The organism is Novosphingobium sp. KA1 (assembly GCF_017309955.1).
Classification (GTDB): domain Bacteria; phylum Pseudomonadota; class Alphaproteobacteria; order Sphingomonadales; family Sphingomonadaceae; genus Novosphingobium.
In genome coordinates this window covers 52125-106216 of record NZ_CP021247.1, presented here as the reverse complement: position 1 = coordinate 106216, position 54092 = coordinate 52125, and the positions used below count along the sequence as shown (strand labels likewise).

The window sequence follows — 54092 nt, the reverse complement described above, 5'->3', positions numbered from 1 at the left end:
CCGATGGACCTGCGGCAAACCGGTGGACAATGGCGCTACGCGGGCGGCGTGCTGAGCCTTGAGGGTGCGCATTTCACCCTGGTCGACCGCCAGCAGGCACCGCGTTTCGAACCGCTGGTCGCCCGTGATGCCACGCTGCGGCTGGCGAACGGTGTCATCACCGCCGACGCCCTGCTGCGCGAGCCGAAGAGCGACCGGGCGATCGTGCGCGCCGACATCGTCCATGATCTCAACCGGACCCGTGGCCACGCCGATCTGGCGGTCGACGACCTGCGTTTCGACGACAAGCTGCAGGCAGGCACGCTTTCGGCGATGATGGTGGGTGTCGTCTCGAACCTCGAGGGGACGGTCAAGGGAACCGGGCGGATCGACTGGACCGCGGACAAGGTGACCAGCCACGGCCGGTTTTCCACCGGTGGACTGGACTTTGCGGCGGCGTTCGGTCCGGTGAAGGGCCTGTCCGGCGATGTCGTCTTTACCGACTTGCTGGGCATGGTGACGGCGCCGAACCAGACGCTCCGGCTCGCCTCGGTCAATCCCGGCATCGAAGTGACCGACGGCACGCTGTCGTTCCAGATGGAACCGAACTACCTGCTGCGCATCAATGGCGCGCGCTGGCCGTTCATGGACGGCACGCTGGCGCTGGAGCCGGCGACGATGACCATCGGCGCGGCGGAAACGCGCCGCTACACGCTCACCGTCAAGGGGCTCAATGCGGCGACTTTCGTGCAGCACCTCGAAGTCGGCAATATCAATGCCTCGGGTGTGTTCGACGGCGAAGTGCCGCTGGTGTTCGACGAGAACGGCGGGCGCATCGACAACGGTTTCCTGCGCTCGCGGGTGCCGGGGGGCAATGTCAGCTATATCGGCACGCTGACCTACAAGGACCTCTCGGCGATGGGCAATTTTGCCTTCTCGGCGCTGAAATCGGTCGATTACAAGCAGATGGAGATCGGTCTTGATGGATCGCTGGCGGGCGATATCCTTACCCGGATCAGCTTTGACGGGCTGAGCCAGGGGGCAGGGGCTTCCAAGAACTTCGTGACCAAACAAGTGGCGAAGCTGCCGATCCACTTCATCGTCAATGTGAAAGCGCCGTTCATGAGCCTGTTCGGCAACATGCGCTCGCTGTACGACCCCACCTTCATCAAGGATCCGCGCATCATCAGTGCCGAGGCCGCGCTTCAGGCGCAGGCAAAAGCCGCCGCAGGCATCCCTGCAGCCGCCCGAACAACGACTGATCCTGCACAACACACCATTCAGCCTTCAGACAGCGAGAGAAAACCATGATTGGCCCGCAATTGACCGGAAGCGATCCGGCTGCGACAAACCCGGCGATGCCAAAGATCGCCTCCTCGTTTGCGCAGTTCGCCGCAGTCCGGTCCGGCAGGCGCGCCGTTCGCGCCGCGACGATGGTGGCGGGTCTCGTGCCGATGCTGTCCGGGTGCATCCAGGTGACCGCACCCGACAAGCCGATCGTGATCGAGCTCAACGTCAACATCCGACAGGAAGTGATCTATCAGCTTTCCGCCGATGCGGAAAAGACGATCAAGGACAACGAAGGCGTATTCTGATGACCAAGACCCGTTTCCGCAGTACCGTCGCCCTGATGGGCGCAGCCGCGCTGGTTCTCGGCGCAGCAGGTGTCGCCGTGGCGCAGGAAGCCCGTGATCCGGCCTATGCCGCCGCCCGCTCGTCCGGGCAGGTGGGTGAGCAGCGCGATGGCTATCTCGGCGTGGTCGGTAGCCAATCCGCTGCCGTGCAGGCGATGGTGCGCGACCTCAACAACAAGCGCCGCGCGATCTACACCGAAAAGGCCGCCGGCAAGGGCACGATCGAGGAATATGCCTTCGCCACCGCCTGCCGCCTGATCGCCCAGACCGCCCCCGGGGAAAAGTACCAGGCGCCCGACGGCTCCTGGCAGACCCGCACGGCAGCGGCCCCGCAGCGCGATCCGCGCTGCCCTTAATCGCGCTGCCCTCCATCGGGTTCATTCCGGGCCGGTGCCGCCGAGAGGTGGTGCCGGCCCGGTTTTTTGTCCGGACTGACGTCCGGAGGCGGCACCAGCCCACTCCCCCACCCGACCACCCATCAGGATACACTCGTGGGTGGTAGGGTGGGGGAGTGGGCTGGTGCCGCAAGCTCGTCACGGAGGTGACGAGCGCACCTAACAAAAAACCCCGGGCCGGTGCCGCGGAGAGGGCGGTGCTTTGATCGTCTGGTCCCGTCTCGCTTGTGAACGTCTCGCTTGTGAAACACTCTCTCGCCCGTTCGACAGGGCTGTGACCGCTCTCTGACGGGATTGATTCGCAAATGGTCGTGGAGGAACACTCTCACGCATCGCCCTTGCGCTTTTCCTTTTCCTGACGAATGCTGTGTCTGCGCGGGTACTTGGGTTGGCCGGGGCGGCGCGCCAGGGCGTGTGAACAAGAGGCGTGGTCAGCGCCCGGCCAAGGTTGACTCGGGATAAGCCCCACCCTAAGGGGGCGGCGCCCTCGGCGGGGAGCCGTTGAACGCGTCAATCGTCCTTTATGGAGGAGGACCTGACATGAGCGACGAGCCACCTGCACGAGACTCCGTTGGCGAGGATGCGCGCCTGGAACGGCTCGACGAAAGGCTTAAAGCCCTTCGCGAGCGTGAAGAGCAGCGCAACAAGCCCAACGCAGGCACGGAAACGGACGATTCCTATCGCGCCGGCAACCGTGTTCTGGCCGATCTTCTCGGCGGGGTCATCGGCGGCCTGTTCATCGGCTGGGTGATCGATCACTTCGCCGGAACATCGCCCTGGGGTCTGTTGGTGATGTTGTTCCTAGGAATCTTCGTCGCCTTCAGGAATATCATACGGAATTCGAACCAGCGCCCGGATTGACCCATAAGGGGTGGATTGGGCGCTGTCGTTCATAGGCGACAGGGATATTCGCGTGGCTGCCGAAGCAAAGGTCGATCCGATGCACCAGTTCCAGCTCGAAACGCTGGCCGGTGCCCATTGGAACATTGCCGGATACAACATCGCCTTTACCAACAGCGCGCTGTGGATGGCGATTGCTACCGTTGCGCTGATCGTCTTCGTTGCCGGCGGCACGAAGCGTCAGCTCGTGCCGGGCCGCTGGCAGATGGCTGTCGAGACCTTCACCGGTTTCATCGACGGCATGCTGGCCGCCAACGTCGGCAAGAACGGCAAGAAGTACGTCCCGTACATCTTCTCGCTGTTCATGTTCATTCTCTTCGCGAACTTCCTCGGTCTGCTGCCGCTCGGCGTGCTGGGCCTGCACCCCTTCACCTTCACCAGCCACTTTTCGGCGACCGGTGTCCTGGCGGTGCTTTCGTTCGCGATCGTCATCATCGTGGGCTTTGCCAAGCACAAGCTGCACTTCTTCTCGCTCTTCGTGCCGCACGGTACGCCGGTCGTGATGATCCCGCTGATCTTCGTGGTCGAGCTGATCTCCTTCCTCGTGCGCCCGTTCAGCCTCGGTCTGCGACTCTTCGTCGCGATGATGGCCGGCCACGTGCTTCTTGAAGTGCTTTCGAGCTTCGTGATCAGCTCGGGCAACGCCGGTATCGGCCTCTTTGCCATTGCCGGTCTGCCCAGCTTCATCCTGATGGTCGGCATCTGCGCTCTCGAGCTGCTGGTCGCCGGCATCCAGGCCTACGTTTTCGCCCTTCTCACCTGCGTCTATCTTAATGACGCCGAGAACCTTCACTGATTTTCAGTCTCTTATCAGACTTTTCCAAAGGGAGTTTTTGTAATGGAAGCAGATGCTGCAAAGCTGCTTGGTGCCGGTCTCGCCGCTATCGGTTGCGGTCTCGCCTCGATCGGCGTGGGTAACGTCTTCGCGAAGTTCCTCGAAGGCGCGCTGCGCAACCCCGGCGCTGCCGACGCCCAGCAGGGCCGTCTGTTCATCGGCTTCGCGGGCGCCGAACTTCTCGGCCTGCTCTCGTTCGTCGTTGCCGCGCTGCTGATCTTCGCCTGATCGCACTAGCGCACTGATCCGATCCGGCCGCGCGAACCCTTTGGTGCCGCGGCCGGGCCACCGGATGCAAGATTTTTACCGGCTACCTCGGGACAGGGCTGACACATGCCTCAGATCGCACAGCTAGGCGAATACTACGCCAGCCAGATCTTCTGGATGCTGATCTTCTTCGCCATCACCTTCTTCGTCGTCGGACGCGGCATGGTGCCCAAGGTGATGGATACGGTCGCCTCGCGCGACAAGCAGATTGCCGAGGACCTCGCCACCGCCGAAAAGCTGCGCGAAAGCGCCGACGCGGAAGAGGAAGCCTGGCGCACGCGTGAAAACGCGAACCGCGCGCAGGCCCAGGACCTCATCGCTTCGGCCCGCGCCAAGGCCGGTGCCGCCACCGCAGAGCGTCTCAGCGCCGCGCAGATCGGCATCGACGCCGACCTCGCCGCCGCGGAAAAGCGCATCGAAGAAGCGCGCCTTGCGGCTGCCGCCGAGATCGAGGGCGTTGCCGCCGAAGCCGCTCGCGACATCGTCAGCCGCGTCGCCGGCATCTCGCTCGACGAGACCGCCGCCCGCGCCGCCGTGAAGGAGAGCCTGGCTCATGGCTGAGAACACCGCCGCTGAACAGGGCGCCGCTCCGGTCGCCCAGGACGCCGCTCACGAGGCCGCCGCTCACGAGGCTGGCGCCGCCCAGGCGCACGTCGCGGTCGAGCACGCCGAACCCGAACTGCTGGGCTTTGCCCCGCCGGTCGCGGTGGTCAGCGCCTCGATGCTCGTGCTCATCCTGATCATGATCTGGAAGGGCGTTCCCAAGCTCATCTCGGGCGGTCTCGATTCGAGCATTGCCCAGATCAAGGCGCACCTCGAAGAGGCCAAGACCCTGCGCGCCGAGGCGGAAGCCCTGCGCAAGGAATATGCCGACAAGATCGCGAACGCCGAAAAGGACGCCGCGGCCATGCTCGAGCATGCCCATCACGAAGCCGAAGCGATCGTCGCCAAGGCCGAGGCCGACACCACCGAACTGATCGCCCGCCGTCACAAGATGGTGGAAGAGAAGATCTCGGCGCTGGAACTGGCCACGATCAACGACCTGCGCCGCAAGGCCGCTGCCGCTGCCGCACTGGCCGCCGGCGACCTGATCAAGGCCAACCACTCGGCCGATGCCGACAAGGCGCTGGTCGACAAGGCGATCGCGGGGATCTGATCCCGCCGAGCCTTTCGGTTACCGAACAAGAAAAGCCTCCGTGTCCTGCACGGGGGCTTTTTTGGTATTCCGATCCGTGTGTTGCGTTGAGTTGATGGCTTGAGCGCGCCTGGGTGGTTGACCTCGGCGCGGTTTGGGATCAGAGGGGCGCCCGCACGGCCACTCGTGCCGCGCAAGTTTCAGGAAGCGAGGACATGTCAAGCGACAGTTCCAGTAGGACCGCACGCCCCAAGGGCGCTGGCTAGTTCTCGCTGGCCATCGTCCGCCCGGGTCGTGCGGACGAAAGGTTTTGAAGATGATGAACGACCTGCTCGCCGGCGTGACGACCGGCCCCCGGCCCGTGAAGCGCGGGCTCTACATTGCCGATATCGTCGAGATGCTGGAGGCGCTGACGCCTGCAGAGGCGGCCGCCAAGCTGGGCCGCATGGCGGACGTGCGCGCCGTGGCCGCGCTCGACCGGCCCGAGTTTTCCGCTGCGAGCGAGGTGCTGGCGTTGCTGCCGTTCCCGCGCGCGGTACGGCTTGTCTCCCAGATGGCGGAAGACCGCGCGGCCGACGTGCTGGCGGCGATGGACGAGGGCGTTGCCGCGCGTTTCCTCGCCGCCTTGGCGCCCGATGTGCGCAGCTCGCTTGCCAGCCTGCTGGCCTGGCCGGAGGACAGCGCGGGCGGCATGATGACGACCGAGTTCGTTGCCGCGCCCGCCTCGGCTACCGTCGGCGATGTGCTCAGGCTCATCCGCACGGTCGAGCGCAGCCGCGAGACGGTCTATTCGGTGTTCCTCGTTGACAAGGCGGGCCGCCTCGAGGCGACGATCTCGCTGCGCCGCCTGATCGCCGCCGAACCCGACGATCCCGCGCTCGATCTCGGACGCGACCGCGAACCCGTGGTTGTCGCGCCCGATACCGACCGCGAGGAAGTGGCGAACCTGATCCGCCGTCACGACCTGCTGGCGCTGCCGGTGGTGGACGAGCAGGGCCGTCCCATCGGCATCGTCACCGTGGACGACGTGCTCGACGCGCTGGTCGCGGAGCATACCGAGGACGTGCAGAAGTTCGGCGGCGTGGAGGCGCTCGACAAGCCCTACCTCGAAACCGGCTTCTTCGCGATGATCCGCAAGCGGGCGGGGTGGCTCAGCGTGCTGTTCCTTTCCGAGATGCTGACGGCGAGCGCCATGCAGCACTTCGAGGACGAACTGGCGCGTGCGGTGGTGCTGACGCTGTTCATCCCGCTGATCATGAGTTCGGGCGGCAACAGCGGCAGCCAGGCGACTTCGCTGATCATCCGCGCGCTCGCCGTCGGGCAGGTGCGCCTGCGCGACTGGTGGCGGGTGGCGCTGCGCGAACTGCCGGCGGGCATGGTGCTGGGCGGTATCCTCGGCGTGGTCGGCTTCGTCCGCATCGCCCTGTGGCAGCAGCTCGGTTTCTACGACTACGGCGCGCACTGGGTGCTGATCGCCACCACCGTGTCGGCGGGGCTGGTGGGCATCGTCACGTTCGGGTCGCTGGCGGGCTCGATGCTGCCCTTTGCGCTGCAGCGCCTCGGCTTCGACCCGGCGAGCGCTTCGGCGCCGTTCGTGGCGACGCTGGTCGATGTCACGGGTCTGGTGATCTATTTCACCATTGCGCTTGCGATTCTCTCCGGAACGCTGCTCTAGCATTCCCGCAAAACCCCCATCGAAAGGACTGGCCGTCATGGCATATACCGCGAAGATCCTGCTGCTCGGCTCGGGCGAGCTGGGGCGCGAATTCGTCATTTCGGCCAAGCGCCTGGGCTGCGAAGTGATCGCCTGCGACGCCTATGAAGGCGCGCCGGCGATGCAGCTGGCGGACGGCTTCGAGGTCTTCTCGATGCTCGACGGCGAGCGCCTGCGCGCCGCGATCGAGAAGCACAAGCCGGACTTCATCGTCCCCGAAGTCGAGGCGATCCGCACCGAAGTGCTGGCCGAAGTGGAGGCGGAAGGCTTCTGTGTGGTGCCCTCCGCGCGCGCCACGCAGATGACCATGAACCGCGATGCCATCCGCGAAGTGGCCGCCGTCGAACTGGGCCTGCGCACCTCGCGCTATCGCTACGCCGAAAGCCTTGAGGAAGTGCTGGCCGGTGCCGAGCACACCGGGCTGCCCTGCGTGATCAAGCCGGTGATGTCCTCGTCCGGCAAAGGCCAGAGCACGGTGCGCGACGCCGCCGATCTGGAGAAGGCGTGGGACTACGCCGTCGCCAACATGCGCGGTGACCGCAAGCGGGTGATCGTCGAGGAATTTGTCGCCTTCGACTACGAGATCACGCTGCTCACCGTACGCAGCCGCGAGGGCGTGTCGTTCTGCCCGGCCATCGGCCACCGGCAGGAGCGCGGCGACTATCAGGAATCCTGGCAGCCCACCCCGATGGCGCCGGCCGCCATTGCCGCCGCGCAGGACATGGCGCGCAAGGTGGTGGACGATCTGGGCGGCTACGGCCTGTTCGGCGTCGAGTTCTTCGTGAAGGGCGAGGAGGTGATCTTCTCGGAACTCTCGCCGCGTCCGCACGATACCGGCATGGTCACGCTGATCTCGCAGAACTTCTCCGAGTTCGACCTCCATGCACGGGCGATCCTTGGCCTGCCGATCCCCGAGGTCGTGCTGCATGGCCCTAGTGCCTCGGCGGTGATCCTGGCTGACCGGGACAGCGAGAATTTCGCTTTCGAGGGGCTTGCCGATGCCCTGGCGACGCCGGGCGGCGCGGTCGACCTGCGCCTCTTCGCCAAGCCCGTGACGCGCCCCTATCGCCGTATGGGCGTTGCACTGGCGCTGGCCGGGGACAGCGATGCGGCGCGCCGGGTCGCGGCCGAGGCTGCGGGCAAGGTGCGGCTCGTTTACGCGTGAGGTCGAGGCCCGGGGCCTGACCGTATCGTCGCCCCTGCCACGGCGGGGGCGACCGGTTTCCCGAAGTGACCGGTCCCGGTTACTTTTTCCAACCGTGAACGCGCTGACGCACCGCCTTCAGCAGTTCGTCGATCGTCGCCACTTGGGTGACGCCATAGCGCGCGGCGGTGATGTCGACGTTGCCCTTGCGCCAGAAGCCCTCGGGGCAGAGCACGATAAGCTTGCCCCCGCGCGCATGGAGGCCGAGTTCGAGGAGGCTCACCGGGCTCTGCGTGCCGGGGGCGAGGTACATGACGATGACGTCGGCGCTTTCCAGCGCGGCGAGTTCCCATTCGACCTGACGGCGGAATTCCGGCTCGCTCGCCTCGGGCTTCCATGCCGGGTTCCAGTCGGGCCGGCGCGGGTTGAGGATCACCACGTTCTCGCCCGACAGCGCCGCGATCAGATCGGCCTGCCAGTCGGTGGCGCTGCCCATGTCGATGCTGCCGCCCAGGAACACGCGCGGCACGTCGTGCGCGGCGGGCAGGGGCTGCGGAGAAGTGACGATCATGCTGGATGCCATGGCCGGAGCGGCGCTCGCCAGCAGGGCGGCGAGCGCGAGGAGAGAGGCGGACTTGCGCAAGGTCATGGGGATCAGAAGGTGTTCTTGGCTTCGCGCAGCGCGGCGAAGGTTGTCACCGCATCATGGCCCCCCCAGCGCGCCTGCAAGGCCGGATCGTCGGCGCGCAGGAACGGGTTGGTCAGCAGTTCGCGGCCCAATCTGGCGGGCACGGTCGGCATGCCGGCGGCGCGGGCGCGGGTGATGTCCTCGGCATAAGTGGCGAGTTCGGCGTTGTCCGGGTCGGCATGGAGCGCGAACCTGGCGTTCGCGGCGGTGTACTCGTGCGCGCAGTAGAGCAGGGTATCGGCGGGGAGCGCCTTGATGCGCAGGAGGCTTTCCCAGAACTGCGGCGCGGTGCCCTCGAACATGCGGCCGCAGCCGAGCGCAAAGACCGAATCGCCGACGAAGGCGATTCTTGGCTCGGGCAGCCAGTAGGCGCAGTGGCCGAGCGTATGGCCGCCGACGTCGAGCACTTGCGCGGTCCAGTCGCCGATCTTCACCGTATCGCCCTGATCGACGCGGCGGTCGACGCCCGCGATCTTGCCGGCATCGCCCTCGGGCGCGGTGATCGTGCAGCCGGTCGCCGCCTTGATGGCGCCGTTGCCGCCGGCGTGGTCCGGGTGCCAGTGGGTGTTCCAGATCTGGGTGATCTGCCAGCCCTTGGCGGCGGCCTGCTTCAGATATTCATCGGCGTCAGGCGTATCGATGCAGACCGTCTCGCCGCTGGCGGAATCGTGCAGCAGATAGCCGTAGTTGTCGCTGAGGCAGGGGAACTGATGGATTTCGAGCATGGGGTCTCTCCTTGGAGGCCTATGTAGCGAATGACGCCCAAAGCAAAAGCCCGCCCGGATTTCTCCGGACGGGCCTTTACTGGTTCACCTCGCGGTGAAGCTCGACTGTTCGGGCGGGGAGGCCGTCACGGGAGTAAATCCCGTGACGTCAGACGGGCTGTGCCCGCTGGCCGGCCTTCGCCCCGAGCGGAATGCAGGCTGCCATTTGCGATGCGAATGTCGCCTGCATTCCTGGGCTCGGCTTACGAACGGTTCTTGAGAGCTTCGCCGAGGATGTCGCCGAGCGAAGCGCCCGAGTCCGACGAACCGTACTGTTCGACAGCTTCCTTTTCTTCGTGAAGCTGGCGAGCCTTGACCGAGAAGGTCGGCTTCTTCGAACGGTCGAAACCGGTGACCATGGCGTCCAGCTTCTGGCCGACCTGGAAGCGGTCGGGGCGCTGTTCGTCGCGGTCGCGGCCGAGGTCCGAACGCTTGATGAAGCCGGTGGCGCCATCGTCGCCAGCCTGGACTTCCAGGCCGCCGTCGCGAACTTCGAGAACGGTGACGGTGACGACTTCGTTGCGGCGCAGCGAGCTGCCGCCGGCCGAAGCGGCAACGCCGCCAGCTGCCGGAGCACCACGCTCAAGCTGCTTCATGCCGAGGCTGATGCGTTCCTTCTCGACGTCGACGTCGAGCACAACGGCCGAAACCTGCTCGCCCTTGCGGTGCAGAGCCAGCGCGTCCTCGCCCGAGATGCCCCAGGCGATGTCCGACATGTGAACCATGCCGTCCACGTCGCCGTCGAGGCCGATGAACAGACCGAACTCGGTCGCGTTCTTGACTTCGCCTTCGACGGTCGAACCGACGGGGTGCTTCTCGGCGAAGGCTTCCCAGGGGTTCTGCTGAGCCTGCTTGAGGCCGAGCGAGATGCGGCGCTTGTCCGAATCGACTTCGAGAACGACCACTTCGACTTCCTGCGAGGTCGAGACGATCTTGCCGGGGTGGACGTTCTTCTTGGTCCAGGACATTTCCGAAACGTGGACAAGGCCCTCGATGCCGGCTTCCAGTTCCACGAACGCACCGTATTCGGTGATGTTGGTGACGGTGCCGGTGAGCTTGGCGCCCACGGGGTACTTGACGGCGGCGCCTTCCCACGGATCGCTTTCCAGCTGCTTCATGCCGAGGCTGATGCGCTGGGTGTCCTGGTTGATGCGGATGATCTGCACCTTCACGGTGTCGCCGATGGCGATCACTTCGCTCGGGTGGTTGACGCGCTTGTAGCTCATGTCGGTGACATGGAGCAGGCCGTCGATGCCGCCGAGGTCAACGAACGCACCGTAGTCGGTGATGTTCTTGACGACGCCTTCGATGACCTGGCCTTCGCTCAGCTTGTCGATCAGCTCGCTGCGCTGTTCGGCGCGCGTTTCTTCGAGGACGGCGCGACGCGACACGACGATGTTGCCGCGGCGACGGTCCATCTTCAGGATCTGGAAGGGCTGCGGCACGTCCATCAGCGGGGTGACGTCGCGCACGGGGGGGATGTCGACCTGCGAGCCGGGGAGGAACGCAACGGCGCCGTCGAGGTCGACGGTGAAGCCGCCCTTGACGCGGCCGAAGATCACGCCTTCGACGCGCTTGCCTTCACCGAATTCGTTCTCGAGCTTGTCCCAGGCGGCTTCGCGGCGTGCGCGGTCGCGCGACAGCATCGCTTCACCGTCGGCGTTCTCGACGCGGTCGACGTAAACTTCGACTTCGTCACCGACCTTGAGACCGTGCTCGCCTTCACCGCGGGCGAATTCGCGCAGGGCAACGCGGCCCTCGCTCTTCAGGCCCACGTCGATGACGGCCTTGTCGTTTTCGATGGCAGTGACGGTACCCTTGACGACGCGGCCTTCGAAGCCGTCATCGGCGACACCGCCGAGCTGATCGTCAAGCATCTTCGCGAAATCGTCGCGAGTCGGATTGGCAGAAGTAGCCATTAAAGGTTTAATCCTGTTTAGTTTTTTCCGGCCTGGCGGTTTGATCCGCCGGTCTTTCCTCCGCGTTTCGCACCATGCGAAACCCGGGCCAAAAGGGCCGAACCGCCGTGGGGGCCGAATGCCGTCCACGGCGTCTGTCGAACCAGGCGGTTCTCCAGACCGGCGGCCCCTACGCGCATGGGGGGTGAAATGCAAGGAAATAGGCGGATGCGGCGCGGTTTCGTCGTATCCGAAAGGCGCTTAATCGACCCGGAGCGCATCCACGGCGGCAATGGCCGCGGCGATGGCTTCCTCGCGCTTCAGTTCCGAGGTGTCGATCTCGATGGCGTCGTCAGCGGCGATCAGCGGCGCGTCCTTGCGCCCCCGGTCGCGTTCGTCGCGGGCGGCCAGGTCGGCGGTGATCGCCTCCAGGGTGACGTCGCGGCCATGCGCCTGCATTTCGAGGAAGCGGCGCTGGGCGCGGGCTTCGACCGAGGCGACGACAAACAGCTTGGCCTCCGCTTCCGGGGCGATCACGGTGCCGATGTCGCGCCCGTCGAGCACGGCGCCGCCGGGCTGGACCGCGAAGGCGTGCTGGCGTTCGTAGAGCGCCTGGCGCACCGCGGGGTGGACCGAGACCCGGCTTGCCAGGCCGCCACTGGCTTCGGAGCGCAGTTCTGGGTCTTCCAGCAGGCCTTCGGGGAAAGTGCAGGCGGCAAGGGCGTCGACGGGATCGTCGGGGTTGCCGCCATCGAGGAAGCACTGGCGGCCGACCGCGCGGTAGAGCAGGCCGGTGTCGAGGTGGGGCAGTCCGAAATGGTGGGCGAGGGCCTTGGCGATAGTGCCTTTGCCCGATGCGGTGGGTCCGTCTACGGCGATAATCATCGCGCGGTCATGGCGGCTTGGCAGGCGAGTGGCAAGAGTGGCGGCAATAGCGGCGTCAAGAACGGGTTCAGGGCTCCGGGCTGGTCAGTTCCGGGCTGTCGGGGCCGTAGAGGTCGATCAGTTCCTGCTCGAAACGCCCTGAATCGCGCGCCAGCCAGGCCAGCATGACCACCGCGATACCGATGCTGGCGCCGACCAGCGGCAGGATCAGGGTCAATGCCGCAAGCAAGGGCAGGGGCAGGGCGCCGAGCCATCGGCGCAGGCTGTGATGCCGCTGGATCGGCGCTGCACGACAGGTCCGAATCGATGTCATGATGGCCTCCCTTCACCGAGAGGCTAGGCGCGCGAACCTTGTCGAATGGTAACCGTGTGGCTCGGGGGACGGGGTAGTGGCCTGCCGAAAAGGGTGTCTCGCGGGAGACTGTCTCGCGGAAGACTGTCTCCCGGCGGACTGCTCCCCCGGTGGGCTATGTCGGCACTGTCCACCGGAGGAAAGGCTTTATCCCGCGAGGCTGGCCAGCAGCGCCTCGAAGTTGGGGAAGCTGGTGGCGATAGGGCGGGTGTCGTCCACTTCCACGCCGCCGCTGCTGACAAGCCCGGCGACCGCCATCGACATGGCGATGCGGTGGTCGAGATGGGTGGTGACCTGCGCGCCCGCCGCGGTGCCGGGCAGCGGGGCGCCGCCGGTGCCGGTGATGACAAGGCCGTCCTCGCGCTCCTCGATCTTTGCGCCGGCCAGCGTCAGCGCGGCGGCCATGGCGGCGAGGCGGTCCGATTCCTTCACGCGCAGTTCGTCGAGCCCGCTGGTGACGGTGACGCCCTCGGCCAGCGAGGCGGCGACAAAGAGGACGGGGAACTCGTCGATCATGGCAGGCGCGATGGCGGGATCGACGGTGATGCCCTTGAGCGCGGAGTGCCTGACCAGCAGGTCGGCCACCGGCTCGCCGCCGACTTCGCGTTCGCTCAGGAACTCGATCTGGCCGCCCATCTGGCGCAGCACTTCGACAAGGCCTGCGCGAGTGGGGTTGAGGCCGACGTTCTCGATCACCACTTCGCTGCCCGGCGTCACCAGCGCGGCAACGATGAAGAAGGCGGCCGAGGAGGGGTCGCCCGGCACGTCGATCACCTGGGGCTTGAGTTCAGCCTCGCCCTTGATGGTGATGATGCGGGTGCCGTCCGCCTCCACGGTGACGGTGAGGTCGGCGCCAAAGCCCTTGAGCATGCGTTCGGAATGGTCGCGGGTCGGGACCGGCTCGATCACGGTGGTGGTGCCGGGCGTGTTGAGGCCGGCCAGCAGGATGGCGCTTTTCACCTGCGCGGAAGCGACCGGGAGGCGGTAAGTGATCGGCACGGCCGGCGCGGCGCCGCGCACGATCAGCGGCAGGCGGCTACCCTCGCTGGCTTCGAAGCTGGCGCCCATTTCCGAAAGCGGATCGATCACCCGGCCCATCGGGCGCTTGGAGAGCGAGGCGTCGCCGGTGAAGCTGACTTCGATCGGGTGGCTGGCGACAAGGCCCATCAGCAGGCGGGTCGAAGTGCCGGAATTGCCCATGTCGAGCGGGCCCTCGGGCTGGAGCAGGGCGCCGACGCCGACGCCGTTCACCCGCCATTCGCCCCCGGACTCGCTGTCGCCAATGCGTTCCACACTGGCGCCCATCGCCCGCATGGCGGCGGCGGTGGCCAGCACGTCCTCGCCTTCCAGCAGGCCGGTCACGCGGGTTTCGCCGACCGCCAGCGCGCCCAGCATGATCGAGCGGTGGCTGATCGACTTGTCGCCCGGCACGCGAATCCTGCCCTTGAGCGGTCCTGCGGGCAGGAAACGGCGGGGGCGCATGGGGGTGGTGCTGTCGTGGCTCACGGGCGTGCTTCTTTCCGATTGGCGGGGCGCAAAATCGCCGGGCTTTTGACAGCGGCTGCGGCCTATGGCAAGGCGCGCGCCCTGATGTGGCCGGGACGCTTGATTTTGCGCGCCGGCCCTCCCATCAAGACACGGAATTCTCGCCCGTACTCTTCGGGCGCGCAGTAATGAGGACATTTCATGGCAAAGCCTGAGTGGGGCGCCAAGCACGGCTGCCCGAAATGCGGCACCCGCTTCTACGACCTGGGCAAGGATGACCCGGTCACCTGCATCGAGTGCGGCCATTCGTGGCACCCGGAACCGGTGCTGAAGTCCAAGCAGCCGATTCCCTATGAGGAAATCCAGAAGAAGGAAGCCGTCGAGACCGAGGATGCGGATCTCGCCGACGACGATCTGGACATCGACGACGACGGCGATTCGCCGGACAACGACGTCGACCTCGGCGGTGACGACGATCTCGGCATCGGCGCCGGCGACGACGACGGCGACCGCGACGAGTAAGGCTCGGCCAGTAATCTGGGGCGATCTGTTTCAGGAAAGGGCGCGGCGCTTCGGTGGCCGCGCCCTTTCTCGTTTCTGCGGCGATTGCCCCCGATTCCTTTGCGGGAAATACGCTCAACCCGCTCAGGCTGAGCGTGTCGAAGCCCCCGGCGGCGCCGCGCCGGGCCTCCATCCTTTGGCAGGCTCAGGATGAGCGGGGGTGGATGGGGAGGGGGCGCGGATCGTTTTTTCGGCCGCCGTTCAAAAAATGACAGGTCGGTGAAAATTTCCTCTTGCCAGCCCGGAGAACCCCATCTAGAGGGCGGCCTCCCAAGCGGAGGCACACGCTGCCGCAGCGGGATCGGATCAAACCTCCCAGGTCGATCCGGTGAAGTGAATGGGGCCTTAGCTCAGCTGGGAGAGCGCCTGCATGGCATGCAGGAGGTCAGCGGTTCGATCCCGCTAGGCTCCACCATTTCTTCCGAAACAGCCTTTCAAATTTATTTTTGCCGGGCTATTTCGACATATCAGTTTCGCGGGAACGCGATACGCTGGCCGACGAGGTTTCGTCCGCCGGCGTTTTTCGCATAAGGTTTCCGTCACGCCGGTCAGCGAGGTTTCGCCCACCGGCGTTTTTGGCGTTCTGGCTGACCCAGCGGTCGGTCAAAAGTGGAGTTAGGCATGTTCGACAGCCTTTCGGATCGTCTTGGTGGCGTTTTCGACAAGCTGCGTGGCCGCGGCGCGCTCAAGGAGCAGGACGTTCGCGATGCCATGCGCGAAGTGCGCATCGCGCTGCTCGAAGCCGATGTCGCGCTCCCCGTCGTGCGCCGCTTCATCGATCAGGTCACTGAAAAGGCTGTCGGCCAGTCGGTCCTGAAGTCGGTCACGCCCGGCCAGCAGGTCGTCAAGATCGTCAATGACGCGCTGATCGAGATGCTCGGCGGTGACCAGACCGCCGAACTCGATCTGGAAGCGGTTCCGCCCGTCGTCATCATGATGGTCGGTCTGCAGGGCTCGGGCAAGACCACCAGCACCGCCAAGATCGCCCGCCTCCTCAAGGAGAAGCAGGGCAAGAAGGTCATGATGGCCTCGCTGGACGTCAACCGTCCGGCGGCGCAGGAACAGCTTCGTGTCCTGGGCGAGCAGGTGGGCGTCGCCACCCTGCCGATCATCGCCGGCCAGCAGCCGACCGAGATCGCCACCCGCGCGATGCAGTCGGCTCGCCTTCAGGCCGTGGACGTGCTGCTGCTCGACACCGCCGGCCGTCTCCACGTCGACACGCAGCTGATGGACGAGATGAAGGCGGTTGCCGCCATCTCGACGCCCCGTGAAACGCTGCTGGTGGTCGACTCGCTGACGGGTCAGGACGCGGTCAACGTTGCGCAGTCGTTCGCCGGCGAAGTCGACCTGACCGGCGTCGTGCTCACCCGTATGGACGGTGATGCGCGCGGCGGTGCGGCGCTGTCGATGCGGGCCGTCACCGGCAAGCCGATCAAGTTCGCGGGCATCGGCGAAAAGATGGAGGCCCTCGAGGTCTTCCACCCCAGCCGCGTCGCCAACCGTATCCTCGGCATGGGCGATATCGTCTCGATCGTCGAAAAGGCGGCCGAAGCGGTCAAGGTCGAGGAAGCCGAAGCGCTGGCCAAGCGCATGGAGCAGGGCAAGTTCGACATGAACGACCTGCGCATGCAGCTCAGCCAGATGCAGAAGATGGGCGGCCTTGGCGCGCTGGCCGGCATGATGCCGGGCATGAAGAAGGCCAAGGCGGCGATGCAGGCCTCGGGCATGGACGACCGCGTTCTGCTGCGCATGGATGCGATCATCGGTTCGATGACGCCGAAGGAGCGCGCCAATCCCGCGCTGCTCAACGCCAAGCGCAAGATCCGCGTCGCCAACGGTTCGGGCACCAATGTCCAGGACGTCAACAAGCTGCTGAAAATGCACCTCGAGATGTCCAAGGCCATGAAGCAGATCAAGAAGATGGGCGGCCTCAAGGGGCTGGCCGCGATGTTCGGCAAGGGCGGTCTCGATGCTGCCATGCCCGGATTGGGTGGCGGTAGCGCCGGCGGTATGCCCGGTCTCGGCGGTCCCGATCTCAGCAAGTTTCTGAAGAAGTAATTTTTGAAGATTTGAAGGAAAGGTAGAACAATGTCCGTTTCGATCCGTCTGTCGCGCGGTGGCGCGAAGAAGCGTCCTTACTACAAGATCGTCGTCTCCAACTCGCGCGCTCCGCGCGACGGCAAGTATCTTGAGCAGGTCGGCACCTACAACCCGATCCTCGCCAAGGACGACGAAAACCGCGTCCGTCTGGTCGAAGACCGCGTGCGTTACTGGCTCGGCGTTGGCGCCCAGCCGACCGACCGCGTTGCCCGCCTGCTCGACAAGGCCGGCATCAAGGAACGCGCCGCCACCGTGAACGCCAAGAAGGGCGAGCCGGGCCAGAAGGCCAAGGACCGCGCTGAAGAAAAGGCTGAAAAGCTGCGCGAAGCTGAAGAAGCTGCCGCCGCTGCTGCTGCCGCTCCGGCCGCTGAAGAAGCGCCTGCTGAAGCAGCCGCTGAGGAATCGACCGAAGCCTAAGCTTCAGGTTAGATCCAGATGGCTGGTCAAGACCGCCCCGTCACGCTTGCTGCCATCACTGGCGCGCACGGCGTGACGGGCGAGGTTCGCCTCAAGCTGTTCGGTGAAGGCGTGGCGGCGCTCAAGCGCTACCGCGCCTTCAACGAGTCAATGGGCAGGGATTCCACTCTGACGCTCGTCAAGCTGCGCGATGACGGCAAGGGCGGTGCGATTGCGCGTTTCGAGGAAGTGCCGGATCGCACGGCTGCCGAGAAGCTGCGCGGCACCGCGCTCACCGTCCCGCGCGCGTCGATGCCGGAACTGGAGGAGGGCGAGTATTATCACGCCGACCTTCTGGGCCTGCGCGCCGTTTCCGACGCGGGTGACGACCTCGGCACCTGCATCGGGGTCGAGAACTTCGGCGCCGGCGACGTGATCGAGATCGAGCGTCCGGTAGGCGAGGATGGAAAACGGCGCCGTTTCATGGTGCCGATGACCACCGCCGCCGTTCCCGAGTGGGATCACGAACGCATTGTCGTCAACGCGGCTTTTGCGGAAGAATAAAGGAAAGGCCGCCCTTCGGGGCGGCCTTTCTTGCATCGCTCGGCGGTCCGGCGTGCTGGCGGGGCGGCTCGCCCGGGATCGGGAGCTTCCATGATCTATCTGCTTGGCCTGCTTTTCCTGTTGTTCCCGGTCTTGTTTGCCGGGGTGCTGCTGCGCTGGCGCAAGGAGTGGTCGCGGCGCCGGATCGTGCTGGTGTCGGCCTCGCCGCTGGCTGCCCTGATCGCGGTGCCATGCCTGCTCGTGTTTGTGCTGACGTTCACCTCGACGCCGCGGCAATGCGTGATCGACCGGTGCGACGAGGATCGGGATACCGCCCTTGGCGGCCTGCAGATCGCGCTGGCCGGTTTTGTCGGAGGGGTGTTGACAGCGGGGGGCACAGTCTATCTGGCACGGCGCAACGCGCCCGTACCCGAAGCAGACATATTCACATGACTTTCAACGCCACCGTCCTCACCCTCTACCCGGAGATGTTCCCCGGCACGCTTGGCATCAGCCTTGCGGGCAGGGCGCTTGCCGAAGGCAAGTGGGCCATGAACCCGGTCCACATCCGCGACTTCACCACCGACAGGCACCGCACCGTCGACGATACGCCGGCCGGCGGCGGTGCCGGGATGGTGCTCAAGGTCGACGTCCTGGCCGCCGCCATCGACCATGCCCGCACGATCAATCCGGACGCGCCGATCATCGCCATGACCCCGCGCGGCAAGCCGATCTCGCAGGCGCGTGTGCGCGAACTGGCGCAAGGGCCGGGCGTCACCATCCTGTGCGGCCGCTTCGAGGGTTTTGACGAGCGCATCTTCGAAGGGCGCCAGGTGGAGGAGATGTCGGTCGGCGACGCGGTGCTTTCGGGCGGCGAACCGGCGGCGATCCTGCTGCTTGACGCTTGCATTCGGCTGCTCCCCGGCGTAATGGGCGCCGCTTCCAGCGGGACCGAGGAATCGTTCGAGGACGGTCTTCTCGAATACCCGCAATATACCCGACCCACCGAGTGGGAAGGGCGCACGATCCCTGAAGTGCTGCGATCGGGGGATCATGCGAAGATCGCCGCCTGGCGGAAACGGCAGGCGGAGGAAGATACACGGTCACGCAGGCCGGACCTTTGGGAACGTCGCAGTGACGTTCGGGGCCAGTCTGCCTCTGGTGCGCGGCGCAAAAACGAGGACTTAGGTTCATGAACCTGATTCAGCAGATCGAGGCCGAGGAAATTGCCAAGGCCGCCAAGGATATCCCGACCTTCCGTCCGGGCGACACCGTCCGCGTCGGCGTGAAGGTGGTTGAAGGCACCCGTACCCGCGTCCAGGCTTACGAAGGCGTGTGCATCGCGCGTTCGAACCGTGGCATGGGTTCGAACTTCACCGTCCGCAAGATGAGCTTCGGTGAAGGCGTCGAGCGCGTATTCCCGCTCTACTCGCCGAACATCGATTCGATCACGGTTGTCCGTCGCGGCGTCGTGCGTCGTGCGAAGCTGTACTACCTGCGTGGTCGTACCGGCAAGCGCGCCCGTATCGCCGAGCGCCGGGTCAACGAACCCAAGGCGTAAGCCCGGGCGATATGACCGGCTCTTCGGGGCCGGGCAGCTTGAGAGGCGGCTCGATCCATCGAGCCGCCTTTTTTGCGTCTGGCGCAAACGTGTCTTTACCGCAGCGGCGCTTTGTCGATTAGCCGATGCAGCTAGCTGATTTCATGTGGCGAATCGCAAGATGCCCGGTGGAGAGCGGATTTTGGCACAGGTGCGAATCGCGTCCTGACCACCCGGTTCGGCGGGCCGGGGCAGGGGCATTGCGGCGTCTTCGTCGCGGGATTGACCAAAACGTCAACTGAGAGGCGGAAAAACACGATAAACAGGGCGTTTTCGGCCTGTTTAGGCTTTGACAGCGTCCTGAAAAACGGCTCAATTCCGTCGCCATTCAGAGGCGAATCCAGTTCTATCCCATCGCATCCTATTTCCACTGAAAGGTTAGGGGGTACCCATAATGAACAAGAACGATCTTATCGGCGCGGTCGCAGACTCGAGCGGCCTGACCCGCAGCGACGCTACCAAGGCTGTTGAAAGCGTTTTCGACGCCATCACCGGCGCGCTGAAGAAGGGTGACGAAGTGCGCCTGGTCGGTTTCGGCACGTTCTCGGTCGCCAAGCGCAAGGCTTCGACCGGCCGTAACCCGCGCACCGGCGAGCCGATGGAAATCAAGGCTTCGGCCCAGCCGAAGTTCAAGGCCGGCAAGGGCCTCAAGGACGCTGTCAACTAAGCAGCGCTCCGGCAGCCTGTCGCGCCTCGCAGGCTGAAGACATTACGCCGCGCCAACCATCGGGTTGGCGCGGCGTTTTTGCGTTCGGGGAGGGGGAGATGGCAAGGGGCACCTTGGGAGCGTCCCTTTCCCTTGCGGGGTTACGGCTTCAGCTTCACCAGCGCGGTGGGCGCTGCCGGCGTGCGCGGATTGACCGCCCAGACCAGCCTGCGCCCCCCGGGGGCGGCTTGCGGGCCTTCGTCCGTGTTGTTGGCAAGGATCTCGCCATCGGTGAGCACGGTGAACGTGCCGTCGGCCTCGTTCGGGCCATCGGCAGGCCCCGTGCTGCTGCTGCCGTTGCTGCTGCTGTCGCCCATTCCGGCGAGCATGGCGCCCATCATGCCGTCCGCGCCCTTGGACGGACCGAAGCCGGGGGCATCCATCCGCACGCTGCCGTCCTGGCGCAGCGAAAGCTGCACGAAAGGATTGGCCATCGCCAGCCCTTCGACGGTGGGGAAGGCAAAATCGTGGTCGAGCCTGCCCTGGATGGCGAAGTCGACATCGAAACGCCCGTCGCCCTTGTAGACCACCTTGTTCCAGCCGACCTGCCGGCGCAGCTTGGCGGCGACGTCCTCGCCCGCGCGCGGGTCGTTGGGGTCGATGCCGCCGAGCAGCGCCTTTGCCGCCTGCGCGTCGCTCTTGGCCTTCTGCGCGCGCGACTCCTCCCACGACCTTTTCTGCTTGGCGAGTTCGTCCGCGGTGCAGGGGCGCTCGTCGTAGTTGTCGTCGTGGCAGGCATCCGGCGTGAAGCCCGCCTCCTTCGCCTTTTGCAGCGGGATCATCACGATCTCGCCGCTATAGGCGAAGCGGAAGCTGCGATCGTTCCGCAGGTCCAGCTGCGCGGTGAACTTGCCCGGCACGAAGATGCAGGCCGCCACCAGCAAGGCCAGTCCGGCAACCGCCAGCCCGGCAACGATGCGCCGGGCTGGATTGCGGGATGCCTCGGGAGAGGGCGCCGGAGAGCGGGGACGGGATGAAATGTCGCACGAAGTCATGTCGTCTCCCGGATTGCGCGAACCACGGCGCCTCAGGCCTCGGGGCGGGTTGCCACGGCGTAGAGGGCGATGGCGGCCGCGTTCGAGACATTGAGGCTTTCCATGGCCTCGCTGATCGGCAGCTTGGCGATTGCGTCGCAGTGCTGGACGATATTGTGGCGCATGCCGTCGCCTTCGGCACCAAGCACGAGCGCGACCGGACCGGCGGGCAGAGCTTCGCCCAGGGTTGTCTCGGTGCCGCCGTCAAGGCCGATGCGCCAGTAACCGGCCTCGGCGATCTCCTCGAGCGCACGGGCGAGGTTCACCACGCGGACCCAGGGCAGCACTTCGAGCGCGCCCGAGGCGCTTTTGGCCAGCGTGCCCGATTCGGGCGGGGCATGGCGGTCCTGGGTGACGATGGCGCAGGCATTGAACGCGACGGCCGAGCGCATGATGGCACCGACGTTGTGCGGGTCGGTCACCTGGTCGAGCACGACGACCGGGCGAGAGGGATCACCGTCGAGAACGTCGTCGATGAAGATGTCGTCGAGCGGCTCGCATTCGAGCACGAGGCCCTGGTGCGGCGCGTCACGGGCGACGAGTCGGGCGAGATCGGCGGGCTGTGCCCACTCTACCGGGAAATCGGTGGGCAGTTCGCCGTCGAGAGATTCGACGCCTTCGCGAGTTGCCCACAGCTTTCTATGTTTGCGATCGGGGTTCTTGAGGGCCGCCTCCACCGCATGACGGCCCCAAAGGCGGACCATTCCGGTGCTTGCGCGACCGCTGCCGCGTCCGTTCTTCATCCGGCCAGCGCGCCCGCGCAGCGCCTTTCCGGGCTTTGCGCCGTCCCGGTCGCTACGATTGCTCATGAAAATATCCTTTTTGAAAAAATCTGTGCCGCTCCTGCCAGTACCCCCATTGACAGGCAAGGCCAGGTTCTACATAGGCGCCCTCCTCGGCAGCGAGGCACTGGCAACGGCGCTTCGAAACACTGCGGGTTCCGCTCCTCAGGGAACGGTTTTCCGCCGCCAGCAACTGGTGTGGACAGGTGGCCGAGTGGTTAAAGGCAGCAGACTGTAAATCTGCCCGTGCAAGCGTACGCTGGTTCGAATCCAGCCCTGTCCACCACCAGTCGCTCATCGCATAGAGCATTCCCTTCGGGGCCTCCCAAAGTAATGATTATTGTGGCTGTTCCGGCATCGGCCTGGCCGTGCCCGGATCCGGCGCCTTGTCCGTTTCGGACGGCAGGTTCCTGTTTTGCCGGATTTTCCGAATCGGCAGGTGTTTCCACCGGGGGCGTAAATGCTTTAGAGGGGCAACATGCCTGGAGATATTCTCGATAATCAGGGACGCGGCGAAGCGTCCTGGAGCTGGCCCTCGGTTCATCCCGAAGGTCGCAAGTTCGGTGCCATTGCCGGAGCGATCGCGCTCGTGGGGTGGATCGCGCTCGGGCCGCTTGTCGGTCTGCCGCTGGTCCTGCTCACGTACTGCGTGCTGGCCTTCTTCCGCGATCCCGTGCGTGTCACGCCGCAGGACGATCGTTTCATCGTGGCGCCTGCCGACGGCCTCGTCACGCTGATCGGCAAGGTGCCGCCGCCGCGCGAACTGACCGTCGAGGACGGCAGCGGGGCGGAGCCGCTCTCGACCGAGCCGGTGACGCGCATCTCGATCTTCATGAGCGTGTTTGATGTGCACATCAATCGTGCGCCGATTGGCGGCACGGTGCGCCGGGTGATCTACATCCCGGGCAAGTTCCTCAACGCCGACCTCGACAAGGCGAGTGAAGAGAACGAGCGCCAGCACATCCTGATCGAGCGCGGCGACGGCCAGCGCATCTGCTTCACGCAGATCGCCGGGTTGGTGGCACGCCGGATCGTGCCTTTCGTGAAGCCGGGCGACATCATCGCCGCGGGCCAGCGCATCGGCCTCATTCGCTTCGGCAGCCGCGTGGACGTCTATCTGCCCGCCGGAACCGAACCCAAGGTGCTGATGGGCCAGCGTATCGTTGCCGGTGAAACCATTCTTGCCGAAATCGGCGCCGCCCCGGTGATCGAGGGCATTTCGCAGTGACCGAGGAGTCCGGTGACTTCATGGCGGAACGGCTGAGTTCGCGCCGCCGGCTTGCCGCCGGGCTCTCGATGCGGGTCTTTGTTCCCAACGCGATCACCGCCGCTGCGCTCTGTTCGGGGCTGACGGGTATCCGTTTTGCCATCGGCGGCGACTACGAACGGGCGGTGCAGGCGGTGATCCTGGCGGGCGTGCTCGACGGGATCGACGGCCGCGCCGCGCGCATGCTCAAGGCGCAGACCCGTTTCGGCGCGGAACTCGACAGTCTCGCCGATTCGATCTCGTTCGGTGTGGCGCCGGCGCTGATCGTCTATCTCTGGACCCTGCATCAGGTCCCCAGCCTGGGCTGGATCGCCGCGCTGGCGTTTGCCATCTGCTGCGTGCTGCGTCTGGCGCGGTTCAATTCGCGGATGGATCAGCTGGACCAGCCCCACAAGGCGGCCGGTTTCCTGACCGGGGTTCCGGCGCCGCTCGGCGCCGGGCTCGGCTTCCTGCCGCTCTATCTGTGGATCGCCAGCGGCCAGCCCATCTTTGCCAACCCGGTGCTGGTGGGCGTGTGGATGGTGCTGATGGCCTTCCTGATGATTTCCAACCTGCCGACGCTCAGCTGGGCGCGGATGCGTCCGCCGCCGAGCCTGCGCCTTGGTGTCCTGGCCGTGGTCGGGCTTACCGTCGCGGCGCTGCTGGTCGAGCCGTGGTGGACGCTCGCGGTGATCACCATCGTCTATCTGGCGCTGATCCCGCTGGGCATCTCGGTCTATCTCAAGGTCAGGCGGCAAGCTCGCCGTTCGGCCATTCCAGTCCCGGGCGCTGCAGCGCCTGAAGTCGGCGACGCATAACGCGTTCGCGGCGGAGCGCGGAAAGTGTCGGCACCGGTACGCGTTCCACCATTGCCCAATTGATCGTGAGCACTTCGGGGCAGGCGGCGAGCCGTGCCTTGAGCGAAAGCGCGCTGTGCCCATAGCGGCGCAGCGTGGCGGTGATCGCGAAAGCCGAAGCCAGCGCGGTGAGGGCGAAGAGGCAGGCAGCAAATGCAGTCATGTCCAATCCTTTCGAGCCATCGGCGCTGATCTGGCCGGGGGTAGCCGCTTGTGGAAAACCGACTCATGTTCTAACAATGTTCCGTCTGGCTATCTGTTCTCTTTTTGTTCAAATTGAGTCAAGGCCAAAATGCAGGTCCGGCTAACGTTCTTGAACTTCCAGCGTTTTAGCGGCGCGCGGGCGCTGCCGGACGCGGGGTCCAGCGCAAGACAATCACTGTCTCGCGATGGAACACTCTCGCCGGGCCCCGAAGGACAGACCCCTGAACGGTGTGCAGGGCGGGGCAATCGGCTTGTCACCCTGTGGAAAACTTGTGGGCGATCTGTGGTTTCCTCGGCGGTGCGATCCTGCGATCGGTGGTTTTGCGGTCAAGCCGGGCCGAGCGGTGCGATTGGGGCTGGATTTAACGGGCGAAGAGGACTAAGGGCGGCCCCGCTCGAAGCAGGGATCGAATTCGCGATCCTCGCGCGATTCGGGCAATCCACATGGAAAGCGCACATACCGGTGCTTTGACGGCCAAGGTCCTCGGACAGCCGCCAGGTTCCTGCTTTCCAGAGGTTCGAACCGGAAGGAATTCTATTATGGCGGCACCTGTCGTCACCATGCAGCAGCTCATCGAAGCCGGCGCCCACTTCGGCCACCAGACCCACCGCTGGAACCCGCGCATGAAGCCGTACATCTTCGGCGCGCGCAACGGCATCCACATCATCGACCTCTCGCAGACCGTGCCGCTCTTCGCGCGCGCTCTCGAGTTCGTGCAGGCCACTGTCCAGGCCGGTGGCAAGGTGCTGTTCGTCGGCACGAAGCGTCAGGCTCAGGAGCCGATCGCCCAGGCCGCCCGCGCTTGCGGTCAGCACTACGTCAACCACCGCTGGCTGGGCGGCATGCTCACCAACTGGAAGACCATCTCGGGTTCGATCAAGCGCTTCAAGGCTCTTGAAGAGCAGCTTTCGGGCGACACCGCCGGTCTCACCAAGAAGGAAGTCCTGCAGCTGACCCGCGAGCGTGACAAGCTTGAGCTGTCGCTCGGCGGTATCCGCGACATGGGCGGCATCCCGGACGTGATGTTCGTGATCGACGCCAACAAGGAAGCGCTGGCGATCAAGGAAGCCAACGTCCTCGGCATCCCCGTGATCGCCGTGCTCGACACCAACGTCGACCCCAACGGCATCGCGTTCCCGATCCCGGGCAACGACGACGCCAGCCGCGCCGTGCGCCTGTACTGCGACGCGATCGCCCAGGCTGCCACCAAGGGCGGCCGTGACGCGCTCGTCCAGAGCGGTGCCGACATCGGCGCCATGGACGTGCCGGTCGAGGAAGCTGTCGAGGCCTGATAGGTCCGGCGACGACTTTTCGTCATGGAATTGTCGCGCGCCGGGTCCAATGGGCCTGGCGCGCGTTCCATTTCCGGGTCGCCGTGCGATCCGGGCAATTTGAAGGCCAGGAAACTGGTCAGACCCAAGCAAGAGGATTTGAGCGATGGCTTACACCGCCGCTGACGTGAAGAACCTGCGCGAGCGCACCGGCGCCGGCATGATGGACTGCAAGAAGGCCCTCGACGAAACCGGTGGCGATCTCGAAGCCGCCGTCGACGCGCTGCGCGCGCGCGGTCTGGCCGCTGCCGCCAAGAAGTCGAGCCGCACCGCGGCTGAAGGCCTCGTCGGCGTTGCCGTGACCGGCACCAAGGGCGTTGCCGTCGAAGTGAACTCGGAAACCGACTTCGTCGCGAAGAACGACCAGTTCCAGGACTTCGTGCGCAAGACCACCGAAGTCGCTCTCGGCGTTGCCGGCGACGACGTCGAAGCCCTCAAGGCTGCTGCCTACCCGACCGGCGGCACCGTCGGCGACGCGCTGACCAACAACGTCGCGACCATCGGCGAGAACCAGCAGGTTCGCCGCATGAAGACCGTCGAAGTGGCCCAGGGCCTCGTCGTTCCTTACATGCACAATGCTGCCGCGCCGAACCTCGGCAAGATCGGCGTGCTTGTCGCTCTCGAATCGGAAGCTTCGGCTGACGTTCTCGAAGCGCTCGGCAAGCAGATCGCGATGCACATCGCCGCTGCCTTCCCGCTGGCGCTCAACGCCGACGGTCTCGACGCCGAGCTGATCGCTCGCGAGCGCAAGATCGCCGAAGAAAAGGCTGCCGAATCGGGCAAGCCCGAAGCCGTGCAGGCCAAGATGGTCGATGGCGCTATCGCCAAGTACGCCAAGGACAACGCGCTGCTCTCGCAGGTCTTTGTCATGGACAACAAGACCCCGATCCAGCAGGTCGTCGACCAGGCCGGCAAGGACGCCGGTGCCAAGATCGTGCTGAAGGACTACGTCCGCTTCCAGCTCGGCGAAGGCATCGAGAAGGAAGTCACCGACTTCGCGGCCGAAGTGGCTGCTGCCGTCGCCGGCTGATCCTTCGGGCTTTTCCTTTACGGATGCCGAACAAGAAAAGGGCCGGGGAGCTTTGGCTTCCCGGCCCTTTTTCCATGTCTGTTTCCGGCTTCAGTAGGCTGCCGTGAAGCGCGCGCGGCTGTGCTTGTGGGCTTCGAGTTCGTCGACCATGGCGATGGCGTAGTCGGCGAAGCTGATCTTGCTCTCGCCGGCATCGTCGGTGACCAGCTGGTCGGTGCCGGGGCGGTAGGTTCCGGTGCGCGGGCCTTCGAAGATCAGCGCGGCGGGGGAGAAGAAGGTCCAGTCGACGTCGGCGGTCTGGCGCAGCACGTCGAGGAAGGTGATGCCGCCCATCGCCGCAGCCTTCCACTCTTCGGGAAATTCGGGATCGTCGATGATGCGCACGCCCGGTGCGACTTCGAGGCTGGCGGCGCCGCCGGTGACGAGCAGGCGCGGCACGCCTGCCTTGCGCAGGGCGGCGAGCAGGGTTTCGGCGGGCACGTCGAAGTGCAGGGCGCTGATGACGGCATCCTGGCCGGCGATGAGGGCAGCGAGCGCTTCCGGGTCGGAGGCATCCCCCGCCCAGGCGGCGACGCCGGCGATGGCTGCGATCTTGTCCGGGTTGCGGGCGATCGCGAGGACCTGATGGCCGCGCGCGGCGGCTTCCTTGACGATCTCCGATCCGGCGCGGCCGCTGGCGCCGAGGACTGCAATCTTCATATCGATTCTCCACTAGGTATCCAATGGTGACCAAGTGTGATATTGAGTGCGCCTATGCAAGAAGGCACCTTGATCGCACCGGGTTACTCCGAGGAAACCGCGCCGCTCCGCGCGCCGGATGTCTACGCCGCCAATTGCCCGACGCGGCAGTTGCTTGACCGTGTGGCTGACAAGTGGAGCGTGTTGATCCTGCTCACGCTCGGCAATGGCGAGATGCGCTTCAATGCGCTGAAGCGGCGGATCGACGGGATTTCGCAGAAGATGCTGAGCCAGACCTTGCGCTCGCTGGAGCGCGATGGGCTGGTGCTGCGCGCGGTCGTGCCCAGCGTTCCGGTGACGGTGAGTTATGCGATCAGCCCGCTGGGCAGGGAACTGCTGGGCGCGCTGCAGGCGATGATCGACTGGGCCGAGGCGCGCATGGGCATGGTGGCGCAGGCGCAGCGCGATTACGACGCACGCGAGCGCGAACTGTCCGCCAACTGGAATTGAGGGCATTGCGGCAGGGGCGGGTGGAGGCTGCGACACGCTCATCCACAGGCGTAAGAGCCCGTTTGGAAATTCGCGAAAAGCGAATTTCGCGGCACCAGCCCGCTCCCCCACCCGACCACCCACAGGATACTGCCAATGGGCGGTCGGGTGGGGGAGCGGGCTGGTGCCGTCCTTAAAATGCCCTTTCGGGCATTTTTCAAACAGCCTCTAAGCCCTTGGCAATTTCCTTGCGCGCTCCTAAAGCCGGGGCCGACCAGCCCCCGAGGAGAAGTGCGGCCATGAACTCGACCCCCTATAAACGCGTCCTTCTCAAGTTGTCGGGTGAAGTTCTCATGGGGAGCCAGCAGTTCGGGATCGATTCCGATTTCGTTGCCGAGCTTGCCAAGGAAGTGAAGGCGGCCAAGGAAACCGGCCTCGAGATCTGCCTCGTCATCGGCGGTGGCAACATCTTCCGCGGCATGGCCGGCGCCGCGCGCGGCATGGACCGTGCGCAGGCCGATTACATGGGCATGCTGGCCACCGTGATGAACGCGCTCGCGATGCAGAATGCGCTGGAGCAGCTTGGCGTGGAAACCCGCGTGCAGTCGGCCGTGCAGATGGACCAGGTCTGCGAACCGGTGATCCGCCGCCGCGCCGAGCGCCATCTCGAGAAGGGCCGCGTGGTGATCTTTGCCGCCGGTGTCGGCGCGCCTTACTTCACCACCGATTCGGGTGCCGCGCTGCGTGCCGCCGAAATGCGCTGCGACGCGCTGCTCAAGGGCACCAGCGTCGACGGCGTCTACGACAGCGACCCCAAGAAGAATCCCGACGCCAAGCGTTACGATACTGTCGATTACGACACTGTCCTGGCCGATAACTTGCAGGTCATGGACGCATCCGCCGTTGCGCTTTGCCGCGACAACAATATTCCGATCGTTGTCTTCTCGATCCGCGAGCAGGGCAATCTTGCCAAGGTCCTCGCGGGCGAGAGCACCAAGACGATCGTCCAGAAAGGAGCCTGATCCATGGCCAAGTACGACAAGGGCGACCTCGAGCGCCGCATGAAGGGCGCGATCGACGCGCTCAAGCACGACCTTTCGGGTCTGCGCACCGGCCGCGCCAACACCGCGCTGCTCGAGCCGATCATGGTCACCGTCTACGGTGCCAACACCCCGATCACCCAGGTCGCCACCATCTCGGCGCCCGAACCGCGCATGCTGTCGGTCCAGGTCTGGGACAAGTCGAACATCGGTCCCGTCGAAAAGGCGATCCGTTCGGCGGGCCTCGGCCTCAACCCGATCAACGACGGCAATACGCTGCGCCTGCCGATCCCCGACCTCACCGAGGAACGCCGCAAGGAACTGGCCAAGCTCGCCAGCTCCTATGCCGAGAAGGCCCGCGTCGCCGTGCGCAACGTGCGCCGTGACGGGATCGAGAACCTGAAGGCCGACGAGAAGAAGAAGGAAATCTCGGAAGACGAGCGCAAGCGCGGCGAAACCGAAGTCCAGAAGCTGACCGACGACATCATCAAGCAGCTCGACGAGGAATTCGGCCGCAAGGAGAAGGAAATCCTCGGCAAGTGAGGCCTTGCGGTCTTTCCGAGAGGACTGTCTGACGAATGGCGAAGAGTGAACCTGCTGCCGTACGCCACGTTGCCATCATCATGGATGGCAACGGCCGCTGGGCGAAGAAGCGCCACCTGCCGCGCGCGCTGGGCCACCAGCGCGGCGTGGAGGCGGTGCGCCGCGTCGTGCGCGGAGCCCGCGAACTGGGGCTGGAGGCACTGACGCTCTACGCCTTCTCCACGGAGAACTGGCGCCGTCCGGAAGAAGAGGTCTCCGACCTCATGAGCCTGATGAAGCGCTTCATCCTGTCCGACCTCGACGAGTTCGCGGCGGCGGGCGTACGCCTCAAGATCATCGGCGATTACAAGGCCTTCAAGCCGGAACTCGTCGAACTGGTCGAAGGCGCGATGGCGCGCACGGCGGGCAACACGGGGACAACCCTTGCCGTTGCGCTCAACTATGGTTCGCAGGACGAGATCGCCCGCGCCGCCACCAGGGCGGCGGCCAAGGGGGCGATCACGCCCGAGACGATCGCGGCGGAGCTCGACACCGCAGACCTGCCGCCGCTCGACCTGCTGATCCGCACATCGGGCGAAGTGCGCCTCTCGAACTTCCTGCTCTGGCAGGCGGCTTATGCCGAGATGATCTTCACCGACGTGCTCTGGCCCGACTTCAATGTCGATCACTTGCGCGCGGCGCTCGAGGAATTCGCGCAGCGGGAGCGGCGTTATGGCGGCCGCTGATCCTGCCCGGAAAAAATCCGACCTCGGTGTCCGCACGGTCTCGGCGGTGGTCATGCTGGCGGTTGCCGGTTCGGCGCTGTGGCTGGGCGGTCCGGTGTGGATGGCGTTTGTCGGCGTGGTTTCGCTCGGGGTGCTGTGGGAGTGGGTCAAGCTCTCGCGCGCGGCGATGGGTGGCCCTGCCGCACGCGGCCTCATGAACTTTGCGGGCATGTTCTATGTCGGCGTCGGCGCGGCGATGCTGCTGTTCCTGCGCAATCCGGCTTTCAGCTTCGCGCCGGTGCTGACCGTGCTGCTGACGGTGATCGGTGTCGATGTCGGTGCCTACTTCGCCGGGCGCACGCTGGGCGGTCCCAAGATCGCGCCGGCCATCAGCCCGTCCAAGACCTGGTCGGGGCTGCTCGGCGGCGTGCTCGGCGCGACGCTGGTGCTGTTCGGCGCCGCGCGGCTCTGGCAGGAAGGGCTGGCCTCGGTCCTGGTGCAGGGCAATGCCGCCGACGGGCCTTCGTGCTTCGGTGCGCAGCCGTGCTGGTATCTGACGGCCCACGCCGTGCCGCTGTTCGCCCAGTGCCTGATGACGGGCATTTTCGTGGCGGTCTGCGCGCAGGCGGGCGATTTCTTCGAAAGCTGGCTCAAGCGCCGTGCGGGCGTGAAGGATTCGGGTAATTTCATTCCCGGTCATGGTGGTTTCTTCGACCGTGTCGACGGCCTTCTGGCAGTCCTTTTCCTGCTCGCCCTCATGATCGCGTTCCAGCCAAGGTAACGGTGCGATGACCGCGCAACGCTCGATCTGCATTCTCGGGGCCACCGGCTCCATCGGCGCCTCGACGCTCGACCTCGTGCGCCGCAATCCGGCGGACTGGCGGGTTACCGTACTCACCGCCCACTCCAACGTTGACGAACTGGCGAAACTGGCGCGCGAATTTGCCGTCGATCTTGCCGTCGTTGCCGACGAGGCGCACTTGCCGGCGCTGCGCGAGGCGCTCGGCGGGTCTGGCATCGAGGTCGCGGGCGGGGCGCCGGCGCTGGTCGAGGCGGCGGCGCGCGGCGCCGACATGACGGTTGCGGCCATCGTCGGCTGTGCGGGCCTGGCGCCGACCATGGCCGCCATCGAGCAGGGCAGGGTGATCGCGCTTGCCAACAAGGAAGCGCTGGTTTCCGCCGGCGAAGTGATGATGGCGGCCGTCGTCCGTCACGGCGCGACGTTGCTGCCGATCGATTCCGAACACAACGCGATCTTCCAGTGCCTGCAGGGCAACGACATCGCGCAGGTGCGCTCCATCACGCTGACCGCCAGCGGCGGTCCGTTCCGTGACTGGTCCTGGGAGCAGCTCCAGGCCGCGACCCCGGCGCAGGCGGTGAAGCATCCCAACTGGGACATGGGCGCCAAGATCAGCGTCGATTCGGCGACGATGTTCAACAAGGGCCTCGAACTGATCGAGGCGCACTATCTCTTCCCGGTCGGGCTCGACCGGTTGCGCATCATCGTCCACCCGCAGTCCGTGGTCCATTCGATGGTCGAATACCGTGACGGGTCGACCCTGGCGCAACTCGGACCGTCCGACATGCGTGTGCCGATCGCCTCGGCGCTCGCCTGGCCGACCCGCATGGACACGCCCTGCGCGCCGCTCGATCTTGCCGCGATCGGGGAGCTGACCTTCCGCCAGCCCGACGAAAATCGTTTCCCGGCAACACGTCTGGCGCGCGGCGCGGCCGAAGCCGGCGGGGCGATCCCGGCCGTGCTCAACGCCGCCAACGAGGTGGCGGTCGCCGCCTTCCTGGCAGGTCAGATCCCGTTCACGCGGATTGCCGCAGATGTCGAGCATGTGCTGGGCGCCTATTCGCCGCCGGCGCCCGCCAGCCTCGACGACGTGCTGGCGGTTGACGCGGAGGCCCGCGCAAGGGCAAGCATGGTGACGGGACCTGCGTGAGCCGATCGTCGGCGACTTCACGTCTAGGCCCTATGGAGTGTGCCTGAATTGACCGGATCGCCCAATCTGCTGACGACGATCTTCGCGTTCCTGCTTTTGCTGGGTCCCCTGGTGCTGGTGCACGAGCTGGGCCATTACCTCGTGGGCCGGCTGTTCGGGGTGAAGGCCAATGCCTTTTCCATCGGCTTCGGCAAGGAACTGGCGGGCTGGACCGATCGCCGCGGCACCCGCTGGAAGCTCTCGGCCCTGCCGCTGGGCGGCTATGTGCAGTTCGCGGGCGACATGAACCCGGCCTCGGCGCCAAGCGCGGCCGAGGATGGCCTGACGGCCCAGGAACGCGCGCGCACCTTCCATGTGAAGCCGCTGTGGCAGCGCGCGCTGATCGTGCTGGCCGGGCCGCTTACCAATTTCCTCGTGGCGGTGCTGATCATCGCCGCCTTCTATGCCGCTTACGGCAAGGCGGTGGCCGTGCCCGAAGTCGCGGACTTCCTGCCCGGCTCGCCGGCGCAGTCGGCGGGCGTGGAGATCGGTGACCGCATCGTCGCGGTCGATGGCCGTCATGTCGACAGCCTGACCGATGTGCCGCAACTGGTCATTCCCTTTCCCGGCCGTACCGTCACCCTGACGGTCCTGCGCGAAGGGCGCGAGGTCAGCCTGCCGGTTCGCCTCGGCGATCGCACGGAAACCGACCGGTTCGGCAACCAGTCGCGGGTCGGCGAACTCGGCATCAACTTCTTCGTTCCGAAAATCGGTGCATTCTTCGGCGATTCCGCCGCCCAGAAGGCGGGGCTGAAAGTCGGCGATCGCATCGTCGCGGTGGGTGACCATGCCGTGCGCAGTTTCGACGAGATCCCCCCGCTGGTGGAGAACCAGGCCGGGCGCCAGGTCATGGTGACGGTCATGCGCGCGGGCGAGGCCCATGTCGTGCCGGTTACACTGGGCGAAATGGCGGCGGTCGATGCGCAGGGCAAGCCGGTGCGGGTCGGCGTGCTGGGCATTCGCCCGGACACCGGCACGCGCGTGCCGGTCGGCGTGATCGAGGCGGTGGGCCTGGGCGTGGGCAACTGCATCGATACCATGCACCTGATGGTCTCGGGGATCGGCCAGATCTTCTCGGGCGAGCGCTCGGTCAAGGAGTTCGGCGGGCCGATCAAGATCGCCAAGTATTCGGGCGAGCAGTTCAGCCTCGGCTGGGAGGCGTTTGTCTCCTTTGCGGCGCTTATCTCGATTAACTTGGCATTCATCAACCTCCTGCCAATCCCGGGCCTGGACGGAGGACATCTGGCATTTTACGCGGCCGAAATGGTTCGCCGCAAGCCGCTGGATGTGCGCAGTCAGGAATGGGCGATCCGCACCGGGGTGGCATTCGTGCTGGCCTTGATGCTGTTCGTCACGGTCAACGATCTGGCTTCGCTCCCGATTTTCGGGGGATAGCCTGGAGAAATCTTCTCAGATCACATTTCTGCCGGGATTGACTGCTTGATTGGGCGACGTCCATCGGGCAGACGGGCGCGATTGCCCGCCGGGGAGGCGGGTAGCCTGGCGGATCACTCTGTAGAGCCTCGCGTAAGCGCATACGGGAACTTGCTTGAATGATGGGATGGGAAATGGGTCGCAGCATTGACGCTCGCCGTGCTCCTCAGCTTGCCGCAATGCTGCTGGGCACCACGATCCTTGCTGGCGTGCCCGCCGCGGCCTTTGCGCAGAGCGCTGCCGCTGCCAATGCTCCTGCCGCCGCGCCGGTCGCGGCCGAGGCGGCCACGCCGATCCAGACGATCCAGGTCGTCGGGGCCGAGCGTCTGGAGCCGCAGACGGTGTTGTCGTACATCAAGCTGCGGGTCGGCCAGCCTTATACCAAGGCTGCGGCGGACGGCGCGCTGAAGGATCTTTACGCCACCGAACTGTTCGCCGACGCGCAGATCGCCAACGACAACGGTGTGGTGACCATCACGGTCAAGGAAAACCCCGTCGTCAACCGCATCATCCTTGAGGGCAACAAGCGCATCAAGGACGACAAGATCATGCCGGAGATCAAGGTCGCCCCGCGCCAGATCTTCACGCGATCCAAGATCCGCGCCGACGTCGCCCGCATCATCGAGCTGTACAAGCGCCAGGGCCGCTATGCCGCGACCGTCGAGCCGAAGATGGTCATGCTTGACCAGAACCGCGTCGACATCGTCTTCGAGATCACCGAGGGCGACAAGTCCAAGGTCCGTCAGATCAACATCATCGGCAACGAGCACTTCTCGGACGGTGACCTGCGCTCGCAGATGGTCACCAAGCAGGCCCGCTTCAGCCGCGTGTTCTCCTCGAACACGACTTACGATCCCGATCGCATGGCGTTCGACCAGCAGAAGCTGCGCCAGTTCTACCTGACCCAGGGCTACGCCGACTTCCGCGTGGTTTCGGCCGTGGCCGAACTGACGCCGGACAAGAAGGACTTCATCATCACTTACGTGGTGGAGGAAGGGAAGCGCTACAAGTTCGGCGACGTCAAGGTCGAGAGCCAGCTGCGCGACTTCGACGGCGACAAGCTGGCGAAGAACCTCGCGATCCACAAGGGTGACTGGTACAACGCCAAGCTCGTCGAAGATACCATCGAGGGCCTGAACGACACCGCCGGTGCCTTCGGTTACGCCTTCGCCGACGTGCGTCCGCAGTACAGCCGCGACAAGGACGACCTCACCATGGGGTTGACCTTCGTGATCCAGGAGGCGCCGCGCGTCTATGTCGAGCGGATCGACATCAACGGCAACACGCTGACCCAGGACAAGGTCGTGCGCCGCGAATTCCGTCTGGCGGAAGGCGATGCGTTCAACTCGCTGCAGGTCAAGCGTTCGACCAACCGCATCAAGTCGCTCGGTTACTTCCAGGAGAAGTTCGAGGTCGAGCAGAAGCCCGGCAGCGCCGACGACCGTGTCGTGCTCGAAGCCAACGTCGAGGAAAAGCCGACCGGCCAGCTCCAGCTCTCGGCCGGTTTCTCGAGCCTCGAGCGCTTCATCTTCCAGGCCTCGATCCAGCAGCGCAACTTCCGCGGGCGCGGCCAGACGATCGGCCTTTCGGGCAGCTATTCCTCCTATTCGAAGTCGGTCGAGGCGAACTTCGTCGAGCCGTACCTGTTCGACAAGAACGTCTCGCTGGGCCTCGACATCTATCGCCGCGACTACAACAGCTTCAACTACATCAATTCCAATCGCAATACGAACTACTCGCAGACCACCACGGGCTTCCAGGTCCGCGCCGGTGTGCCGCTGACCGAGTATCTGACGGCGATTGCCCGCTACACGCTCAATTACGACGACGTGTCGGTCGACAAGTCGACCTACTATTCGTACCGCGTCGATCCCAGCGTCTACCAGTGCGACCCGCTCTATGCCGGGCGCTACCTGTGCGACGCGCTGGGCAAGCGTCTCAGTTCGATCCTCGGCGGCTCGATCATCTATGACACGCTCGACAACCGCGTGCGCCCGACGCGTGGCCAGACGGCCTCGATCAACGTCGACGTGGCGGGCCTGGGCGGCGATGTGAAGTACGCACGCGTGGTCGCCAAGGCGGCCAAGTACTGGCCGCTGGGCAAGGGCTTCATCTTCTCGCTGTCGAGCGAGGGCGGCGCGATCACCGGTTGGGGCGGCGACGACGTGCGCCTGACCGATCGCTTCTACCTTGGCGAACCGCAGATCCGCGGTTTCGGCATCCGCGGCGTCGGCCCGCGCGTGACCCGCCAGTACTTCACGCCCAACGAAGACGGCACCGTCACCAACGGCACCAAGTCTGACGACGCGGTCGGCGGCAAGTACTACTACATGAACCGTGCCGAACTCGAGATTCCGCTGGGCTCGGGCGCGCGCGAAATGGGCCTGCGTCCGTCGATCTTCGTGGATGCCGGTGCGGTCTGGGGCAGCAATTTCAAGAAGTCGGACCTTACCGACTGCTCGAATGGCTGTATCCCGACCTACTACGTGCGCAATTCGGATGGCACGAACTCCTCCTCCACCACGACGAGCGCGACGGATTCGTCGACTGGTTTGGCCAATACGCCGACTGGCGATTATGCCTACAACTTCACCGAAACCTTCGCGGGTGATTCCTGGCATCCGCGTGTTGCGGTTGGTTTCGGCGTGAACTGGAACTCGCCGTTCGGGCCGTTCCGCATCGACATCTCGAAGGTGCTCCTCAAGGAGACCGGCGACAACACCAAGACCTTCACATTCAACGTGGGAACGCAATTCTGATGACCAAGATTCTCAAGTCCGCCGCGCTGGCCTCGGGTCTGGCTCTTGCCGCTCTGGCTTCGCCGGCGTTCGCACAGGCCGTTCCGGCTTCGAAGGTCGCCGTTGTCGACCTCGACCGCATCGCCAAGGAATGCAACGCCTGCCGCACCGCGAACCAGGCCCTGCAGGGCCAGGTCCAGGCTTTCGAAGCTCGCCGCAACCAGCTTGCCGGCACGCTGCAGCCCGAAGCCCAGGGTCTCGAGACCGCCGTCAAGGCGCTCAACGGCAAGCAGCCTGACGCCGCCCTTCAGGGCCGCATCCAGGCCTACCAGCAGAAGGAACAGCAGGCCGGTCAGGAACTGCAGGGCCAGCAGGTGCAGATCCAGCGCAACCAGGCCTATGTCGGCCAGCAGATCCAGCAGGCGCTGGCGGGCCTCTACAAGCCGGCGATGAGCAAGCGCGGTGCCAACGTGCTGGTCGAAGTCGGCCAGACCCTGGCCTATGATCCGACCCTCGACATCACCAACGACGTGCTGACCGCCCTCAACGGCGCGCTCACCACGATCAACACCACCGCTCCGGCGCCGCAGCAGGCTCCGCAGCAGCCCGCCACCTCGGGCCGCTGAGAGCAGGGCGGGCAGAGCGATGAGCGAACCGACTGAATTCGTGTACGATACCGCGAAGATCCTGGCGGCGCTGCCGCATCGCTACCCGATGCTGCTGGTCGACCGTGTGGTCTCGTTCGACGAGAACGAGATCCACGCGGTCAAGGCCGTGAGCTTCAACGAGGACTTCTTCCAGGGCCATTTCCCTGGCCGTCCGATCATGCCCGGCGTCCTCCAGATCGAGGCGCTGGCGCAGGCGGCGGGCATCCTTGCCATCGAATCGCTCGGGCTCGCCGGTACCGGCAAGCTCGTCTATTTCATGGCGATCGAGGAAGCGAAGTTCCGCAATCCGGTAACCCCGGGCAACCTGCTCGACCTGCGTGCCGGCTTCGTCCAGAAGCGCAGCCGCGTCTGCAAGTTCTGGGGCAAGGCGTCGATCGGCGACAAGGTGACCTGCGAGGTCAACTTCACCGCGATGATCGCCGACGCCTGATCGGGCGAGGGAGAAGGGCGCGGCTTTCGGGCGCGCCGTCCTTCGCCCTTGCATTTTCGAGGCTCCCGCTGTAAGGGCGCCGCTTTCCCAGCAGGCCGGTCGGAACCGGCCACATGCGAAGAGAGATACGACATGAAGGCCGATACGCATCCCGACTACCACATGATCACCGTCCAGATGACCGACGGCACCACCTTCCAGACCCGCTCGACCTGGGGCTCGGAAGGCGACACGCTGGTTCTGGACATCGATCCGACCTCGCACCCGGCCTGGACCGGCGGCAAGGCCCAGCTTCAGGACGGCGGCCGCGTGGCCCAGTTCAACAAGCGTTTCGGCGGCCTCACGCTCAAGAAGAACTGAGCGCGAAGCAAGCTTCACGAACACGAAGAAGGCGGTCCTCACGGGCCGCCTTTTTTGTTGTCCGGTGTGGGTTAAGCCCGCGCGGCGCCTGAGCGTTCCAAGCTGCTGATGCGGCAGCATCACTGCGGCTTGGTCTCACGCCCCGAGATCGATCAGCACGTTCCATTCGGCCGCGTCGCCGGGTACGGCCCGCAGGAATTCCATGCCAGCCGCCTCGCCCCCCGAAGGGCCGCGGCGGACCCAGCGCACCACGGCCTTGAGCGGCGGACGCGGGCCGATCCCGATGCTGACGAAGCTGCCTTGCCGCAGCACGCCGGCGGGGCCGGTCACGCAGCAGCCGTGCAGCGAGACATCGGTCAGCCGGACGTCCAGCCGTTCGGCCGGGGAGGTCTGCAGCCACGCGGCGAAACTGGTGGTGTGGCGTTCTTCGCGGCGTCGTTCATCGCAGGCGCTTTGCTGCTGCATCTGCGCGGTGGAATAGAGCCGTGCGAGCGGGGCGTTCATGCCGTTCTGTCCATTTGTATCGTGCGACCGATCTGTGTTTGCCGGGAGTGTGGCAGAGGTTCGTTAACGTCGGATCACCGCGCCCCACCGTTCGTCTCCCGCGGCATGCAATTGTTTGTTGCGAATGATTTGCAGGCAATTGCCTTTCCGGCCGCGAAGCCTAGTCTGGGCCAGCGGCATGAGCGCGCGGGGTCGGGCCCGGCGCCCGGCCGGGAGAAGGGTCCGCTCAGGATCGCGAAGGAGAATGTCCATGGTTCGTACATCCCGTCTTGTCCTTGCGCTGGGCGCTTCCTTGCTGGCTGCTCCGGGGCTTGCGGCCGATGCGCCGCCTCCGGTGCTGCGTGCCGAGGTTGTTGGCGCTGACGGTAAACCGCTTGGCACGGTTTCGGTGCAGCAGACACCTGCGGGCGTGCTGGTGACCACCGATCTCAAGGGGCTGCCGGAGGGTGACCATGGCTTCCACTTCCATGAAAAGGGCCTGTGCGACGCGGCGGGCAAGTTCGCCTCGGCCGGTGGCCACTTCACGGCGGGCGATCCGGTCCACGGCCTGATGTCGATGGGCGGCCCGCATGGGGGTGACATGCCCAACCAGCATGTCGGACCCGACGGCATGCTGAAGGTGCAGGTACTCAACACCGGGGTCACCATTGCGCCGGGGAGCAAGTCGATCGTCGATGCCGATGGCACGGCGCTGGTGATCCACGCCAATGCGGACGACTACACCAGCCAGCCGGCGGGCAACGCCGGCGGCCGGATCGCCTGTGCGGTGCTAAGCGCGCCCAAGTGAGCGATGGGGGAGGGGCTTGCCCCCTCCCGCTCGCGTCAACCCCAGGGGCGTTCGCGGTACCACTGGGTGATGACGTACTTGTGCCCCTTGCGCACTTTCATCGCGTGATGGAGCGTGGCGGCGTTGAGGCTGCCGTCGGCCCGGCGGTTGTTCCAGGCGACCAGCTTGCCGCGTTCGGGCTGGATCAGCTTGTCGATCACCTTGAAGCGCGTCGCGCCGCCCGCCTCCACGTCGTTCAGGTAGATCATGAAGGTCCAGGTCCGCTGGCCGGATACCGTGCAATACTGCGCGTAGTCCGAGTTGTTCGGCTCGAAGTAGTCGGTATGGGCCTTGAACTCCTGGCCGATCTCGTAGCGCTGGCCCTGGATCGGCTCGGCATGGGCAAGGTCGATTCCCGAGGCAGCGGCCAGCTTCTGGGCAAGGGCCGCCACGGCGGGAACATCGCGCGCGAGATCGCAGGTCGAACTCGTGCGGAAGACATCGTCGCCATTGTAGTTGGCGATCGTCGAGGGGCGATGTTCCGCCTCGATCATGGCCACGAGCGTTTCGCATTCGGCGGCGGTGAGAAACTGGCGCTTCACGAACAGGTCGAGTCGCGCGGAGGGGAAGCGCTGCATGCCGGGAATGGCGAGCAGGATGTCGGAAGATGATTCGCCGGGAGCCTTCATGGCGGCGACCCTAGCGAGGCGAGGGTGACCGGAAAATTGCAGGACTTGCGGGCTCTGCCGATTTTTTGTGGGCGTATGTGCATTTTTGCTTTGCAAGGAGGCTCAGCTTGTGCAAATGGCGCGCCTCCGAACGGGACGATGCACTGCACGCCGGTCGGTAACTCCGAAGCCAGCCACGAGTGCCGGTTTCGATTGTGTGGCGATTGTAGCTCAGTTGGTTAGAGCGCCGGTTTGTGGTACCGGAGGTCGTGGGTTCGAACCCCATCAATCGCCCCATTTTCTCCCTTGAACACCCCTGCGATAAATAGCTGTCCCGTCGATCTCGGCGGTTGAAAAGGCTGGCGCTTTTGCCGTCGTCCCTTGCTCCTTTCGCCCCGCGCGATAGAAGCGTGGCCGACATGCACGGCTTTGCAAATCCCGCCCGTTTCCTGCGCATCGCCCGTTGGCTGATGCCGCTCTGCATGGGCGGCGGCGCCGTTCTCGCGCTGGCCGCGCTGGGCTGGGGCCTGTTCTTCGGTCCGGCCGAGCGCCTCCAGGGCGAGACCGTGCGGATCGTCTATCTTCACGTCCCCGCAGCATGGCTCGGCATGGCGGGATGGATGGGCATCGCCGCGGCCAGTTTCACCGAACTCGTCTGGCGTCATCCGCTCGCAGGCATCGCCGCGCGCGCCTGCGCGGTGCCGGGCGCGGTGTTCACTGCGGTCTGCCTCATCACCGGTTCGCTCTGGGGGCGTCCGGCCTGGGGCACCTGGTGGGTGTGGGACGGGCGGCTGACCTCGATGCTGGTGCTGCTGTTCCTCTATTTCGGCTGGATGGCGCTTTCGCAGGCAAGCGAGGCTGCCGAGGGCGGCCAGAGCAAGGCACCGGCGATCTTTGGCCTGGTCGGCGCGGTGAATATCCCGATCATCCATTATTCGGTGATCTGGTGGCAGAGCCAGCATCAGGCGCCGTCGATCTCGCTGGGCAAGTCGGCCATGGCGGGCGCGTTCCTCTATCCGCTGCTTGCCGCCACGCTGGGCTTCACGCTGCTGTTCGCAGGCGTCTTGCTGGCACGGATGCGGGCGATTCTCGCCCATCAGCAGGCCGAGGCCCGGCTGCGGCGCAAGGCGCTTTCGGAAGGATATTGACGCGATGCGCGAGGCGATGGACCCCTGGACCTTCGTGGTCGCCGCCTATGCGGTGGGCCTGGGCGCGGCAGCGGCAATGGTCGCCTGGTCGCTGATTACCATGAAGCGCGCCGAGAAGCGCCGGGACGAGGCGAGGAAACGCTGAACATGACCGTGGGAACCGCGATCAAGGCCAAGCACCAGCGACTGGTACTGCTGGTCATCGCGCTGGTCGTGCTGGTGGCGGCGGCGCTGCTGGCGGCCTGGGCGCTGCGCAACCAGGCGAGCTATTTCTACGTGCCGAGCGACATCGTCGCCAATCCGCCCGAGGAGACGCGCGGCGTGCGCCTGGGCGGCATGGTCGAGCGCGGATCGCTGCGTACCGAGGCGGACGGCGTGACCATCACCTTCATCGTCGGCGACGGCAAGGCGCGGGTGCCGGTGACCTTCAAGGGCATTGTCCCCTCGCTGTTCGTGGAGGGGTCGGGCGTCGTGGCCGAAGGGCACATGGGCGTCGACGGCACGTTCGTGGCCGACAATCTCCTCGCCAAGCATGACGAGAACTATGTCCCGCGCCAGATGCAGGACATGAGCAAGGACCAGGCCCAGCAAGTGATGCGCGAGACCAAATGATCGCCGAACTCGGACTTGCCGCGCTCTGGCTGGCGGCGGCGCTGGCGGGGTTGCAGCTCATCGCGGGCGCGCTGGCGCTGACGCCGCGCGGGGCCTCGCTCGCGGGGGTGGTGCGCCCGGTGGCGGTGGTGCAGGGACTGCTGGCGCTGCTGGCTTTCGCCGCCCTGATCTATCTCTTTGCCGTCACTGACCTGTCGGTGAAGCTGGTGGCGATGAACTCGCATTCGCTCAAGCCGCTGGTGTTCCGCGTCGCCGGGGCCTGGGGCAATCATGAGGGCTCGATGCTGCTCTGGGTCACGGTGATGGGGCTCGCCGGCGGCCTTGTCGCGCTGGTCGAGCGGCGGCTGCCGGAGCCGACGATGCTGGCGACGCTGGCGGGCCAGGCCTTTGTCAGCCTGGGTTTCTATGCCTTCCTGCTGATCGCCTCCAACCCGTTCGAGCGCCTTTCGCCGGTGCCGCAGGAGGGCAACGGGCTCAATCCGCTGCTGCAGGATCTTGGCCTCGCCTTCCATCCGCCGACGCTTTACCTCGGTTATGTCGGGCTTTCGATCGCCTTCAGCTTCGCGGTCGGCGCGCTGGTCACGCGTGAGGTCGGGCCGGCGTTCGCCAAGGCCATGCGGCCCTGGGTGCTGGGGGCGTGGATCTTCCTCACCATCGGCATCACCGCGGGATCCTACTGGGCCTATTACGAGCTGGGCTGGGGCGGCTGGTGGTTCTGGGACCCGGTCGAGAACGCCTCGCTGATGCCCTGGCTGGCGGCCACCGCGCTGCTCCATTCGGTCAGCGTGCTGGCCTCGCGCGATGCGCTGCGGGCCTGGACGGTGATGCTGGGGGTGATTGCCTTCTCGATGTCGATGATCGGCACTTTCCTGGTGCGTTCCGGCATTCTCACCAGTGTCCATGCCTTTGCGGTGGACCCGCAGCGCGGCAGTTTCATCCTCGCCCTGCTGGCGATCAACATCGGCGGCGCGCTGACGCTGTTCGGCCTGCGTGCCTCCTCCGTTACCGAAGGCGAGCGCTTTGCCCTGACCAGCCGCGAAGGCGCGCTGGTGTTCAACAATGTCATGCTCTCCGCGATCCTGGGCATCGTCCTGTTTGGCACGCTCTATCCGCTGCTGGCCGAGGCGATGGGCGCCAAGGTCTCGGTCGGGCCGCCCTATTTCAATCCGATGGGCGCACTCTTTGCGGTGCCGATGCTGGTGGTGCTGGCGATCGGGCCCTTGCTGCGCTGGCGGCGGGACAGTTTCCGGCGGATCGGCAAGGAAATGGTGATCCCGGCCATGCTGGTGATCGCAGCCGTGCTGGCGATGGTGCTGGTGGGCGGCGTCTCGCTGCTGGCGACATTGGGCTTCGCGTTGGCGCTGGGGCTGGCCTGGGCCAGCGTGCTGCCGCTCAGGGGGCGTAACCTGCGGCGCACGCCGCTGCCGATCTGGGGCATGGTCACGGCGCATCTCGGCATTGCCGTCTCGCTGCTGGGGATGAGCTGCGAGAGCGCGTTCTCTATCGAGAAGCTGGTGGCCATCCGAACCGGAGAGGCGACCGAGGTCGGCCCCTGGCAAGTCAAGCTCGATGCGATCGAGCCGGTGGCGGGCCCGAACTGGACCGCGCTCGAGGCGCGTCTGCTGGTGCGCTACGGCGACAAGGGCCGCGTCCTCGCGCTCACGCCGCAGGCGCGCAGTTTCTGGGCACCACCCCAGCAGACCAGCGAATCGGCGCTGCTGACGCGCTGGAACGGGCAGCTCTATACCGTGCTGGGCGGCGAGGCGGACCGGGGGCGCTGGCAACTGCGCCTGTGGTGGAAGCCGTTCGTCACGCTGATCTGGCTGGGGGGCCTGATGATCGCCCTGGGCGGCTTGCTGGCCTTGATCGGGCGTGTCGCCGCCGACATCCGGCGCATCGTCGCCCGCGACAAGATCGAATATCGGCGCGAACGTCAGGGCCGCGCAGGAAGGTACTCATGAGCAGCCAAACCTCTCCCGGGGGCAAACCCCGCGCGCCGCGCTGGGCGATCTGGCTGCCGCTGGCGCTGTTTGCAGGCTTTGTCGTGCTCGTCTCGGTGCAATTGCGCAATCCGGCGGATACCAATGTCGCCAGCACGCTGATCGGCAAGCCGATGCCCGCGTTCAGCCTGCCGCCCGCCTTGCCGGGGCGCCCCGGGCTGGACAGCAAGGCATTTGCGGACGGCAAGCCGCACCTCGTCAACATCTTCGCGTCCTGGTGCATCCCCTGCGGGGTCGAGGCGCCGCAACTGGCCGCGCTGGCCAAGGCGGGCGTGCCGATCGAGGGTATTTCCGTGCGCGACCGCACCGAGGACCTCCAGGCTTTCCTGAAGCTTAACGGCGATCCCTATCGCCGCATCGGCGCCGACGATGACGGCAAGGTCCAGCTTGCGCTCGGTTCCTCGGGCGTGCCGGAGACTTACGTGATCGATGGCAGGGGCGTGATCCGCTACCAGCACATCGGCGAGATCCGCGCCGATCAGGTGCCGATGATCCTCGAAAAGCTGACGGAGGCCGCACGGTGAGGCGCCTGCTTGCCATTCTGCTGACGGCGTTCGCGCTCTGCGCGGCCCCGCCGGTCATGGCGCAGGAGGAGCAGTCCACCGCGCCCTATGCCTATCGCCAGCTGGACGATCCGGCCAAGGAGCAGGAAGCACAGGCGCTGATGGTTTCGCTGCGCTGCCTGCAGTGCCAGAGCCAGTCGATCGCCGATTCGGATGCGCCGATCGCCGGATCGATGCGCAGTCTCGTGCGTGAACGCATCGCCGCAGGGGAGGATCCCGAGGCGATTCGCGCCTGGCTGGTCGAGCGTTACGGTGATTACGTGAGCTACGCTCCGCGCGTGACCACGCTGACCTGGCCGCTGTTCGCGGTGCCGCTCGCGCTGCTGGCGCTGGCGGGGCTGCTGCTGCGCGGCCGGTTCCGCAAGGGAGGTCAGGCATGACCTGGGTTCTTGTGGCCGTGCTGGCACTGGCCGTTTTCGCGCTGGCCGTCTTTGTCTTCAAGGTTCCCAAGGGCGGGCGCGAGGCGGTGGCCGCCGCGCTGGCGCTGGGTATCGCGGGTTATGCCGCGCAGGGCACGCCCGCGCAGCCCGGTGCGCCCAAGGATGCCGAGGAAGGGCGCTCGGGCGAACTTGGCGAATTCTTCGCGCAGGCGCGCGCCACTTTCAGTTCGAGCGTGCTGCCGCCGAGCGACCGCTGGGTGGTGATCGCCGACGGGCTGGCCCGGCATGGTGAATATGCCGATGCCGCCGAAGTGCTGCGCGGCACCGTCGAGAACGAACCGGCCGAGCCTGCCCGGGATCCCGATGTCCGCGCCTATCGTTCGGATGCCTGGCTTTCGCTGGGCAACGCGCTGGTGGCCCATGCCGAAGGCCAGCTGACCCCGGCGGCGGCCTATGCCTATCGCCGGGCCGCCAGGTCCGATCCCGAGGCGGCCGGTCCGCCGTTCTTCCTGGGCCTGGCGCTGGCGCAGAGCGGCAAGCTCGCCGAAGGCCGCGCGCTCTGGGCGGATTTGCTGGCCCGCGCGCCCAAGGATGTGAAATGGCGCCCGATTCTCGCCCAGCAACTGGCCCGACTGGACGCTTTCATCGCCGCGCAGGGCGGCGGTGGCGGTGGCGGTGGCGGCGGCGGGGCAGGACAGCCCCGTTCCGAATCGCCGAATTCCGCCACTCCCGTCACGTCACGGTGAACGACCTACTAAGTATCGTTGCCTGCTCCTTGGCATGCTGCTAACGGCGGGCGCTTGTCGCGGCATGACATCGTTATCCGGTGTCATTACCCGACAAGGCCATTACGGGGCGCTGGAATGAGTGTTGCAAGTTCGGATACCGCTGAGGTCCCGACAGTGATCGATCCGGCTACAGGCCGGAAAACGCCTGCCGGGGGGCATGGCTCCGGAAATATCACCAAGCTGGCGCTCGGCGCCGTCGGGGTCGTCTTCGGCGATATCGGCACGAGCCCGCTTTACGCGTTTCGCGAAACCTTCGTCGGCCCGCATCCTCTGGCGATTGACGAATTGCACATCCTCGGCGTCGTCAGCCTGATTTTCTGGTCGATGACGCTGGTCGTGTCGGTCCAGTACGTCGGTATCCTGATGCGGGCGGACAACAAGGGGCAGGGCGGCAGCCTTGCGCTCGTCGCGCTGATCTCGGGCGTGATCCGCAAGTCGCGCTGGGGCCCGCTGGTGGTGCTGCTGGGTGTCTTTGCGACCTCGCTGTTCTACGGCGATTCGATGATCACCCCTGCCGTCTCGGTGCTCTCCGCGGTCGAGGGCCTGACCGTCGTGCAGAGCGACCTTGCGCCTTTCGTGCTGCCGATCGCGCTGGTGCTGCTGGTGGCGCTGTTTGTCATCCAGAAGAGCGGGACGGCCAAAGTCGGCGCGCTGTTCGCGCCGGTCATGGTGGTCTATTTCACGGTGCTGGCGGTGCTGGGCATCTACCATCTGGTGCAGCTGCCCCATGTGCTGGTGGCGCTGAACCCGTGGTACGCGATCCAGTTCTTCATGACCGACAAGGTGCTGGGTTTCCTCGCACTGGGTTCGGTGGTGCTGGCGGTGACCGGTGCGGAGGCGCTCTATTCGGACATGGGTCACTTCGGCCGCGGTCCGCTGCGTCTCTCGTGGTTCGGCTTCGTGATGCCGTGCCTGCTGATCAACTATTTCGGCCAGGCGGCGATGATCCTGGGTCTCGACGATGCGTCGGCGGCCGAGGCGATGGAGAACCCGTTCTTCCACCTCGCCCCTGAAAGCCTGCGCCTGCCACTGGTGATCCTGGCGACCTGCGCCACCTTCATCGCCAGCCAGGCGGTGATCTCGGGCGCGTTCTCGATCACCCACCAGGCCATGCAGCTGGGCTTCATTCCCCGCCTTTCGACCCGCCACACCAGCGAACACGAAGTCGGCCAGATCTACATTCCCTTCGTCAACTGGGCGCTGATGACCGGCGTGATCGTGCTGGTCCTGGTGTTCCAGAACTCGTCGAACCTCGCCTCGGCCTACGGCATCGCGGTGACCGGGGCGATGCTGATCGACACCTGCCTGATGAGCGTGCTCCTGATCGTGCTGTGGCGCTGGAAGCTGTGGCAGGCGATCCCGGTGATCGTCACCTTCTTTGTGGTCGACGGCGCCTACTTCGCGGCCAACGCGACCAAGATCAAGGATGGCGGCTGGTTCCCGCTGATGATCGGCGGCATCGCCTTCACCTTGCTGACGACGTGGAACAAGGGCCGCCGCCTGATGCGCGAGCGCATGACCGAGGCGGCGCTGCCGCTCAACGTCTTTGCCAAGAGCGCGCATGGCTCGGCCGCACGCGTGCCGGGCACGGCGATCTTCATGGCCTCGACCAACGCCGGGGTGCCTTCGGCGCTGCTGCACAACATCAAGCACAACAAAGTGCTGCATGAGCGTGTGGTGGTGCTGACGGTAGAGGTGCAGGACGTGCCCTATGTCGAGCCCTCGGAGCGTTATTCGATGACCGAGCTGGGCCAGGGTTTCTACCGCATGACGCTGCGCTACGGCTTCATGGAGGAGACCGACGTGCCGGCCGCGCTCGCCCATAACGAGATCTGCGGCGGGCCGTTCGAGATGATGAAGACCAGCTTCTTCCTCTCGCGTCAGACCCTGGTGCCTTCCTCCAAGCCCGGCATGGCGATCTGGCGCGAAAAGCTCTTCGCGTGGATGATGCGCAATGCAGCGAGCGCCATGGAGTTCTTCCGCCTGCCGACCAACCGCGTGGTGGAACTGGGCAGCCAGCTGGAGATCTGACCAACCGGCTATGCTGGGGTATGGTCCGTGCACGTCGCATGGACCATGCCCCATGCCCCATGCCCCATGCCTCATGCCCCGTCGCCATTCGCATCGCTTATGTCGGCATATCGCGAAATGTGGCCGGGAAACGCGTCAGGCCGTGCGGGCGGCAGTTCCATCGAGGAGCGCTCGCAATGTACTCAAGGCGCGTTCGAATTCGCTGTTTTCCAGCCGGTCGCAATCGTGATCGCAGGCAAGCATCGTGATCCGGGCGTGGCTGGGCAGCCTGTCCTTCAGCGCTATGGGGTCATTGCCGTAGGGATCCCGGTCGCCCTGCAGCAGCAGCATGGGTTTGCTCACGCCGGGCAGATGCTGTGTGCGGTACGCTTCGGGCGGATTGTCGGGGTGTTTGAATGGATAGCCGAAGCAGGCAATCGCGCCGATCGCAGGATGCTCGGCGATGCGTGTGGCCGCTATGCCGCCCGCGGAGTGGGTGATCAGTGCGATCGAGCCTCTGGCCATCCTGTCCAGCAGCAAGCCGAGTTCACGCGCCTCATTGGCGATAATGCCGTGCCGGATGGCGTAGCCGTGATCCAGGCGATGACGGTCACAGGCGATCAGCGCCAGTCGCAAGGCCAAGCGCGCGGCGCGGCGTAGACGCTGAAATTTACCGCCATTCGATGTGCTGACGGCCGGGCAGCGGCGATCGATCCATGCGGTCATGCGGTCGTAGGAGGTGCGGTAGTTCGATTCGAACCAATGCAGCGCATAGCCTTCGCTATGGAGGCAGTTGACCATGCTTCGGATCGCGTCGGATTCCCGTGCCTTGTTGGTGCGGCCGACGATGACGATGGTATTGATGGTCTGCATGAGGTCCCGCTGGTGCCCTGCGGCTCCCGGGCCGTGCATGGACGGCCCGATGGAACGGCGGCGGCATTATGCTCGCCGCCTCAGGGCCGCTGGCATGGGCATCTGCCTTGCACGTCAGTCGTGCGGCGGGTTCTCGATCACTTCTTCCTTTGCCGCCTCGCCCATGCCGTGCTTCAGAACCATCGGCAGCTGCGAGAAGGTGAAGACGAAGGACAGCACGGTGAAGCCCCAGAGCTTGGCCTGAAGCCAGGCCTCGAAACTGACGGTGAAGACCAGTGCGGTGTTGAGCACCGCCAGGAACAGGAAGAACCACGCCCAGTTGCGCGAAAGCTTGAGCCAGCCTTCGTCGCTGAGACCCTCGAAGGCGGACTGGAGCAGGACTTTCAGCATCGGCTTGCCGCGCATGAGGCCGAAGAACAGCACGCCCGCGAACATCAGGTAGACGGCGGTGGGCTTGATCTGGATCCAGAAGGCATCGTGGAACACCACGGTGAGGGCGCCGAAGCCGACGATCAGCACCGTCGTCAGCCAGAGCATCGGCGAGATATGGCCAAGCCGCCATTTCGACAGGCCCAGCGCGATCACGGTCGCCACCATGAAGGCCATCGTGCCCTTGATGACGGCGGTGACGGTCGCCACCGGATTGGCATCTCCCGGCGGCGAGAAATGCTTGTAGGCGAGGAAAAAGACCAGCAGCGGGCCAAAATCGACGACGAGGTTCACCCAGCTCGACTTCGGCTTCCGGGGAGCGGCGGATTCGGTGGTCATCAGGCGATCCCGGCAATCACGCGGGCCAGCAGGTCCGGGTTGAAGGGGCGCAGGTCGTCGATCTTCTCGCCGACGCCAATGGCGTGGATCGGCAGGCCATACTGCTCGGCCGCCGCGACGAGGACGCCGCCGCGCGCGGTGCCGTCCAGCTTGGTCATGATCAGGCCGGAAACGCCCGCCACTTCCTTGAAGATCTCGATCTGCGAGAGCGCGTTCTGGCCGTTGGTGGCGTCGAGCACCAGTACCACGTCGTGCGGCGCCTCGGGATTGAGGCGGCCGAGCACGCGGCGGATCTTGGACAGCTCGTCCATCAGTTCGCGCTTGTTCTGCAGGCGCCCGGCGGTGTCGACGATCAGCGCGTCGATGCCCTGTTCTGTCGCGGCCTTGACCGCGTCGAACACGATCGAGGCCGGGTCGCCGCCCTCGGGACCCTTGACCAGCGGAATGCCCAGGCGGTCCGCCCAGACGCCGAGCTGGCCGATGGCGGCTGCGCGGAAGGTGTCACCGGCGGCGAGCATGACCGAATAGTCCTGCTCCTGGAACAAGTGCGCGAGCTTGGCGATCGTGGTGGTCTTGCCCGATCCGTTGACGCCGATGACCAGGATCACCTGCGGGCGCGGGAAGGCGACGACGTCGAGCGGCTTGGCCACCGGACGCAGGATCTCGGCGATCTCGCGGGCGACCACTTCCATGATCGCGCGTTCGTCGGCATCCCTCTCGAAGCGTTCGGCGGCAAGACGCGCGCGGATGCGGGCGGCGGCGCGGGGACCGAGATCCGACATGATCAGCGCATCCTCGATATCGTCGAGCTGCGCTTCGTCGAGCGTGGTCTTGCCGACGATGCCGGACAGGTTCTCGCTCAGGCGTTCGGTGGTCTTGCGAAAACCGCCGAACAGGCGGTCGGACCAGTCGCGTTCAGCCCCCAGTGTTTCAGGGTTCTGGCCGTCGGTATTCATGCTTCCAGTATTCCTTCGACTACCCTTGCGGGCGTGACGCGGACCAGCGTGCCGGCCGGAACGGACTCGGGCACGCGGACCTTCGCGTAGTTCTGCGCATGGCCGGTGCCGCCTCTTTCGGCAAGCACCGATAGCGGCTGGCCGACAAGACCGGCAAGCCAGCGCGCGCGGGTTTCGGCAATCGCCTCGCGCAGTTCGGCGGCGCGGCGGCGGATGGTGGCGCCGTCCACCGCGGGCATGCGTGCGGCGGGGGTGCCGGGGCGCGGCGAATAGGGGAAGACGTGGCCATGCACCACATCGAGTTCGCGCACGATGGACAGGTTGGCGGCGTGGGCCTCCTCGCTCTCGGTCGGGAAGCCGGCGATGAGGTCGGCGCCGATCGCGATGTCCGGGCGGCGGGCCTTGAGGTCGCTGACCAGCGTCACGGCATCGGCGCGGCTGTGGCGTCGCTTCATGCGCTTGAGGATCAGGTCGTCGCCGTGCTGGAGCGAGAGGTGGACATGCGGCATCAGCCGCGCTTCATCGGCAAGCAAGCCGAACAGCCTGTCGTCCACTTCCGCGCCGTCGATCGAGGAAAGGCGCAGGCGGGGCAGGGCAGGGAAGCGGGCGAGGATCGCCTCGCAGAGCGCGCCGAGGCGCGGCGAGCCGTCGAGATCGCCGCCCCACGAGGTGAGGTCGACGCCGGTGAGCACGACTTCCTGCACGCCCTTGTCGGCATGGACGGCGATGTCGGCCAGCACTTCGTCCACCGAGCAGGAGCGGCTGGGGCCGCGCCCTTGCGGGATCACGCAGAAGGTGCAGGCATGGTCGCAGCCGTTCTGCACTTGCACGAAGCCGCGCGTATAGGCGCGGTGCTGGCGCACGGGCGGCGCGGCAGGCACGTTCCAGGCGCGCGGGTCCAGCTTGGCGGTATTGGCGACGATGCCGTCCACTTCCGGCATCGCACAGAGCATCTCGCGCTCCACTTCCGCCGCGCAGCCGGTGACGATGAGGCGCGCGTCCGGCCGTTCCTTGCGCGCACGGCGGATCGCCTGCCGGGTCTGGCGCACCGCTTCTGCCGTGACCGCGCAGGAATTGACGACAACGAGGTCTTCTGCGCCGCCAAGCAGGCCGCGCAGGGTTTCGCTTTCGGAGATATTGAGGCGGCAGCCGAGCGAGTGGACTTCGACGGTCAAGCGGGGACCTTGTCTCGAATTCCGTAGTCGGCGGTTTCGAACGAACCGCGGAACGATTCGGTGGCCGGGCCGGTCATCACGATTACGTCGTCCGCACGCCATTCGATGGCCAGCGGGCCGCCGGGCAGGGTGACGGTGACCTTGCGGTCGACCAGGCCGCGCTTCATCGCGCCGATGGCGGTTGCGCAGGCACCGGTGCCGCAGGCGCGGGTAAGTCCGGCGCCGCGTTCCCATACGCGCAAGGTGATGGCATCGCGCGCGGTCACGGCAGCGACGTTGACGTTCACCCGCTCGGGGAAGATCGGGTCGTTCTCGACCAGCGGGCCGAGGCGGGCCATGTCGATGCGGTACGGATCCTCGACGAAGAAGATCGCATGCGGATTGCCGACATTGACGGCGATGGGATTGACCAGCTCTTCCCAGGCGACCGGCATGGCGTGGGTGTCCATCGCATAGCCGAGCGGGATGTCCTGCCAGCCGAAGCGTGGCTTGCCCATCTCGACGGAAATGCCGGTGTCGGTGGGCGTGGTCGAGACGATGCCGCCGAGTGTCTCGATCGTGGCGGGGCGACCATGGAGCAGGCCGACCGCACGCGTGGCATTGCCGCAGGCTTCCACCTGGCTGCCGTCGGCATTGAAGATCAGCATCTGGAAGTCGCCGAGGTCGGACGGGGCCAGCACGATCAGCTGGTCGCAGCCGATGCCGGTGTGGCGGTCCGCCAGCGCCGCGGCAAAGGCCGCGTCGATCGGCGGCAGTGCGCCGGTGCGTCCATCGAGCACGACAAAGTCGTTGCCGAGCCCATGCATCTTGGTGAAGTCGATCCGCATGGGCGCGATGTATGCGTTCGGCGCCCTCAGGTCCAGTCTTGAGGGCGCTATCCGACGCTGGCCTTGGGCACCTGCTGGGCGATCGAGAACACTTCCTGCGCCACGTCGCCGTTGGCAACGATGCCGATCGTGCCCAGCCATTCGGCCAGCTCCGCGGCAGGGCGAGGGCGCCCGTAAAGATAGCCCTGGCCCTTGATCTTGTCGTACTTCAGCAAATGTTCGAGCACGTCGCCGGTCTCGATGCCCTCGGCGGTGATCGGCAGGTCCATGCCCTTGCCGAGCATGGCGATGGCATGGACGATGGCGGCGCTGTCCTTGTTCTCGGCAATGCTGGACACGAACGAGCGGTCGATCTTGATGCGGTCGAACGGCAGGCTGCGCAGCTGCGCCAGCGAGCTGTAGCCGGTGCCGAAATCGTCGAGGCTGATCGTGATGCCCTGGTTCTTGAGGCTGGTGATCAGCGAGCGGACTTGCGCCAGGTTCTGGTGCAGGCACGATTCGGTGATCTCGATCTCCAGCCGGTGTGGCGGGAAATTGGCTTCCAGCAGGATCTTGAGCAGCTTCTGCGCAAACCAGGGATCGCGCAGCTGGATCGGCGAGATGTTGACCGCCAGCGTCAGTTTCTGGTCCCATGCCTTGGCGTCTTCCAGGGCCTGGGCGATCACGCTTTCGGAAAGCTCGGCGATCACGCCGATTTCCTCGGCGATGGGGATGAAGATGTCGGGCGAGACGATGCCGAACTGGGGAGAATCCCAGCGCGCGAGCATTTCGAAGCCGGTCAGTTCGCCGGTCTGCAGGTCGATCTGCTGCTCGTAGAACGGCACGAATTCGCCGCGCGCCACGCCCTTGCGGATGCCGTATTCGAGTTCGTTGCGGAAACGCATCTCGTCGGCCATCGGCGCTTCGAACCAGAAGTAGCTGTTCCGGCCCTGGCGTTTGGAGTGGTACATGGCGATGTCCGCCATTTCGAGCAGGGTGCGGGCATCGGGCAGGGTGCCTCCGCGCGCGTGGCTGTCGCTGCGGGCGAGGCCGATCGAGGCGGTGACCTCGATGCTGATGGCGTTGATCGTTGCGCTCTGGGCGATGGCTTCGACCAGCGAGGCGGCAATGCCGTCGATGCGGTCGGGCCGATTGCGGTCGAACTCCACGGCAACGGCGAACTCGTCGCCGCCGATGCGACTGACCAGCGCCTTCGACGGCAGACAGCCGGTGATGCGCTTGGCGCATTCCTGCAGCAGCCGGTCGCCGGTATTGTGACCGTTGAAGTCGTTGACCTGCTTGAAGTTGTCGAGGTCGATCATGATCAGCGTCACCGCGCGGTCGCCGGTGAGCGCGGCCTGGCGGACCATCGTGTCGACTGCGTCGTTGAAGCTGCGGCGGTTGAGGAAGCCGGTCAGCGGATCGGTTTCGGCCAGGCGCCGGGCCTGGCGCTCGGCTTTCTTGCGCAGCTGGATCTCTTCGCAGAGTTGGCGATAGCGGCTCCACCCGAAGATGATGATCGCCACGTTGAGCAGGAAGGCGTTGAGGATGAAATTGTCGGGGCCGGGGCCGTGGCCGAGCAGTGACTTGACGACGTCGGGGCCGACTTCACTGCCGGTGGCGATGAAGAGAAGGATCGCGGCCGTGACGATGCCGAGCGCGATGATGTCGATCTGGCGGTCGCCATCGAAATCGTCGCCGGCGTTATCCGGCTGTGCGACCAATGCAATCTTCACGGGATGTGTCCCCCCAGAACGGCTACCCATGGCCGGGGGATATCCGGTGGGGTTGAAGTTTTGGTTAAATTTTTCAACCCGGACGATCAGACAAAAGTCGTAAAACGGCGATGTCTGGCTGAAAGTTCCCGGTCACGTCCGTTTTGCGTGACCCAGGGCCTGAGTGCCCCGGGGAGACGCCTTGGCGACGTTCCCCCGGGGCACCGGTTTCAGGCCTTGAGGCCGATCTCGCGCAGGCGTTCCTGCAGATAGTCGTCGGCGGTGATGCTCACCGGGTAGCGGTCGGGGTTTTCCGGGGTGATGCACTGTTCCAGCGTCTTGAACGGGAAGTCGCTGCGCAAGTGCAGGAAGAAGGGCATCGAGTAACGGCTGTGCGCGGCGCGCGCGCCTTCGGGATTGCGTACGCGGTGCGTGGTCGAGGGCAGCACGTGGTTGGTCAGGCGCTGGAGCATGTCGCCGATGTTGATGACCACGGCGCCTTCGGGCGGGGCAACCGACAGCCACTCGCCGTTCTTGCCGAGCAGTTCGAGCCCGGCTTCCTGGGCACCGAGCAGCAGGGTGATGAGGTTGATGTCCTCATGCGCGCCGGCACGGATGGCGCCGCCCGCGCCTTCGCCCACCGGCGGGTAGTGCAGCAGGCGCATGACCGAGTTGCCGTCGTCGATGGCCGGATCGAACCAGCGTGCGTCGAGGCCGAGGTCGACCGCGATGGCGGAGAGAATTTCGGCACCGGCCTTGTCGAACTGGGCATAGAGTTCGGTGAAGGTTTCCTGGAAGCCTTCGATCTCGCTGGGCCAGATG

61 protein-coding genes and 3 tRNA genes (2 of these 64 cut by a window edge) are annotated in these 54092 nt (G+C 65.6%); 45 read left to right on the top strand and 19 right to left on the bottom strand.

The features are described 5' to 3' along the window. From CA833_RS00660 to purT, 10 genes are all read left to right on the top strand, one after another. Positions 1-1290: the end of a YdbH domain-containing protein gene (locus CA833_RS00660; RefSeq protein WP_242526193.1), read on the top strand. The gene continues 1899 nt to the left of window position 1, outside the view; the window shows 1290 of its 3189 coding nt (coding positions 1900-3189); its start codon lies off the left edge, out of view; its stop codon occupies positions 1288-1290. A gap of 47 nt (positions 1291-1337) precedes the next feature. Then, complete coding sequence (locus CA833_RS00655) at positions 1338-1574, top strand: YnbE family lipoprotein (protein WP_242526192.1); 237 nt, start codon at positions 1338-1340, stop codon at positions 1572-1574. Further along, positions 1574-1969 carry a YdbL family protein gene (locus tag CA833_RS00650; RefSeq protein ID WP_207079885.1) on the top strand — a complete coding sequence of 132 codons (396 nt, stop codon included), beginning with the start codon at positions 1574-1576 and terminating at the stop codon, positions 1967-1969. Before CA833_RS00655 ends, CA833_RS00650 begins: the two co-directional genes overlap by 1 nt. A gap of 579 nt (positions 1970-2548) precedes the next feature. After that, positions 2549-2869 (top strand): AtpZ/AtpI family protein, encoded by a 321-nt coding sequence (locus CA833_RS00645; RefSeq protein ID WP_142632763.1) that lies wholly within the window; start codon positions 2549-2551, stop codon positions 2867-2869. Between the two features lie 52 nt (positions 2870-2921). Next, positions 2922-3704: a F0F1 ATP synthase subunit A gene (locus tag CA833_RS00640; protein ID WP_142632764.1), complete on the top strand. Its 783-nt coding sequence runs from the start codon at positions 2922-2924 to the stop codon at positions 3702-3704. A gap of 42 nt (positions 3705-3746) precedes the next feature. Then, positions 3747-3971: a F0F1 ATP synthase subunit C gene (locus CA833_RS00635; protein ID WP_142632765.1), complete on the top strand. Its 225-nt coding sequence runs from the start codon at positions 3747-3749 to the stop codon at positions 3969-3971. Positions 3972-4076: 105 nt separating this feature from the next. Continuing rightward, positions 4077-4571, top strand: coding sequence for an ATPase (locus CA833_RS00630; protein ID WP_207078900.1), 495 nt, complete (start codon positions 4077-4079; stop codon positions 4569-4571). Next, the gene (locus CA833_RS00625) at positions 4564-5166 is read left to right on the top strand and encodes a hypothetical protein (RefSeq protein WP_207078899.1); all 603 of its coding nucleotides are present in this window, start codon (positions 4564-4566) and stop codon (positions 5164-5166) included. Before CA833_RS00630 ends, CA833_RS00625 begins: the two co-directional genes overlap by 8 nt. Positions 5167-5461: 295 nt before the next feature. Beyond that, the gene (mgtE, locus tag CA833_RS00620; protein WP_142632768.1) at positions 5462-6820 is read left to right on the top strand and encodes a magnesium transporter; all 1359 of its coding nucleotides are present in this window, start codon (positions 5462-5464) and stop codon (positions 6818-6820) included. Positions 6821-6857: 37 nt separating this feature from the next. Next, complete coding sequence (gene purT / locus CA833_RS00615; RefSeq protein WP_207078898.1) at positions 6858-8024, top strand: formate-dependent phosphoribosylglycinamide formyltransferase; 1167 nt, start codon at positions 6858-6860, stop codon at positions 8022-8024. A gap of 79 nt (positions 8025-8103) precedes the next feature. On the opposite strand, the gene CA833_RS00610 is transcribed toward purT, so the two are convergent. The 6 genes from CA833_RS00610 to aroA form a co-directional block, all read right to left on the bottom strand. Then, a complete protein-coding gene (locus tag CA833_RS00610) occupies positions 8104-8652 on the bottom strand; it encodes a nucleoside 2-deoxyribosyltransferase domain-containing protein (protein ID WP_242526191.1) in 549 nt (182 codons plus the stop codon). A gap of 5 nt (positions 8653-8657) precedes the next feature. Continuing rightward, positions 8658-9416 carry a hydroxyacylglutathione hydrolase gene (gloB, locus tag CA833_RS00605; protein WP_207078897.1) on the bottom strand — a complete coding sequence of 253 codons (759 nt, stop codon included), beginning with the start codon at positions 9414-9416 and terminating at the stop codon, positions 8658-8660. 242 nt (positions 9417-9658) lie between these two features. Further along, on the bottom strand, positions 9659-11374 hold the full coding sequence (gene rpsA, locus CA833_RS00600) for a 30S ribosomal protein S1 (RefSeq protein WP_207078896.1): 1716 nt from the start codon (positions 11372-11374) through the stop codon (positions 9659-9661). Between the two features lie 240 nt (positions 11375-11614). Then, positions 11615-12238, bottom strand: a complete 624-nt coding sequence (locus CA833_RS00595) for a d(CMP) kinase (RefSeq protein WP_207078895.1) — start codon at positions 12236-12238, stop codon at positions 11615-11617. Positions 12239-12305: 67 nt separating this feature from the next. After that, a complete protein-coding gene (locus CA833_RS00590; RefSeq protein WP_207078894.1) occupies positions 12306-12551 on the bottom strand; it encodes a hypothetical protein in 246 nt (81 codons plus the stop codon). A 186-nt stretch (positions 12552-12737) separates the two neighbouring features. Further along, the gene (gene aroA, locus CA833_RS00585; RefSeq protein ID WP_207079883.1) at positions 12738-14072 is read right to left on the bottom strand and encodes a 3-phosphoshikimate 1-carboxyvinyltransferase; all 1335 of its coding nucleotides are present in this window, start codon (positions 14070-14072) and stop codon (positions 12738-12740) included. A gap of 204 nt (positions 14073-14276) precedes the next feature. Between aroA and CA833_RS00580 the strand changes: the two genes are divergently transcribed. From CA833_RS00580 to CA833_RS00540, 9 genes are all read left to right on the top strand, one after another. Further along, positions 14277-14597 (top strand): TIGR02300 family protein, encoded by a 321-nt coding sequence (locus CA833_RS00580; protein WP_142632774.1) that lies wholly within the window; start codon positions 14277-14279, stop codon positions 14595-14597. A 378-nt stretch (positions 14598-14975) separates the two neighbouring features. After that, positions 14976-15051, top strand: a tRNA-Ala gene (locus CA833_RS00575). Between the two features lie 206 nt (positions 15052-15257). Continuing rightward, on the top strand, positions 15258-16694 hold the full coding sequence (gene ffh / locus CA833_RS00570) for a signal recognition particle protein (RefSeq protein WP_207078893.1): 1437 nt from the start codon (positions 15258-15260) through the stop codon (positions 16692-16694). Positions 16695-16724: 30 nt separating this feature from the next. Next, positions 16725-17153, top strand: coding sequence for a 30S ribosomal protein S16 (gene rpsP, locus CA833_RS00565; RefSeq protein WP_086493416.1), 429 nt, complete (start codon positions 16725-16727; stop codon positions 17151-17153). Between the two features lie 18 nt (positions 17154-17171). Next, complete coding sequence (rimM, locus tag CA833_RS00560; RefSeq protein ID WP_142632776.1) at positions 17172-17696, top strand: ribosome maturation factor RimM; 525 nt, start codon at positions 17172-17174, stop codon at positions 17694-17696. Between the two features lie 90 nt (positions 17697-17786). Next, on the top strand, positions 17787-18128 hold the full coding sequence (locus CA833_RS00555) for a hypothetical protein (RefSeq protein WP_207078892.1): 342 nt from the start codon (positions 17787-17789) through the stop codon (positions 18126-18128). Then, a complete protein-coding gene (gene trmD, locus CA833_RS00550; protein WP_207078891.1) occupies positions 18125-18871 on the top strand; it encodes a tRNA (guanosine(37)-N1)-methyltransferase TrmD in 747 nt (248 codons plus the stop codon). Before CA833_RS00555 ends, trmD begins: the two co-directional genes overlap by 4 nt. Beyond that, positions 18868-19236, top strand: coding sequence for a 50S ribosomal protein L19 (rplS, locus tag CA833_RS00545; RefSeq protein ID WP_142632780.1), 369 nt, complete (start codon positions 18868-18870; stop codon positions 19234-19236). The genes trmD and rplS overlap by 4 nt, the downstream gene beginning before the upstream one ends. Positions 19237-19669: 433 nt before the next feature. Further along, positions 19670-19942, top strand: a complete 273-nt coding sequence (locus tag CA833_RS00540) for an HU family DNA-binding protein (protein ID WP_142632782.1) — start codon at positions 19670-19672, stop codon at positions 19940-19942. A 140-nt stretch (positions 19943-20082) separates the two neighbouring features. Here the strand turns inward: CA833_RS00540 and CA833_RS00535 are convergent, their stop codons facing one another. Together CA833_RS00535 and CA833_RS00530 are read right to left on the bottom strand one after the other, a co-directional pair. After that, positions 20083-20976: a hypothetical protein gene (locus CA833_RS00535; protein ID WP_242526190.1), complete on the bottom strand. Its 894-nt coding sequence runs from the start codon at positions 20974-20976 to the stop codon at positions 20083-20085. Between the two features lie 32 nt (positions 20977-21008). After that, on the bottom strand, positions 21009-21824 hold the full coding sequence (locus tag CA833_RS00530) for an RNA methyltransferase (protein ID WP_142632784.1): 816 nt from the start codon (positions 21822-21824) through the stop codon (positions 21009-21011). A gap of 173 nt (positions 21825-21997) precedes the next feature. On the opposite strand from CA833_RS00530, the gene CA833_RS00525 reads away from it, so the two are divergent. From CA833_RS00525 to CA833_RS00515, 3 genes are all read left to right on the top strand, one after another. Next, positions 21998-22083, top strand: a tRNA-Tyr gene (locus CA833_RS00525). A 192-nt stretch (positions 22084-22275) separates the two neighbouring features. Further along, the gene (locus tag CA833_RS00520; RefSeq protein WP_142632786.1) at positions 22276-23025 is read left to right on the top strand and encodes a phosphatidylserine decarboxylase; all 750 of its coding nucleotides are present in this window, start codon (positions 22276-22278) and stop codon (positions 23023-23025) included. Positions 23026-23045: 20 nt separating this feature from the next. Beyond that, complete coding sequence (locus CA833_RS00515; RefSeq protein ID WP_207079881.1) at positions 23046-23861, top strand: phosphatidylcholine/phosphatidylserine synthase; 816 nt, start codon at positions 23046-23048, stop codon at positions 23859-23861. Here CA833_RS00515 and CA833_RS00510 read toward each other — a convergent pair. Next, positions 23791-24063: a hypothetical protein gene (locus CA833_RS00510; RefSeq protein ID WP_142632788.1), complete on the bottom strand. Its 273-nt coding sequence runs from the start codon at positions 24061-24063 to the stop codon at positions 23791-23793. The genes CA833_RS00515 and CA833_RS00510 overlap by 71 nt on opposite strands. Before the next feature lie 581 nt (positions 24064-24644). On the opposite strand from CA833_RS00510, the gene rpsB reads away from it, so the two are divergent. After that, positions 24645-25397 (top strand): 30S ribosomal protein S2, encoded by a 753-nt coding sequence (gene rpsB, locus CA833_RS00505; protein ID WP_142632790.1) that lies wholly within the window; start codon positions 24645-24647, stop codon positions 25395-25397. A 145-nt stretch (positions 25398-25542) separates the two neighbouring features. Next, a complete protein-coding gene (gene tsf / locus CA833_RS00500) occupies positions 25543-26466 on the top strand; it encodes a translation elongation factor Ts (protein ID WP_142632792.1) in 924 nt (307 codons plus the stop codon). Between the two features lie 90 nt (positions 26467-26556). Here tsf and CA833_RS00495 read toward each other — a convergent pair whose 3' ends face one another. Beyond that, on the bottom strand, positions 26557-27165 hold the full coding sequence (locus tag CA833_RS00495) for an NAD(P)-dependent oxidoreductase (RefSeq protein WP_207078890.1): 609 nt from the start codon (positions 27163-27165) through the stop codon (positions 26557-26559). A 54-nt stretch (positions 27166-27219) separates the two neighbouring features. On the opposite strand from CA833_RS00495, the gene CA833_RS00490 reads away from it, so the two are divergent. The 11 genes from CA833_RS00490 to rpmE all read left to right on the top strand — a co-directional run bounded on the left by CA833_RS00490 (position 27220) and on the right by rpmE (position 37538). After that, positions 27220-27654 carry a helix-turn-helix domain-containing protein gene (locus tag CA833_RS00490; protein WP_142632796.1) on the top strand — a complete coding sequence of 145 codons (435 nt, stop codon included), beginning with the start codon at positions 27220-27222 and terminating at the stop codon, positions 27652-27654. Between the two features lie 278 nt (positions 27655-27932). Continuing rightward, positions 27933-28655: a UMP kinase gene (gene pyrH / locus CA833_RS00485; protein ID WP_142632798.1), complete on the top strand. Its 723-nt coding sequence runs from the start codon at positions 27933-27935 to the stop codon at positions 28653-28655. A 3-nt stretch (positions 28656-28658) separates the two neighbouring features. Further along, positions 28659-29216 carry a ribosome recycling factor gene (gene frr / locus CA833_RS00480; protein ID WP_142632800.1) on the top strand — a complete coding sequence of 186 codons (558 nt, stop codon included), beginning with the start codon at positions 28659-28661 and terminating at the stop codon, positions 29214-29216. 35 nt (positions 29217-29251) lie between these two features. After that, entirely contained in the window at positions 29252-29941 is a 690-nt protein-coding gene (uppS, locus tag CA833_RS00475) for a polyprenyl diphosphate synthase (protein WP_142632802.1), read from the top strand. Then, positions 29928-30701, top strand: a complete 774-nt coding sequence (locus CA833_RS00470) for a phosphatidate cytidylyltransferase (protein ID WP_207078889.1) — start codon at positions 29928-29930, stop codon at positions 30699-30701. The genes uppS and CA833_RS00470 overlap by 14 nt, the downstream gene beginning before the upstream one ends. Positions 30702-30708: 7 nt before the next feature. Then, entirely contained in the window at positions 30709-31869 is a 1161-nt protein-coding gene (locus CA833_RS00465) for a 1-deoxy-D-xylulose-5-phosphate reductoisomerase (protein ID WP_207078888.1), read from the top strand. A 48-nt stretch (positions 31870-31917) separates the two neighbouring features. After that, positions 31918-33303: an RIP metalloprotease RseP gene (gene rseP / locus CA833_RS00460; RefSeq protein WP_207078887.1), complete on the top strand. Its 1386-nt coding sequence runs from the start codon at positions 31918-31920 to the stop codon at positions 33301-33303. Positions 33304-33476: 173 nt separating this feature from the next. Then, on the top strand, positions 33477-36101 hold the full coding sequence (gene bamA / locus CA833_RS00455; RefSeq protein WP_242526189.1) for an outer membrane protein assembly factor BamA: 2625 nt from the start codon (positions 33477-33479) through the stop codon (positions 36099-36101). Next, a complete protein-coding gene (locus tag CA833_RS00450) occupies positions 36101-36706 on the top strand; it encodes an OmpH family outer membrane protein (protein ID WP_142632812.1) in 606 nt (201 codons plus the stop codon). The genes bamA and CA833_RS00450 overlap by 1 nt, the downstream gene beginning before the upstream one ends. A gap of 19 nt (positions 36707-36725) precedes the next feature. Then, positions 36726-37178: a 3-hydroxyacyl-ACP dehydratase FabZ gene (gene fabZ / locus CA833_RS00445; RefSeq protein WP_142632814.1), complete on the top strand. Its 453-nt coding sequence runs from the start codon at positions 36726-36728 to the stop codon at positions 37176-37178. A 132-nt stretch (positions 37179-37310) separates the two neighbouring features. Then, entirely contained in the window at positions 37311-37538 is a 228-nt protein-coding gene (gene rpmE / locus CA833_RS00440) for a 50S ribosomal protein L31 (RefSeq protein WP_142632816.1), read from the top strand. A 135-nt stretch (positions 37539-37673) separates the two neighbouring features. Here the strand turns inward: rpmE and CA833_RS00435 are convergent, their stop codons facing one another. Next, positions 37674-38042, bottom strand: coding sequence for a PilZ domain-containing protein (locus CA833_RS00435; protein WP_207078886.1), 369 nt, complete (start codon positions 38040-38042; stop codon positions 37674-37676). 250 nt (positions 38043-38292) lie between these two features. Between CA833_RS00435 and CA833_RS00430 the strand changes: the two genes are divergently transcribed. Beyond that, positions 38293-38829 carry a superoxide dismutase family protein gene (locus tag CA833_RS00430; protein ID WP_207078885.1) on the top strand — a complete coding sequence of 179 codons (537 nt, stop codon included), beginning with the start codon at positions 38293-38295 and terminating at the stop codon, positions 38827-38829. 35 nt (positions 38830-38864) lie between these two features. On the opposite strand, the gene CA833_RS00425 is transcribed toward CA833_RS00430, so the two are convergent. Then, positions 38865-39497, bottom strand: a complete 633-nt coding sequence (locus CA833_RS00425) for a 2OG-Fe(II) oxygenase (RefSeq protein ID WP_207078884.1) — start codon at positions 39495-39497, stop codon at positions 38865-38867. 199 nt (positions 39498-39696) lie between these two features. Here CA833_RS00425 and CA833_RS00420 point away from each other — a divergent pair. The 9 genes from CA833_RS00420 (at position 39697) to CA833_RS00380 (ending at position 46998) form a co-directional block, all read left to right on the top strand. After that, positions 39697-39773 (top strand) — tRNA-His (locus tag CA833_RS00420). A gap of 122 nt (positions 39774-39895) precedes the next feature. Continuing rightward, entirely contained in the window at positions 39896-40624 is a 729-nt protein-coding gene (ccmC, locus tag CA833_RS00415) for a heme ABC transporter permease CcmC (protein WP_207078883.1), read from the top strand. 4 nt (positions 40625-40628) lie between these two features. Further along, positions 40629-40769: a hypothetical protein gene (locus CA833_RS00410; RefSeq protein WP_185928709.1), complete on the top strand. Its 141-nt coding sequence runs from the start codon at positions 40629-40631 to the stop codon at positions 40767-40769. Positions 40770-40771: 2 nt separating this feature from the next. After that, positions 40772-41236, top strand: a complete 465-nt coding sequence (gene ccmE / locus CA833_RS00405; RefSeq protein ID WP_142632824.1) for a cytochrome c maturation protein CcmE — start codon at positions 40772-40774, stop codon at positions 41234-41236. Next, on the top strand, positions 41233-43197 hold the full coding sequence (locus CA833_RS00400) for a heme lyase CcmF/NrfE family subunit (protein ID WP_207078882.1): 1965 nt from the start codon (positions 41233-41235) through the stop codon (positions 43195-43197). The genes ccmE and CA833_RS00400 overlap by 4 nt, the downstream gene beginning before the upstream one ends. Then, positions 43194-43760 (top strand): DsbE family thiol:disulfide interchange protein, encoded by a 567-nt coding sequence (locus CA833_RS00395; protein WP_207078881.1) that lies wholly within the window; start codon positions 43194-43196, stop codon positions 43758-43760. Before CA833_RS00400 ends, CA833_RS00395 begins: the two co-directional genes overlap by 4 nt. Before the next feature lie 56 nt (positions 43761-43816). After that, positions 43817-44179: a cytochrome c-type biogenesis protein gene (locus CA833_RS00390; protein ID WP_142637515.1), complete on the top strand. Its 363-nt coding sequence runs from the start codon at positions 43817-43819 to the stop codon at positions 44177-44179. Then, on the top strand, positions 44176-44925 hold the full coding sequence (locus tag CA833_RS00385) for a cytochrome C biosynthesis protein (protein ID WP_242526187.1): 750 nt from the start codon (positions 44176-44178) through the stop codon (positions 44923-44925). Before CA833_RS00390 ends, CA833_RS00385 begins: the two co-directional genes overlap by 4 nt. A gap of 117 nt (positions 44926-45042) precedes the next feature. After that, on the top strand, positions 45043-46998 hold the full coding sequence (locus tag CA833_RS00380; protein WP_142632830.1) for a potassium transporter Kup: 1956 nt from the start codon (positions 45043-45045) through the stop codon (positions 46996-46998). A gap of 135 nt (positions 46999-47133) precedes the next feature. Here CA833_RS00380 and CA833_RS00375 read toward each other — a convergent pair whose 3' ends face one another. The 7 genes from CA833_RS00375 to CA833_RS00345 form a co-directional block, all read right to left on the bottom strand. Continuing rightward, a complete protein-coding gene (locus CA833_RS00375) occupies positions 47134-47850 on the bottom strand; it encodes an alpha/beta family hydrolase (protein WP_207078880.1) in 717 nt (238 codons plus the stop codon). Between the two features lie 114 nt (positions 47851-47964). Then, positions 47965-48618, bottom strand: a complete 654-nt coding sequence (locus tag CA833_RS00370) for an inner membrane-spanning protein YciB (protein WP_142632835.1) — start codon at positions 48616-48618, stop codon at positions 47965-47967. Further along, a complete protein-coding gene (gene ftsY / locus CA833_RS00365) occupies positions 48618-49574 on the bottom strand; it encodes a signal recognition particle-docking protein FtsY (protein WP_207078879.1) in 957 nt (318 codons plus the stop codon). Before ftsY ends, CA833_RS00370 begins: the two co-directional genes overlap by 1 nt. Next, complete coding sequence (locus CA833_RS00360; protein WP_142632839.1) at positions 49571-50749, bottom strand: MiaB/RimO family radical SAM methylthiotransferase; 1179 nt, start codon at positions 50747-50749, stop codon at positions 49571-49573. The genes ftsY and CA833_RS00360 overlap by 4 nt, the downstream gene beginning before the upstream one ends. Then, positions 50746-51576: a diaminopimelate epimerase gene (gene dapF / locus CA833_RS00355; protein WP_207078878.1), complete on the bottom strand. Its 831-nt coding sequence runs from the start codon at positions 51574-51576 to the stop codon at positions 50746-50748. The genes CA833_RS00360 and dapF overlap by 4 nt, the downstream gene beginning before the upstream one ends. 47 nt (positions 51577-51623) lie before the next feature. After that, positions 51624-53291, bottom strand: a complete 1668-nt coding sequence (locus CA833_RS00350; protein WP_242526186.1) for a bifunctional diguanylate cyclase/phosphodiesterase — start codon at positions 53289-53291, stop codon at positions 51624-51626. Between the two features lie 209 nt (positions 53292-53500). Then, a protein-coding gene (locus tag CA833_RS00345; RefSeq protein ID WP_207079880.1) for an isopenicillin N synthase family oxygenase crosses the window boundary here: on the bottom strand, positions 53501-54092 show its 3' portion. It continues 344 nt past the right edge of the window; 592 of the gene's 936 nt are visible here — the last part of the coding sequence; its start codon lies beyond the right edge, outside the window — the gene reads right to left on this strand; its stop codon occupies positions 53501-53503.

Excerpts from the sequence above, each read along its gene's own strand:
- CA833_RS00655 (WP_242526192.1), top strand. The coding sequence starts at position 1,338 with ATGCCAAAGATCGCCTCCTCGTTTGCGCAGTTCGCCGCAGTCCGGTCC.
- CA833_RS00650 (WP_207079885.1), top strand. The coding sequence starts at position 1,574 with ATGACCAAGACCCGTTTCCGCAGTACCGTCGCCCTGATGGGCGCAGCC.
- CA833_RS00645 (WP_142632763.1), top strand. The coding sequence starts at position 2,549 with ATGAGCGACGAGCCACCTGCACGAGACTCCGTTGGCGAGGATGCGCGC.
- CA833_RS00635 (WP_142632765.1), top strand. The coding sequence starts at position 3,747 with ATGGAAGCAGATGCTGCAAAGCTGCTTGGTGCCGGTCTCGCCGCTATC.
- CA833_RS00630 (WP_207078900.1), top strand. The coding sequence starts at position 4,077 with ATGCCTCAGATCGCACAGCTAGGCGAATACTACGCCAGCCAGATCTTC.
- CA833_RS00625 (WP_207078899.1), top strand. The coding sequence starts at position 4,564 with ATGGCTGAGAACACCGCCGCTGAACAGGGCGCCGCTCCGGTCGCCCAG.
- mgtE (WP_142632768.1), top strand. The coding sequence starts at position 5,462 with ATGATGAACGACCTGCTCGCCGGCGTGACGACCGGCCCCCGGCCCGTG.
- purT (WP_207078898.1), top strand. The coding sequence starts at position 6,858 with ATGGCATATACCGCGAAGATCCTGCTGCTCGGCTCGGGCGAGCTGGGG.
- CA833_RS00610 (WP_242526191.1), bottom strand. The coding sequence starts at position 8,652 with ATGACCTTGCGCAAGTCCGCCTCTCTCCTCGCGCTCGCCGCCCTGCTG.
- gloB (WP_207078897.1), bottom strand. The coding sequence starts at position 9,416 with ATGCTCGAAATCCATCAGTTCCCCTGCCTCAGCGACAACTACGGCTAT.
- rpsA (WP_207078896.1), bottom strand. The coding sequence starts at position 11,374 with ATGGCTACTTCTGCCAATCCGACTCGCGACGATTTCGCGAAGATGCTT.
- CA833_RS00595 (WP_207078895.1), bottom strand. The coding sequence starts at position 12,238 with ATGATTATCGCCGTAGACGGACCCACCGCATCGGGCAAAGGCACTATC.
- CA833_RS00590 (WP_207078894.1), bottom strand. The coding sequence starts at position 12,551 with ATGACATCGATTCGGACCTGTCGTGCAGCGCCGATCCAGCGGCATCAC.
- aroA (WP_207079883.1), bottom strand. The coding sequence starts at position 14,072 with ATGCGCCCCCGCCGTTTCCTGCCCGCAGGACCGCTCAAGGGCAGGATT.
- CA833_RS00580 (WP_142632774.1), top strand. The coding sequence starts at position 14,277 with ATGGCAAAGCCTGAGTGGGGCGCCAAGCACGGCTGCCCGAAATGCGGC.
- ffh (WP_207078893.1), top strand. The coding sequence starts at position 15,258 with ATGTTCGACAGCCTTTCGGATCGTCTTGGTGGCGTTTTCGACAAGCTG.
- rpsP (WP_086493416.1), top strand. The coding sequence starts at position 16,725 with ATGTCCGTTTCGATCCGTCTGTCGCGCGGTGGCGCGAAGAAGCGTCCT.
- rimM (WP_142632776.1), top strand. The coding sequence starts at position 17,172 with ATGGCTGGTCAAGACCGCCCCGTCACGCTTGCTGCCATCACTGGCGCG.
- CA833_RS00555 (WP_207078892.1), top strand. The coding sequence starts at position 17,787 with ATGATCTATCTGCTTGGCCTGCTTTTCCTGTTGTTCCCGGTCTTGTTT.
- trmD (WP_207078891.1), top strand. The coding sequence starts at position 18,125 with ATGACTTTCAACGCCACCGTCCTCACCCTCTACCCGGAGATGTTCCCC.
- rplS (WP_142632780.1), top strand. The coding sequence starts at position 18,868 with ATGAACCTGATTCAGCAGATCGAGGCCGAGGAAATTGCCAAGGCCGCC.
- CA833_RS00540 (WP_142632782.1), top strand. The coding sequence starts at position 19,670 with ATGAACAAGAACGATCTTATCGGCGCGGTCGCAGACTCGAGCGGCCTG.
- CA833_RS00535 (WP_242526190.1), bottom strand. The coding sequence starts at position 20,976 with ATGACTTCGTGCGACATTTCATCCCGTCCCCGCTCTCCGGCGCCCTCT.
- CA833_RS00530 (WP_142632784.1), bottom strand. The coding sequence starts at position 21,824 with ATGAGCAATCGTAGCGACCGGGACGGCGCAAAGCCCGGAAAGGCGCTG.
- CA833_RS00520 (WP_142632786.1), top strand. The coding sequence starts at position 22,276 with ATGCCTGGAGATATTCTCGATAATCAGGGACGCGGCGAAGCGTCCTGG.
- CA833_RS00515 (WP_207079881.1), top strand. The coding sequence starts at position 23,046 with ATGGCGGAACGGCTGAGTTCGCGCCGCCGGCTTGCCGCCGGGCTCTCG.
- CA833_RS00510 (WP_142632788.1), bottom strand. The coding sequence starts at position 24,063 with ATGACTGCATTTGCTGCCTGCCTCTTCGCCCTCACCGCGCTGGCTTCG.
- rpsB (WP_142632790.1), top strand. The coding sequence starts at position 24,645 with ATGGCGGCACCTGTCGTCACCATGCAGCAGCTCATCGAAGCCGGCGCC.
- tsf (WP_142632792.1), top strand. The coding sequence starts at position 25,543 with ATGGCTTACACCGCCGCTGACGTGAAGAACCTGCGCGAGCGCACCGGC.
- CA833_RS00495 (WP_207078890.1), bottom strand. The coding sequence starts at position 27,165 with ATGAAGATTGCAGTCCTCGGCGCCAGCGGCCGCGCCGGATCGGAGATC.
- CA833_RS00490 (WP_142632796.1), top strand. The coding sequence starts at position 27,220 with ATGCAAGAAGGCACCTTGATCGCACCGGGTTACTCCGAGGAAACCGCG.
- pyrH (WP_142632798.1), top strand. The coding sequence starts at position 27,933 with ATGAACTCGACCCCCTATAAACGCGTCCTTCTCAAGTTGTCGGGTGAA.
- frr (WP_142632800.1), top strand. The coding sequence starts at position 28,659 with ATGGCCAAGTACGACAAGGGCGACCTCGAGCGCCGCATGAAGGGCGCG.
- uppS (WP_142632802.1), top strand. The coding sequence starts at position 29,252 with ATGGCGAAGAGTGAACCTGCTGCCGTACGCCACGTTGCCATCATCATG.
- CA833_RS00470 (WP_207078889.1), top strand. The coding sequence starts at position 29,928 with ATGGCGGCCGCTGATCCTGCCCGGAAAAAATCCGACCTCGGTGTCCGC.
- CA833_RS00465 (WP_207078888.1), top strand. The coding sequence starts at position 30,709 with ATGACCGCGCAACGCTCGATCTGCATTCTCGGGGCCACCGGCTCCATC.
- bamA (WP_242526189.1), top strand. The coding sequence starts at position 33,477 with ATGGGTCGCAGCATTGACGCTCGCCGTGCTCCTCAGCTTGCCGCAATG.
- CA833_RS00450 (WP_142632812.1), top strand. The coding sequence starts at position 36,101 with ATGACCAAGATTCTCAAGTCCGCCGCGCTGGCCTCGGGTCTGGCTCTT.
- fabZ (WP_142632814.1), top strand. The coding sequence starts at position 36,726 with ATGAGCGAACCGACTGAATTCGTGTACGATACCGCGAAGATCCTGGCG.
- rpmE (WP_142632816.1), top strand. The coding sequence starts at position 37,311 with ATGAAGGCCGATACGCATCCCGACTACCACATGATCACCGTCCAGATG.
- CA833_RS00435 (WP_207078886.1), bottom strand. The coding sequence starts at position 38,042 with ATGAACGCCCCGCTCGCACGGCTCTATTCCACCGCGCAGATGCAGCAG.
- CA833_RS00430 (WP_207078885.1), top strand. The coding sequence starts at position 38,293 with ATGGTTCGTACATCCCGTCTTGTCCTTGCGCTGGGCGCTTCCTTGCTG.
- CA833_RS00425 (WP_207078884.1), bottom strand. The coding sequence starts at position 39,497 with ATGAAGGCTCCCGGCGAATCATCTTCCGACATCCTGCTCGCCATTCCC.
- ccmC (WP_207078883.1), top strand. The coding sequence starts at position 39,896 with ATGCACGGCTTTGCAAATCCCGCCCGTTTCCTGCGCATCGCCCGTTGG.
- CA833_RS00410 (WP_185928709.1), top strand. The coding sequence starts at position 40,629 with ATGCGCGAGGCGATGGACCCCTGGACCTTCGTGGTCGCCGCCTATGCG.
- ccmE (WP_142632824.1), top strand. The coding sequence starts at position 40,772 with ATGACCGTGGGAACCGCGATCAAGGCCAAGCACCAGCGACTGGTACTG.
- CA833_RS00400 (WP_207078882.1), top strand. The coding sequence starts at position 41,233 with ATGATCGCCGAACTCGGACTTGCCGCGCTCTGGCTGGCGGCGGCGCTG.
- CA833_RS00395 (WP_207078881.1), top strand. The coding sequence starts at position 43,194 with ATGAGCAGCCAAACCTCTCCCGGGGGCAAACCCCGCGCGCCGCGCTGG.
- CA833_RS00390 (WP_142637515.1), top strand. The coding sequence starts at position 43,817 with ATGGCGCAGGAGGAGCAGTCCACCGCGCCCTATGCCTATCGCCAGCTG.
- CA833_RS00385 (WP_242526187.1), top strand. The coding sequence starts at position 44,176 with ATGACCTGGGTTCTTGTGGCCGTGCTGGCACTGGCCGTTTTCGCGCTG.
- CA833_RS00380 (WP_142632830.1), top strand. The coding sequence starts at position 45,043 with ATGAGTGTTGCAAGTTCGGATACCGCTGAGGTCCCGACAGTGATCGAT.
- CA833_RS00375 (WP_207078880.1), bottom strand. The coding sequence starts at position 47,850 with ATGCAGACCATCAATACCATCGTCATCGTCGGCCGCACCAACAAGGCA.
- CA833_RS00370 (WP_142632835.1), bottom strand. The coding sequence starts at position 48,618 with ATGACCACCGAATCCGCCGCTCCCCGGAAGCCGAAGTCGAGCTGGGTG.
- ftsY (WP_207078879.1), bottom strand. The coding sequence starts at position 49,574 with ATGAATACCGACGGCCAGAACCCTGAAACACTGGGGGCTGAACGCGAC.
- dapF (WP_207078878.1), bottom strand. The coding sequence starts at position 51,576 with ATGCGGATCGACTTCACCAAGATGCATGGGCTCGGCAACGACTTTGTC.